Origin of the sequence: Paenibacillus sp. Soil766 (assembly GCF_001428105.1) — a bacterium.
Lineage (GTDB): Bacteria > Bacillota > Bacilli > Paenibacillales > NBRC-103111 > Paenibacillus_E.
On sequence record NZ_LMSJ01000001.1, the window covers coordinates 464,617 to 522,287 of the forward strand.

The following is a 57,671-nucleotide window of genomic DNA, read 5'->3' on the forward strand; positions in this document are numbered from 1 at the left end:
ATTTTCAACATGCGGCTGCAGGGTTAGTCGCACCATATTTCGAAGTAAATACTCGGGAGGTATAATGACATCAATTTCAAAGTCCCAGCCGGTACGATAATTCATGATCATCATATAATTTAGAACATGTTTTAATTCATTTACTATCGTAACCTCTTCCAAATTTGTCTTAACAGCATATCGGAACATATCCGCCAAATATTTGACAATGCCCATAATTTCTTTAGAATCCTGAATAACCGCATAACAGGCGATCGTTTATAGCGTATTATTTAAAAAATGTAAAGGTCTCGATGCTCCAACGCATTCCGTAGATTCGAATGATCTCCTCTGCACTTACCGTCAGATCGGTGCTGAGGATCGCCGTAGCTGCGAAAGTTGAGTTAGTTATCTTTATTTTAGGTGAATGAATTAACTTTGCGATAAATAGTCAATCCTCTCAAAAAAATCAAAAGCCCTGCGATTTTACATCGCAAGGCCGGTTATTGCTTATATATTCATTTAATCAATTAAACGTCCATCCCGAAACCTCACAACCCGCAACGCCTGCTCCGCAACCTGCCGATCATGTGTAATTACAATAATCGTCCTGCCCTGTTCATTCAGCCGACTGAAAATACCCATGATCTCCGCGCCCGTCTTCGAATCCAGTGCCCCCGTCGGCTCATCCGCCAAAATAATCGGCGGATCGCCAGCCAACGTTCGAGCAATCGCAACTCGCTGCTGCTGCCCGCCGGACAGCTCCGAAGGAAAGTGCTTCCGACGGTCCAGCAAATCAACCGCTTCCAATGCCTGCACTACCAATGGCTCCCGCTGCTTCCTCGATAATCCCCGATAATATCCAGCCAGCGAATGATTCGGTTCTGAAGCCGTATGCTATTCGCCACCCAAAACTCTCGATCGCTCATGATAACGCGCAATCTCTGAAAAGAATGTGATTGCTTCGTGTATTCAGAGTAATACCCCCGACTAACAACATCTGCGATGACAAGAGCGTCCTTCGGATCATTTTTGGAAGGAGAATTATCTCTATTCTCCTTGTTTCTCTTAGTCGTAACTGGGTTCACCAGAACAACGCTTAACCTCTGTTCTACCAACCAATTCGCTAAATTGAACCAGTAGTGTCCCGTCGGTTCCATTCCAATTATTATGTTGTTCAATCGGTGTTTCTGCTGCAACTCACTAACCCAACGGCCAAACCTTTCAAACCCATCTTTGTTGTTGGCAAAGGAAAGATGACGTTTTGAAAGAACAATTCCGCGAAAGTTCGTTGCCTGTGCAACATGGGCATCTTTCGCCATGTCGATGCCAATTACTAAGTGAGTTGGAGTTATTCGTTCTATCCGTTGATTTTGTTCGTCTGATTGCTTAAACTTCATAAAGAGCGCCTCCTTGATGGTGTTGGGTTTCAAACCCGTGGACAAGCCCATCATACCGAGGCGCTCCTTTTTTGACAAAGACCATTTCTTAGGTCCTACAGGAAGGTTCAACAGACAACGGCAGCCTATCGGCCGGCTGCCGTCATGTCTTAATTGAACTATAGTCTCCGTTAGGTTACATTTTCTGCAGAAACTCAGACTCGCTCACACCGATAGAACTCAGCCAGAGTTAACCCCAGTAATTTTTCATGAGGTCTGAGACCCAGAGTGGTTGCTTGATCTCCCGATACTGAGTAAATTCCTTCATTACTGGTTTTAAATCTAGTACTGGTGTCCCATTTATGGCATCAAGTCCTTTAACATAAATCTTTTTGCCTTCACGTATTATTAATTCTACTGTAGTTAGTCCGATTTTGTTTGGTCTATTCTTTCCTCATTGGGCGAAGATTCCCACTTTCGGATACGCTTTGTTATTCCGTGGGTGTCTTGCTTCAATTTCAGGGTCCTACAAAATCTAGAACAACATTAGGGGTTGTTAGATTTGGTGGTCACAAAGAAATTGGTGAGACAGGTTGGGAGTGTACTTCACGAGAAAAATCCATCGAATTGTACCCAATCAGAACCTTCTTCATCTAAGAGTTTGCTAACCTATATTTTGAAGTCGCGGGTGTTGATGCCCGGCGTCTCTCCGCCTGCAGCAGCGCGTTTCACCACAAATCGGTACAGGTTATACCTCTTTTAAAGATCGATCTACAGTCACTGCGGTCGGGTCCAGTTGCGCACCATTTGCTGTTGCTAAGAACGGTGGATTTGAATGGTTAACTGCACCGGAAAGTGATCCGAGGGATACAGTCCGTTCTCGCCATAGTGGTTAATTTCCATCGATTCAACTGTTCCGGCGGCAAGCTGGAAAATCCAGTCAATATGGTGGTCTGTGGTGTTACCGTTATAGTTGCTGACGGTGGAAGAATTATTGAAGTCATGCCCGCTCTGGGTCCAGACATCGCTAAAATCCGACTGTTCAATTATGGAGTAAGCGCTCTCGGTTTCTGGAGAATTAAGATCTCGTCCAATAAATACAGGCGTATCTGCCTAGTATACAATGTTGGAATATTCATCCGTCTTGTTTCCGTATCTCGATGTACCCAGCGACTGGTAGTTTCCGTTAAGATGAGTTACAAAGTAATCGATTTGTGCAGAATAAGCCTCCTGCATGCCGACAATATCGGGACCAAATGAATTGATGACACTCACTGCCCTATCTTTGCGGTTATCCCAGGAGTTTACAGTACCGTCATCCCCGTGCAGATTGCGTACATTAAATGTCATTAGCTTCAGCTGTGCTGTCTGCGTCGCCACCGCTTCTGCGGTTGATACTGGAGCAACTATGCCTACGAGTCCGGCCATCCAAGCACCTAACTTCATTAGTACCATCCATTTTTTCCTCCTCATCATCTTAAGCCCTCTCCATTCTTGGATCTTCTCTTGCTCCCTTCATGCTAAAATATCTGTCTTAATCCTGTAAGTTTAAAAATGCTGCATTTCCTTTCACATCGCGGTGCCGCTATTGCCAAAAAGCGGCCAGCTTCCGCCTCCTCCCGGGTTCATTTTAGGAAAGGGCAATGTTCAGCGTCTTAATCTCATACGGCTCCAAGGCCACTTCGATCTGCTGCCCGCCGTAAGGAAGTGGGGACGGACGCTCCTCCATCAGGTCGGTTTCCTCCGCCGAACGGATTTGGCCGAGATACGGATCCACCGTTACGGCCGCCTTCGTGCGGATGCCACCGAATTCATATAGCCGCACGATCAGTGTCTGGCTGTCCTCGGCTTTTTTGACCGTGTCGATCATGACATTACGGACGTCAGTCTTTATTATTCCAAGCACATCTGGGAGACTGGAGTCGCCATGCACCGCAGATACCATCAGCGGAGCGTTCAGTTCGCACGCAGCCTGATGCGTCCCCGCTTCATACCATCCTCCACTGTGCGGAAACAAGGAGTACGTGAACTCATGTATTCCCTGATCTGCATTTCCATCAGGATATACAGCGGATTTGATCAAGCTCAGACGGATGACATGATTGCGGATGTCGTGTCCATATTTGCAGTCGTTCAGCAGACTGACGCCATAGCCACCTTCAGATAGATCCACCCAGCGCTGAGCAACGGATTCAAAACGGGCATAATCCCAGCTTGTGTTCCAATGCGTCGGTCGTTCCACGTTGCCAAACTGGATTTCGTACGTCGCTTTGGTCGATCGGATTTCCACGGGAAAGGCTGTTTTCAACAGCTGTTGATGCTCGTTCCAGTTTGCACGGGTTTTAAAATCAATACGCGGATGGTTGCGGTACACCGTCAGAAGCTGCTCGATGGTGGAATTATGGTAGCTGTACACCAACTTCAGCACGCCCCGCAGCGGGCCTGCTTCCAGTATGGTCAGCTCCTTCAGATCGTCCACGATGGTCATTTTCTCCTGGTAATAAATATCGATATCCCAGGCGTCATGCTTCATCGGCTTATCTTCGAATACCTGGAGCACGTTTGCCGGTTCGCCCGGCTTCAGCAACTCGCGTCCGGCTTGCTTGTCATAGAGAGAAGCGATTTGACCGTTCTTGTTCAGGCGGATGCTGTAAAACGGCGTCTCGATCCGGTCGGCTGCAATGCTCCAGAAATCGGAGGCATACTCCGCGGGCTGCTGTATGTTCGGAGCGCTTTCAGCCTGCGCTTGTTCCGCGTCTGGTTCGAGGCGTCCATAAACGGTTATATAGCCGTATGCTGGCACATCCTGAACCGCCACCAGGACCTTGTCGGCATCCGCAGTTCTGGCAGCCGCCGCCTGGGTATCCAGCTTCACGCCTTCTGCCGCATACCATGTGAGCCCTGCCGCCCCGTCGATATCAATCTCCGCTAAGAAAGACCGCGTCCAGCCCAGTGCGTTAAAGATCCGGACGGGAACTCCTTTTCCCTCCATTCTACCGATTTCGCCGCCAATCCGCCCATTCAAACCGCCGAATCCCTGTTCAATCGCCGAGAGAGCAAGCTGTTCCGATTCCTCATATTCGATCCTGCTGTCCTCATACACTTCATGGATCGAAGAGCCCGGAATGATGTCATGGAACTGGTTGCGCAGCACGATCTCCCAGCTTTCGGCAAGCTGCTCCGACGGATAGACATGCTCGGGATTCAACACCAGCGCCAACGAGTTCAAGAATTCCGCGTGATGCAGCAGCAGCTCCATGCGCCGGTTCATCCGCTTATTATAGGCCTGGGAGGTGTATGTTCCCCGGTGGCCTTCAAGATACAGCTCTCCATCCCATAAATGCAGCTGCGGCTGATCCTTGACCTGCTCCTCAAGCTGGACAAAGAAATCCTCCGCTCCCCCCGCCTTGACCTGAGGCGCTCCGGGCATATCTTCATAACGACGCACGGCCTCCAGCATATCGCGTGTCGGTCCCCCGCCTCCGTCACCCCAGCCATAAGCCAGCAGCAGCTGGTCATTGATGTCCTTCTGACGGTAATTGTTCCACAAACCCTGGATCGAGGCGCCAGTCACATTGCCGTTGTATGTATAGTAGCTGCTGCCGTCATTATCCGGCGTTGTAATGTAATGCGTCAGCATTTCCGTGCCATCGATCCCTCTCCACGTAAATGTATCGTAGGGAAAACGGTTGTACTGGCTCCAGCTGATTTTGGTCGTCATGAAATAATCAATGCCGCTTTTCTTCAGGATCTGCGGAAGCGCCCAGCTGTAGCCGAACACGTCAGGCAGCCACAGTACGCGATTATCCACGCCGAACTCGTTCCGGAAAAAGCGTTTGCCTGTCAGCAGCTGGCGCACCAGGGATTCGCCGGAAGGAATATTGCAGTCCGCTTCCAGCCACATGGCTCCGGTGGCCTCCCAATTCCCACTCTGGACGCGGTCTTTGATCTTCGCGTACAGCGTAGGGAAGTCTTTTTTTAGGTAGGCATATAGTTGTGGCTGCGATTGAAGAAATACATACTCAGGGAAGCGGTCCATCAGCGTAAGAACCGTCGAGAACGATCGTCCAGACTTCTCACGAGTATGCTGCAGACGCCACAGCCAAGCTACGTCGATGTGACAGTGTCCCACCGCCGTAATTTGTGGACGGGGGCCACGCGGGATGGCCTCAAGCCGCTCGCGCAGCGTTTGGCGAGCCTGTGCCGCAGATGCATAGAAGGCCTCTGAGCCGGGCCTGCTCCAGTCCAGCTGGCGGAAGGCCGCTTCCAGCGCGTCTGTCAGCGCACGCCTTTCCAGTTGGCGTTCGTCCAGCTGCTTCACAGTTTGCAGCATATGCAGCGACGTATAATACAAATCATCCACATCCGCATCCAGAACCGCCACGCTCAGCGAATCAATGCGGTGATCAAACGGCATCCGACCATCCGGCACCTTCAGTCCGCTCCATGCATAAATGGCCAGCTCCACATGGCCCGCCTCCACCGCGCTTCTCGGGAAAAATAACTCTGCATGATTGCGATCAAGCGCCTGCAGCGGCTCCCCGTCCAGATAAACCTGTGCTTCATACCCTCTGGTATTTCCTCCGCTTGTTTCCCCGAGCTTGATGAGACCAATCACATCCTGCCCTTTCCAACTACTTGGAAATTCGACCTTCATAATAAACCAGGCATAACGGTCTCTGCCGCCCCAGCGGTCACCAACGCAAACCACCGTTCCACCTTCCATCTGCTGACGCGCTTCATCCAAATCCTTCACATCTGGAACAATATTAACGTCAATTAACGTCCGACTTTCGCGATATCTTAATCCAGTGAGTTCCCGGATGCGGCTTTCCAATTTCTGCAGTACGAATCTCATGCTTAATTTTGCTCCTCCCATTTGCTTCGATTAGCCTGTTACAAGAGCTCTCTATTGAAACCGGCAAGACTTATAATTTCCATCCTAAAATAATATTTGAAAGCTGTAACTCTCAAAAAGCTGCTATTCCTTCCAAATTACGGTTTTCCATTTTTTAAAAAACCGGCTACCATTTTAATATTTGATGATAACGCCCCTTTTTAAGCCCCTTCTGCACCTTAAAATCTCCCATACCTTCTCTCTATCGCAGTCTTGTTGTACTGGAATCGTAATCGTTCAAAAGTGGAAATTGAATCAATACACTCACCTACTCCAGATTAATACCCAAATAATACCAAAAAAAGTACAGCATCCTCAATTTTATTGAGTGGGCTGTACATTTGATGCATCTAAGGAATTTTTTCAGTGTTCTCCCTGTAGTGATGGGCTTTTCCTGTTTCCTTTCTGGACGGCAGCCCAGTCCAAATTTGGAATAGGATCAAAATTTATTGCAACTCATGAACATACTTGATCAGGAGATTTGCATCCTCTTCATTGATTTTTTTTCCTTTCTGTGCTTGAACTTCGTTGATGAAAGCCTTGAATTGTCCGTGCTGAAGCTTATTGACCAGAGAGCCTGCGATGCCTTGATCGCCGCTGGAGCTGGCATTCCAATCTTTGATGAGTTGGGTCAGGCTAGCCAACGTAACCTTGACTGTAACCGTCGTTGAGGCCGAACCGGTATTTCCGGCCGCATCCGTTGCATAAGCCGTAACCCTATTCTCACCGACGTTCAACAGGTAAGCCGGACCGTTCATCAATGGAGCAGAGCATGAGTTGTAAACAAGACCGGACACGGTATCCGAAGCCGTGCAGGTGACCGTTACCGTCTGATCGATGGTATATGTTCTTCCCCCGCTGATCTGAATGTCCGGCGCCGTCCGGTCAATGGAGAAGGTAACCATTTGAGGTTGTTCTTCATTTCCCGCACTATCGATCGACCGGAATGTTAACGTATAAACACCGTCTTCTTCAAAAATAAGATCATGCAAGTACGGTTTCCAAGTTGTTCCTCCGTCCAGACTATACACCGTTCCCGTAACGCTAGACTCTTCATCCTTTGCGCTTAAATGAACACTGACACTGCTCGCATACCAATTGTTTGGCTTCAAGCCTTCCAATACAGCTGTGGTTGTCGGCGGTGCCTCATCATCGCCCAGCTCCACTGCTGGGCGTACTGAGAGCTCGCTAATGCGGAACGACTTTGCCACTCCGATCGGGAACAGCTTGATGATGAAACTTTTTTCACCGTTCCAGCCAGTTGCCTTCCTCAGGTCGAAGTTGAATTCGCCCGTTTTATTCGTGTCCCCTTGTATCTTGATATCTCCCGACCCTTGATTTGGTTTCGTATGAAGCTTAAGCGCCCACATTGCCCCCTCGTCCAGACTGTCAATCTTGACGCGAAGGATGGGAAGATCGGTAAGATTGTAAGTCACCGGAATCCCGGCATATCCGAATGCCCTGCCAACAGGACCATCTACGCTGATCAATCCGATGCCGTCTACCGCTGTAATTTTGCCGTATCTCAAGTCCGTCCAGTCCGAGACGTCGGTGAAATCCTCGATCTGCACCGGCTGAACACCAGCTGTTGGCAGCCTTTCCCCAGCATAGAGCGTAGAATCATATCCAAGTATCCGTGTATACACGAGAACTTTCGTCGCGCCGGGTGGAACCGGTGTTTTGTCAAACGTATAAATGACGTCGACCCCACTCGCCGGGATCGTCGCGATCGGCTGTACGCCCGACAGCTTCCCGCCTGCATCCCCCCAGTACAGCGCGTATTCCTGCTCATCGGCCGGTGCGCTCGTCGGCGTGATGGTTATTGTGCCGCTTAGCAATTGATTGGACGATACGGCAACCGACAGGTACGGCTTGCCTAGCGACAGATTCGCCAATTCGGAGATTGGCTTCGAAGGAGCCGAGGGGACAGATTCGCCTACTGCGTTCACGGCCGTCACGTTAAACGTGTATTCACCGTCCGCGTCCAGCCCCGTGATGGAGATTGGGCTCGCGCCTCCCACTACTGTTTTGACGATAGTACCATCCCGCAATACTGTCACCTTATACTGGAGAACCTCGCTGCCGCCATCGTCCGGAGACGGAGCGAAGATCACCTTGGTCAGGTCCTCCCCTGAGGCGGAATAGACGTCGCGAGGCGCACTGGGAACAGTTGTACCCACGCGGCCAGTTAGCGGAATTGCCACGGCCAATTGAACCGGATAATGATCGGAAGGGTAGAGACCATCTTCGTTGTATCTGTTGATCTCGATGGATTGGATCTGGGATACGTTGCGCTGGAAAATCCAATCGATATGTCCTGTATTCGTTGAACCGTTAAAGTCACTGTAGGTGCCGTCGTCATCCGTATAGACATGCCCGGCGCCCGCCCATGTATCATCCAGGCTCGAATTTTGAAGCGTTTGGAAAGCCTGGCTGTTCTCCTGCACATTGAGATCACCACCGACAAATACGGGCACATCAGGCGAGATCACATATTTGGCGATTTGATCCAGAATAACGGAAGCGCCTTGGCTCTGAGCGCCCGCTGTCAATCCGAAATGGGTATTGAAGTAGTAGAACTCGGCTTTCGGATCATCTTTTGCCCTAAACTTGGCCCAAGTACACATGCGGGGGTAAGCCGGGTCGTAGATGCTTTTGCTGCCCACGACATCCGGATAGTCGCTTAACCAAAATTGTCCCGATTGCACCACATCGAATTTATCAGAACGATACACGATGTTGTTATATTCATCTTCTGTATTGCCAAATCGCGAGGTCCCGATTGAATCATACTCATATTGTTCGTTCAAATTGTTAAGCAAGTATGCAATCCCGGATTGATGACCTTCTTGCATCCCTAATACATCGGGACCGAATGAGTCGATTGCTCGAACGACTACGTCTTTGTGGATATCCCAATCCCCAGCCTCCCCCGCTCCGCCGTTGCGGATATTGAACGTCATCAATTTCAGGTCGTAAGACCCATCAACCGCAGCCTCTGCTCTATGGGCTGAGTGCGTACCAAACCCCAATCCGGCAAATGCTAGCATGCCTATAAACAGCAGAATAATGCACTTTTTTATACCCTTCATTAATTCCTTCACTCTCCCTGTTTCTATATTATTGTTCACCTTTTTAGCATAAGAAAGGCTCGCGATTCGAAAACTGGTCCCAGTTTTCAATTTGTCGCAAACTGCTTTCAAAATCCGGCATTCTCCTTCACATTCGAGCATTCGCGATACATCGTCATCGCTCACCTAGTAAATAGGTCCGAATAACCTGGGCTACACCATCTTCATCATTAGTTCCCGTAATGGCCTTAGCCGCCTGCTTTACTGTTTCCTGAGCGTTGCCCATAGCAATCCCCAAGCCTACGGAACGAATCATCTTCAAATCGTTCAGGCTATCCCCGCAGGCGACAACTTCTTCCATCTTAATGCCCCGAAGCTGACAGATCTCCCTGATGCCACTCTCCTTGCTGATTCCTAACGGGTTGACTTCGATGTTGGATGAACTTGAGTTAGTCAGCTCATACTGGCCTGTCGCTTCTAGAATGCGAAGGATATCCGCCAGTTGATCAGGATGTTCAGAACGAAATCCGAATTTGAGCCATTGCGCCTCATCCTTCAGTTCCACTTGTTCCAACCAGCGATCTTTCGTAAACACGTCATCCACGGTATAGGCCCAGTACCAGCAACCCATTTTCTCAGCCAGGGCCTGCAAATCGGCAACCCATTTTGCTTCCAACAGATGCCGTGTCATAAGGACATTGGGTGCTTCCCACACCTCACTGCCATTGACAGATACCATGGGCGAAGTCAGGTTCAATTCCTTGATGTAGGGCTCAATACTCTGTACCTCTCGTCCCGTAGCGAACATCACGGAAATCCCACTTTCAATAGCCCTATGAATCCATTTGCGGTTTTCCGCGGATATCGTGAGGTCTCTGCGCAATAAAGTGCCATCCATGTCGAGGGCAAGCAGCTTATACTTTGTCATTGACGGCTTCTCCTAAACACACAATTTGCCCATACTCGGCAAACGGGTAGTCGATCGTAATGCGGCCCGTTTCGCAATCTCCCAAACCGCTGTACAAGTCCGCTTTCCCGTCCGTTCGCATCACGATTCCGGAGGTAAATACGCAGTCTGTCAGATGGGGCTTTTTAGCAGGTCCCAACGGATAGCAGCTCCGGCTGCCGATAATTTGAAGATCCATGCTTTCATGCTTTACGGGGTCAAATACAAAAGACATATTCAGGTAGACCTTCAACTCTTGACCATCGGCATCCTTTTCCTTGTAGGAAATGTGGCCAATAATCCCCAGTTTCCCATCATCCAACAGGTAAGCTTGGTTCACTCCGCCCCATTCATCCTTACCAAAGATTCCTGGAATATAAGGTGCGTTCGCGACTACGTCCGGCGACAGCTCGCTAAGGCTATCTATGATTGTAAATCCAATCATGGACTCGCTGCCGTATGTCAACCGCATATCCTCTCCGCGAGGCCGTGAGAACACGCCAATGCGGCCATCTGCCAGCTCGATCAAGCGGATATCCTTCATTTTTTGCGGACCCGTGGTGAAATAATACAGATTGTGGACATTGATACCTCGGAAAAAATACCCGTAATAAGTACTTATATTGCCCTTCTCATACTGAACATGGGTGCCTCCGAGTACCAGCTCGTCTCCAATTAAGCTCACGTATGGATCTTCCAACGTATAGATCATACTGTCAGCCACCAACGACCAGGTATCTTTGCCTATTTCCTCGAACAATCGCACCCATGAGCGCGCCCATTCCTCACGCCGTTCGACTCTCCCGAACAAAAAACGTTTTCCATCCTTTTCAAAAGGGATCGAGATGTTATACACATCAAATCCATCGACCCCGTGAAAGGTTAATTTGGCGCTCTCATAGATCCGTTTGCCCTCTTCAAAATTCTTTCTCTGCTCCAGCAGGTTCATCTCGCTCTCCCCATTCCTTATTCATAACGTACATGCATCTCATTAGATAATGAAGAATGCTATTCTGGGAACAGCATTCTTCAACCGCTCACAAGGACTCAACCGAGACCCTCGGCTTCCCGAGCAAGCGAACTATATCGGTGGTAATCGTTTCCAGCATTTGCGGCTTGGGTAGTTTGACCGTAAGCAGGAGGGTGTAGAGCGTTGGCGCGTTCTCCTGATTCTCACGAAATTCAATATGGCGTAGCTCCACGCCGCTGCCATTCAGCAAGGTTGAGATGGAAGCCAGGCAACTGGTCTGGTCATCCGTCATGATGGTGATGATATATTTCCGCTTTCTCTGCAGCCAACGCTTCTCCAGAATATTGAGAAACCAAAGGCTGAATAGAACTAACGTACAGCCAATCACACTGCCATAGTAGAAGCCAGCGCCAACGGACAAGCCAATCGCAGCGACGACCCATAGTGAAGCAGCTGTCGTCAAACCGTTGATCGATAATCCATTGCGCACGATCGCACCAGCTCCGAGAAATCCGATGCCGCTGATAACCTGAGCCGCCAATCTGGACGGATCTACTCGGACCTGTGCTTCATTAACGAAATCGCTGAACCCGTAGATCGACAGAAGCATGATTAAACAAGAACCGATGCATACAAGAATATGCGTGCGGAAACCGGCTGCATGATTGCTTTGTTCGCGCTCAAGGCCAACTGCCCCGCCCAGCAGAAGGGCAAGAAGTAGTCTGAGCGCGATGTCAAGAGGCGCTATGATCCAGGGATTCGTCATCTACCGATCTCCTATGATTGCGATGAGACGATATTCCCATACCCTTCGAACGGGTAATCGATGGTAATCCTTCCTACTTCGCAATCTCCGATGCCGCTGTAGAGATCCACTTTCCCGTCCTCTCTCATGACAATGCCAGATGTGAAAGCGCAGTCCATTAGATTCGTTTTTTTGGATGGACCCGCCGGATAACAAGAGCGTGTTCCTATGATTTTCACATCTGTGGCTTCATGTTTCACCGGATCCAAAATAAATGACATATTCGTGTAAGCTTTCATTTCCTCTCCATCTTCCTGCTTCCACTTGTAGCATTTGTGTCCAATGACGCCAACCATGCCGCTGTCCAGCAAGTAAGCCTGATTGCAGCCTCCCCATTCTCCCTCATCGAACAAGCCCGTAATGTAAGGCGCATTCTCGATGATTTCACCTGATAATTCTTCCAGACTGTTGATCATATCAAAACCGATCATCGATGTACTGCCATACTTTCTGCGCATTTCCTCACTCTTAGGCCTGGAAAATACACCGATCCGGCCGTCAGCCAATTCAACTAGGCGAATATCCTTCATACCTTCAGGCCCTGTCGTAAAGTAATACATATCCTGAATATCCGAACCTTTGTAGAAATAACCGTAATAAGTGTCCACTCTGCCCATTTTGTAACGGACATGCGTCCCCCCTAGCACCAGTTGGTTTCCAATGACACTCAGATAAGGATCCTCCAACTGATAAACCATGGAGTCAGGCACGAGCGTCCACTCATCCTGACCTGTGTTTTCAAACAGACGCACCCAAGATCGCGCCCATTCTTCCCGACGCTCTACGCGTCCATAAATATAGCTTCGCCCCTCCCATTGGAAAGGAATGGAAGCATTATAAACGTCATAACCGTCTACTCCGCGAAAATTCAGCTTTACGCTCTCATAAATGGTTTTATTTTGTTCAAAATACGCTCTCTGTTCAAGTAGATTCATTGTTCTTCTCTTCCTTTACTTTGTATTGGCCGACTTCGCCTTCCATTCCTTATATTGCTTTACATATTCCTGAACCACTTTATCGAGTCCCGCCTTTTTCATCTTCTCAAGTGCAGCAGGGAAGGCTTTGTCGTAATCCAGAATACCCATGTAGATCGGGGTGATGCTGGAAGCAGCTTCTGTCATACTATTGGCATATTCCGCTTTGACAGGGGTCGGGTCAAACAGGAAATTGCTGACAATGCTGTTCTGTGCTTTTTCATTACGCGTATACAGAACCTGGTTATTGGAAGGAATGCCGTTCACATTGTCCGTACGAATCAAATTCACGTTACCGAGCTGTGACTCGGATCCGGAATATCCCGGTTTATTGTCATTGGACGGATCGTTAATTTTTTGCAGACCGCGATCTCCATCCTTCTTATAGTGCTTGCCTTCAATACCATATTGGATGAGGTCATAGTTATCCTGGCCGGCATAGACCCAATCCATGAATTTGACTGCATCATCTACGTGCTTGCTAGTGATTGGAACCGCATTGGCATTCTTAATTGATAGTGGACGCAAGTAAGGCTTCTCCGGATTAAAATATACCGCAGAAATGTCCGTATTAACGGCATCCGGGTTATTTTTCTTAAGGGAACTCAGGTTCCCGGCTGTCCCAAAGGAAATGAACCACTCGCCATTATCGATTTGCGCCTTGACCTGCTCATTCTTCAATACGAGCATATCGGGATTGAGCAGTCCTTTCGTATACGCCTTGCGCATAAATTCTGCGTCTTTCTTGAATTCAGGCGTCTCTATCCATGACTTAATGTCGCCATTCTGATTCACATAGATGAATTTATCTTTGACTGTGAAAGGAAATGAATCGTAAGCTCGGTGCAGGACCGTCGTATGGAATGAAATCGGATCGAACTGGGCATTCCCGGTAAGATACGGCTTGTTTTTACCCTTCCAGTTCTTCATGACCACTTCTAACGTTTGCAGCATTTCATCTGGCGTCTTGGGCATCTGCAAGTTGTTCTGTTTCAAAATATCGAGACGTATGTCGAATTCGCCTTCGCTCGCCATTTCGACCCAGTAGGCAGGGATTACGACCGTCTTGCCATCCGCTTTACTGCCGTCCCAAATATCTTGTGGAATTACCTTTTTCAGATGACTTCCGTATTTATCGACCGCTTGGCTAATATCAGCCAACGCACCTTTTGCCCAATACGTCGAATAGGGTGTCCGATCCTGCATAACATGGAATAAATCGAATTCCTCGCCCGTAGAGAGCATTAAATTAATTTTCTGGTCCCACGCATCCGACGGAATGAACACCTTCTCAATTTCGACGCCTACACCGTCTGCAGCCAACTTCTTGTTGATGAGGTTCATTACCTCTTTGTTATCTCTCGATTCAACACCCGGCACCAAATATTTCAATTTCACCGGTGCCTTCACTTCTTGGTTGCTGCTTGCCTTCGGCTCTGCCGTACCTCCCGTCTCCGAAGTATTGCTGGAGCAACCAGCTAGCACGCCTAGAGCCAGTGTTGTTGCCATTGCGATGGAAAACATTTTTTTCAATACAAACGCCTCCTTTTTATTTTCTTTTTTTATATAAATCCTTCTATATGAAGGATATTATATCAGCCTTTGACGGATCCAATAATCAAACCTTTGACGAAGTACTTCTGCAAATAAGGATATAGCAATACGATAGGACCAATGGTAACAATCGCTGTGGCCATTTTGACCGATTCTGAAGGTAGCGTGACATCCTGATCCCCACCGGAGAGCGTCTTTAACTCATTCAGCATGCTAATCTGGGATTTCAGAGCGAACAATAAATATTGCAGGGGGTACAACGCTTTATTGTCGACCAGCATAATCGCGTTCCACCAATCATTCCAATAATCCAATCCGTAGAACAACGCAACGGTCGCTAGAACAGGCGTGCACAATGGCAAATAAATTCGGAAGGCTATCGTCAGATCGTTGGCTCCGTCAATCGTTGCCGACTCTCGTAAGGCATCCGGAATGCCATTCATGAAATTTCTCATCAGAAATAAATTAAAAGGACTGAACAATAAACCGGGAACGATCAGAGAAAAAATATTGTTAGTCAGATGCAACGTCTTACAAATTAAGTACCAGGGCACGATCCCTGCGGAAAAAATCATGGTAATGAAGAAGTACAGCGCCAAGGCATTGCGGAACTTTACGCTTTTGTTGGATAGCGTATAGGCCGCCATGGCGGTAATCAGTAAAGCTAGACAAGTCCCGATGACCGTTACGGATGTAGAAATCATATAGGAGCGCAATACGCTGGAACCGCCGTTAAAAATTAACTTGTAAGCATATACGCTTAGCTTCTCCGGCCAAAGGCTATACCCGTTCCTACTAATTGTATCCTCATCGGTAAACGAAACCATAAGGACCAGAAGCATCGGCAGGATACAGCAAATTGTGTAGAAAGAAACCACACCGTACATGACCATTTGGGGCAAACTCTTATTTCGCATCATAGTAGAAACTCCTTTCTAGGCAAGTGCCTTCTTTAGTAAAGTGCGCCCTCTTTGAAATATTTCCTGGCGATCAAGTTCGTACCGAAAACCATGATAAATCCAACGATGGATTGGAATAATCCTACAGCCATGGCTTCGGAAGGGTCCCCAATCTGGCGCAGTGACCGGAATACATAGGTATCAATAACATCTGTTGTCGGATACAGAACCCCATTATCATTAACCAGGGCGTAAATCATCCCGAAATCCCCATACATGATCTTGCCTATGGATAGGAGGACAAGAATAACGACAGTTGGCATCATGAGCGGCAGCGTAATTCGAATGCACTGCTGCCAGCGGTTGGCTCCGTCTATTTGCGCAGACTCATAAAGCGAATCATCAATTCCGGCGATCGCCGCCAAGTAAATGATCGCGCTCATGCCCGCACCTTTCCATACTTTCATCAAGGTAAGAATGATCGGCCAAGCATTGGGCTCCGTATACCAATTTACAGGTGTCATTCCCAACATTTTCAGCGCTTGATTGACAACTCCCATGTCCATAGAAAATAGTGCATACAGCATATAGCTGACTACGATCCACGAAATAAAATTCGGAAAAAGCATAAACGACTGGCTAAACTTCAAAAAGATGCGATTCCTCAGTTCATTTAACACAAGGGCAATGACAAGTGCTGATAACGTTCCGAAGCCAATAAACAATAAATTCAGTGAAATCGTATTCCATGTAATCTCGTAGACTTTGTTGGACTTGAAAAAAAACTCGAAGTTTTTCAGCCCGATCCAATCGCTGTTCCAGATCCCCTTCGCATAATTGAATCTTTGGAAAGCGATGATCATATAAGGATATGTCATATATCCAAAAATGAACGTATAGATCATTGCAGGCAGCACAAGTAAATACGAGGTTGGATTCCTGCCGACATCCCTCCAGATCGTGGATCTTCTTTTCTGTGTTCTTTTCACAGATGTTGTTGCAAACTCATTCGTCATTTTCGTAACCTCCCCGTTACTCAATTGTTGTTCATAGTCCAACGATAACCGATACGATGGAATCTGTGTATTTAACAAATCCACAAATGCTTCCACTAAATCGCACGAATAACCCTATAAAACTGCTTAGATTTTCGTTTTTCTTCACAAAAAAAGCGAAAACCCCTATATAAGGGATTTCCGCTTATCATCCATCTTGGTCATGTAGCCATTCCGTTTAATAAATTTTGATCGACGAAGTTTTATCGCTCCATCCCTCAGGCGTCAGTGAAGGGTCATCCTCCGTTCTAGTCAACATAGTCCCTTGGAAATTATTATCCCAATACAGCTCTACGGTCGCTCCCCCAAACACTCTTAATGACGTAATATCATCATTGCTTATCCCCGCTTCCTGAAGCTGAGCAAGTGTATAATTACCCTTCGGCAGCGTCACCGCGTTTCCGCCATAACTTCCATCCTTGTAGAAGGTCGCACCCGACGCAAATCCATAAGCCTCCCATTCATAAATCCGGGCTGAGGTATCTCCGCTTTTTGCAGCCGCATCCGTCACATATAGTCGAAGATATCTCCCGAAGGTGTTGGTATTATGGGTCGTGACATTTGCCCTATTATCCGTTACGCTAGCCACATTCGTCCAATTCGTTGCATCATCGCTAATCTGAATCTGGTACGCGACAGTATTCATAGAAGAGACTTCTCCCCCAGAGGCGGCATGCTTAATCACAAATTGATACAAATTACGGCGGTCTCCGAGGTCTACTCGCAGCCAATGCGGCTCCGCTCCAGTTGCAGCCCACTTGCTATTGCCCGCCACGGCGCCATCAAAGGCCTTTTCAGGTCCTTCACCTGTTACCGCCCCGTCTGCAGTTGCACTGCGGTTAAGCGCAACGTTCACATAATCAAACAATTCAACCTCAGCAAGCTGAAATTCCGCGCCTCCATTACTTGTATATTCCATTCGAATGTACTCGTATGCGGTACTGTTGTTGAACGTATATTCCTTCGTCTGGAAGCGGAGGGGAAAACTCTCATTCGATCTTGTATCCAGCGTCGTCCAATTCACACCGTCATTGGAGCCTTTTACTGTCCAACTCTTGGGATCCCTAGTTGTTGGATTATCGTTGGCTGATGTCAATCGATAACGATTGATGGCGAATTTGCTTCCATTAGCAAATTGATACTGAATCCATGCCGAGCCGTGGGGGATGCAGTATTTGGTTGTTTTGGAATTGTCAAAAGCTTTGGCAATGTCTTCTCCGCTCGCGCTATCGTTAAATTGGGCAGTGGCCGTTCCGGCGCTTGTTCGATCAGGCAGAGGATCGCCCGTCAATGGAATTTCGACATCAAGTTGTACGGGATAATGATCGGATGGATATCTGCCATTTTCATTATAATGGTTGATTTCTATGGTGTTAATCTTGACGGCATTTCGCTGAAATATCCAATCGATATGTCCGTCGGTCGTGGAACCGGTATAATTGCCGAAAGTGGTATCATTCACATAGCTATGTCCCGCATCTTTCCAGGTATCATTAAAGTCAGAGTTATCCAGTATCATGTAACCGTTTCCAATTTCTTCTGAATTCAAATCACCGCCGATAAATACGGGTACATTCGGTGAAGTTACATACTTGGAGATTCGCTCTAATAGTAATTGCGAAGATTGTTCCTGCGCATCAGCTGATAAGGAGTAATGCGTATTAAAATAATAAAATATGGCCCTGCTATCCTCCTTGGACTGAAATTTGGCCCAAGTGCATATGCGAGGCCATTTCGTATCATAGGAGCTTCGGCTGCCCACGACATCAGGGGTTTCGCTGAGCCAGAACTGCCCGGATTCCAGCACGTTGAATTTATCCGATCTGTACATAATGTTGACATACTCATCTGTCGTATTGCCAAACCGCGATTTTCCGATAGACTGGTAACTGGCATTCAAATTGCTCAAAAAGTAGTTCACTTGCACATCATAAGCCTCTTGCATACCGATAATATCCGGACCAAACGATTGGATCGCATTCACTGCAATCCCTTTCCTGTTGTCCCACGAATTGATCGTTCCGTCATCCCCGTGCAAATTCCGAACATTGAAAGTCATCAACCTCAAAGCTTTCGACTCTTGCCCCGCTGCCTCCGCACGGTTGGCCGGCCATAACCCATTGCAGACCATAACAAAGATTAGAGCGGTGAGCAATACTGTTGTCCACCTGGGCTTTACGCTTCTTTCCATCTTTCATTCCTCCTTCAGTAATAGATGGTGTCTTACCCATCCAACCGTACTGAAAAAGAGGGAATTTGTAAATTTCAAAACCATGCAAAACCTTTTAAATAACCGTTCGTCGTATTTCAATTCCCAGCTATCATTATCGTTTTTTAGCAATCCACTGCTTAGGGAGCTCCCATCTCTTGTATTTCAATTGTAGGTAGATTAATATAAATTGACATTATAATCACGCCACAGCTTTCAACTATTCATGTGGCCAAATGACAAACGATCAGGGAGGGAACAGACGATGTTCAACTGGAACCGAATAAGGCAGTACAAAGTATACCGCAAGTTGATCATCTCCTATATCCTCCTTGTCACCTTAACTATTTGGATCGTCTGCAGTCTATTGTTCTACCTCTTCTCATCCAACGCCGTGAGGGAAAAAAACGATCATGCCAAAACCCTCCTGACACAAGTCAGTTATGCCTCCGATGTCGTGAATAATGCCATTATGAGTATCGGCAACGAGTTGCTCAACGATCACAATATTATTTCTTTTTTCTATGAAGACGAGGACAAAATTCGCAATTACGAAATTACACGACAGCTTACGAAAATCCAAGCCGCTTATCCCTTTATTAAAAGTATGGGTATCTATAAGCCATTGAATGATTCCGTTTTGGATACAGTAGGCATACCGGTTGATAAAGAAGTGTTGTCGCAAAACACGAAAAAATACATGAGCTTTTACCCCCGCAAAGTGTTCGTCGAGAGATTTAACAATAATATGCCCTACAACCTGATCACGTTTGCCCTATATCCTGATTTCTCGATGACTACGCCATCCAGATCAGTTATCTATATCAATATGGATGAGACCTATATCCTGAATACGATCCGGAATATTAACAAAAGCGATCATGACATCAACACCTTTGTTATCAACATGCAAGGACAAGTGCTCTCGCATACGGACGCATCCCTGTTTCTGCAAGATTTGTCTGGCGAAAGCTACATTAAACGGATATTAAGCGAAAGAAAGGACGAACAAAGCTTTACAGACTATTTCCAAAATCAGAAGCAGCTCGTCACGTATGTCAAATCGAGCAATCTGAATTGGTATTTCGTTAGTGTCAGTCCGTATAACCAAGTTGTCGCTCCTATTAATGATCTGCGTAAGACTACACTTCTGATCGGGCTCATCTTGATGGTGCTTGGTATTCTGGTTTCATTATATTTGACAATAAACGTCTATACGCCCATGAATTCATTGATACGGGGACTGATCCCTGCCAACACGCATGCACATGCGAATTCAAAGCTGGATGAGTATAAGATTCTAGCTGATGCCTTCTCTCACTATGAAGAAAACGAAAAATCAATGAGATCGAACATGCATAAATCCTCACGGGTGATTAAGGAAAATTACCTGCATCATCTATTCAAAGGAGGACTGTCGGAAACGCAGGCGCCTGAGGAATTAGTCCAGAGAATCGAGAGCGGGCTTACGGGACCGTCATTTGCCATTATACTTTTTAAAATCGACAATTCCGCCGCGTTTAAGGAACAGTATCACCAGAAAGACCAAACGTTAATTCGGTTTGCCATAGGCAATATAGCACATGAATTGATGCAGAAGTATGGACAATTCGACCCGTTAGTCACTGAAGAAGATGAAATCGTCCTGCTTAGACAATATGCCAAAGAAGAATCTCAGAACGAGTTGCTGTCCACTATTACGGAGATTCAAACCACGGTCAAAACCTATTTCAAAATATCTTTGTCCGTCAGTATCGGAGACACGGTACACGCCAAAAGCGACATTCACCTTTCGCTTAAATCGGCGCAGCAATACGTGAAATTCCGCCTATTCTACGGATACGAATGTATACTGGATTCACACCGGACCAAAAAGCATTTTATGACAACGGTGAAATATCCCAATTCCTTAGAAAAGCAATTGATCGATGCTGTCATGCTGGGCAACTATGCCGTAATCGAGCATAAAATTGAAGAGTTCGTCCGTCTGTTGTCGAGCGGTTCCTATTATCAAGTTGTCAACTATTGCAGTCAGCTTATGATTTCGTTATTTAAGCAATTTGAGAACTCCCTCTCTATCTCAGAGGCTAATTATAATCAATATGTAGAAGCCATATCTGCTGTCAATAGTTCAGAAACAATCGGGGATATTTCGCAAATTGTAACGAACTATTCGCTGAATTTGTGCACCCAGTTGGAGGAGAGAAACAAGGGGGCCAACGCACAGAAGTATAAACGCATTGTTGAAGACGTTCAGCTGTATATTCGCGAACAATATACGAATTCCGCCCTCTCTCTTGAACTTGTGGCTGATGTTGTTGGCCTATCTCCGGGGTATCTTGGGAAGCTGTTTAAAGGAAATACACAGATGTCGTTTAACGAATATGTTAACAAAATCCGGCTTGATAAAGCCAAAGAGCTTCTCTCCTCGACGAACGAGCCCGCTTCCCGGATCTGCGAATTAGTGGGTATCTATAATGTTACTTATTTTTCTACCCTTTTTAAGAAAAATTACGGTATGACCCCATCTCAGTTCAGGGAACAGGTTTCTAGACAGTAAAGCAATCATTCTCTATAGATTTAAAAGTTACAGATCACGAACAAAGCCAGCAGGAAAAGGTCAGAGAAGAAGGGGGATTCCCCCGGACCTCTGACCTTTTAAAATTACCTTAAAAATAATGTTCAAATTCAGAATCCTCATGGATAAAATCACAAAGAGGCTTCTCTTCCCTTTTTGATACTCTCGGCCTCTACCATCCTTAAGTCTATTCATCTGCATTTTGCGTATTGCACTACCTTTATTCATCATTCATTCCCCTAAAACTGCAGCTTACCCTAGAAACATAATTATAAGCCATATGTTCCTTTACTCCAGCCTCTTTTAACAATGCCCTAACTTCAAATTTCTTAAGGTGCAAGATCGGGCGGAAATTATACACATACCTACCCTTTGTTTCGGCTGTCGCGCTACTTATTCCAGGTAGGGTACCCTGCGTTGGTGTCCGTATATTTTATAAGGTGCACAAGGAATTGAAAACAACCATATTCCGTCACAACGTTTAACTCCATACAAAAGCCTCTTTCAGTAAATGTATGACGTCAATATACTCGAGACGCTATTAAAATTTAATTTTAATCTTCGGCTATTTCAACAAAACAATGCCCGGAGCGGTTAAATGACAACCGTCCGAGCATTGTTTTGTTATGGCATAGTAAGTTCAAGAACCAGACGATACAATGGCCGTCACATGCTCTCCCGCTCCTACACATAGGTGTAATTCAAGTTGATTGTGTAACATTTACTCAACTCTCGCTTCTTAGTTAGTTTAATTGCTTATGCAGCCACCACATTATTCCTCAAATTATTATTTTTGAATAGGTCGTTCAAAAATAATTTCATATGCTGTAGGTTTACCATGGCCATTATAGTTTGTCAGTAGGACCTGTACTAATCTCCATCCTTCTCTTGCATTTTCGTCAATTGTTTCTCGATGTGTTGCTGAAGAGAAAAACCCACCTAAAGATGTTTCAACATATTTGTATTCGTACATCCAATTCACTCTTTTCACCATAGTTTGTTTTCACTTATACTACGGTTACGATTGCTGAATGTTCCAATTCTCTCTTCTTTAATAGATCAACACTGCTGCCAGCCTCTTCCACGCTCTACTGCCCTTTAGCTTAATGACCGCGGCAAGTCTACAACTTTATTTTCATTAAACATTTGTCGCGTCAAATGGCCAAATTTATGGAGTTCCTCGTAAAAATTTCTCTATAAAGTAAAATACCTCGGATGCCGTTGTAATTACATTGGAGTAATAGTCGGGTACAAGATCAACAAGAAGAAGTACAGTATATCCAAAGGTAAGAAATGAAATCAGAACAAAGATTATACCCCAAATTTGTGGTGGAATTAAAGTCATGTCGAAAAGATCCGTTGCATCACCAGCGCTTCGGTAATTGCGAAGGCTAAGTCGAGCCACTGTTAATGAACTGCTCAAGGAGTCTAAAAGGATGATGGTCATCAATATAAAAAGTGCCCAGTCTAAATTAACGTGGTACTTAATAGCCATAATGAACCCTGCAATCAGCGGTGAAGCCCAAGCTAGGCTCATTAGATCACGAAGCCAAAGAATTGCAGATAAACAGAGCATCATGGTAAGTGTCCATAGTACGACTTCTCCATAACCTTGTTCCAGCAAGTATATCATAAAGGATGGAAAGACAGAGGCAAAAGGGTAACCTCCAAAAGCGGTGATTACCCTTCCTCCCCACCAAGAGCTCGTTATTTCCGCGTATCCCGATGTATCGGCATTCAGTTTAATTTTCCGAACGCCACCCATTGAAATTATTGAGAATATGGCATGCCCAAATTCGTGAATAAATGTGTTTAAGAGTCTAGTATATCTATGTATGATTGGGATCTGAGTAATAATCGCTATGATGATAGCTGAGATCAGTATTTGCAGCTTAGGTCCCCCTACTTTATTCGATCCTAGATTAACTTATTCGTTCGATCCATTTTACTTTGATTTGTTATCCATATCGACGATCAAATGTATTAGTGCCTCTTATTATATACCTTTTGTTCGTATAGAGCCTTCCTGAATAGTTGCCTACAATGGTGTGGGTATTTCCGTCATCAGCTGTAAATTTTGCTACGAAGAACGGAGTATTTCGGTAAGCAGTCCGTGTGAGTATTCCGTTCAATTCTACTTCCTCATCAGGCGGATATGTTACCGGCGCTGGTGGAGGGGAATTTGAGAGGGGCACATCAATATTTGTTCGTGGTCTGTGCTTCGGAGTTGTCGCATTGTACCTCACAATAACAAAAATCAAAATGGTAGTGATTATTACGCCCCACACCACCCAACCCGGAATAGATACTGAATCCCTTGGTGTTGGGGGATTACTTTCCCCATTATTTGTGTAGTTATGATAATGGTATTCTCCGTAATCCAAACCCCACTCTGGACAGTTTGTTCTGCAAGTGTGCCCACCCTCTGAATCTTGACGACCAGGGTGAGCGCTGACGTTCGTGCATGATATCACAGCTGCTAAACATAGGAGGCAAAGGATAATAAAATTCTTCATAAGATAAGCCCTAGGTTGTAGTCATGAATCATCGGTTGGCTAATCTCGTAACGCGCTAAGAATTCATCTAAAGTCGATGTAATTGTAAACCTTCCACACATCGAAATCGCCTGCTTTCACTGGTCCGATTATTGTATGAGCTATCGCGCCGTTAAAGGTATCCTTGTTTGCTTCCATTACCACACCGATTATGGATAACAAAATTAAATCGAGTCACCTACACAAATCTTCAATGATGCTTCTTAACCAAACGACATAAACATGCTCATTATCGACTAACAGCAATTTGTCACTTCTAAAATCCCGAATACTTGATTGAATCTTATCTCCGTCTTTGTTAGTAAACTCAATAGAAAATTGTTCTTTAAATGATCCTGATTTCAGAAATGCATACTTATCGTGCTTACCGTATCCCTTATCAAATAAATAATAACTATCATATTTAATAAAACCTGATGATCCAGATATACCAGGATTGAAAAATTGTATTTCAGAATCTTTGATATTACACAAATTGAAATCTGAATAGTAATAAAACCAAATATCATGATCAGAAATTACATTCAAAGCATAGCAGTCGCAAATATCTGCTCTTGAATTACTAGATATTTTCTCACCGTCGATGTTCCAAGCAATCAATCCTGGGGCACCAATCGGGTTATCCCAACCATAATTGCCAAACACACCTTCATCAAAATAACCAGTCCATATAGTTCCGTTTTTTGAAACTTGGAGGCTCTGAATGCCATCCCCTAACAGTATCTCCTTCAGCAATACCCCATTGAGATCAAATAACTTCCCATTAAGTTCATACTTATCTTTATTGAAGTATCTTGTTCTCGCGCCAACTAAAAGTAACTTGTCGTTGTTAAATGGTTGAACAAAATGATAATTAAAACTTTGATTATAAATTGGTAATTCACTTACAAAGTCTTTCCCTACTGTAAGTACTTTATATGTATGAGCATTCTGTGTCTTGCTTTGAACAAACATGCCATCTATTCTTTCTGGAGTTTCATCAATAAGTAAAATATATATGTTATCATCAAATCCTATTGAAGCTGATACGATTTGAAACCCTTGAATATAAACACTTATGTCGAAAAGAGGTGCTAATTGAATTTTCGTCTTTTTAGTCATTGTATCTCCTTCTGATCTTGCAATCTCATAACGTTCTATTCACGAAGTTCGTAAATACTCCATCTCAAAATGAATTCGAGGAACGATTGAACTATCCTCCCGATAGTTTAATGAAAGCAAGAGAACTTATCCCACCATCTGCTCCCTGTGAATGCTTCGTTTTTCCGCTAGTGCCATACAGAACTTTTAACTTGAGCTACTGTCCCTCATAACCCCAAAACTCTAAAAGTCGTTTATTTTCTTTAATATCTTCCTCGGATAAACGGCCCAATTTCATTTTTGCAACTAGAAGGAGGTCTTTATAATCTGGGTACGTAAAGTCCTTGTAGATCTCCTGGTTTTTCTTATGGAATAGATGAATTAGTTCAGTTAGTTCGAAATAAGGCAATGTCCCTGATTTCCATTCCAAAAAAGATTGATACAAAGGTTCCAGGGTTTGTTCAGTTACCAATTTGTGATATTCATCAATAATTTCACGTTCTTGAAGTCGTTTTTGTTGCTTATTTAGATGTTAGTCTGTTCTCCAAGTTATTTTGCACCTCTTTGTATTGAACTAGTGATTATATAATGACATATACCGTTACCAAAATCCCAAAATAAAAAGTTGAGAAAACGACAGCCGTTTCTTCGAGTAATGTGATTACCCACCTAAATGCCTCTTGTCGGACACGAATCTTTCTGGATCCTATTTTACTGTTAGTAATAAATTAAACTCCAGGTAATAGCAACATTCAAGTTAATTATCTACAAGCGACCCTCAATGACCTCTTGTAAGATTTAATCAATCAATTTTATCTTTTATTACACTCACGCTCCTCGAGCTGAATGTAAACAAAGGTGAGTCCCACTTTTCGGGTTGTCTCTCTTCATCAACTAACTCAACTAGCTTAACCTTATACTGTCCGTTAGGATTTAATGATGGATACCAACCAAGATCTACTATTCTTTTATGATCTTGGCTGACAATTTGCAAGATGTCTTCGTCTAACTCCAAAACATTTTCATAAGTATCATCTGTAAATTCATCTGTTGAGATTTCATGAAAATTGTTTAAGGAAATCATCCATCTTGATGGAATTCTTAGAGGGACCAATTTTGGTTTCAAAGGAAATTCACGCCTTTCGTATCCACTTAATAATCATTAACCATTATACCTTCTTGAGGTGACCCATTCCACGCAAAACCTGCCCGTCCCTCGAAGTGAATGACTACCTCGTCGCGGCAACCCTTTCATTAATCAAAGAACTCCCTAGAAATAAAAAAATGAATGTTTACAAAAGTAAACATTCACTAACGAACTCTATTTTCCAGTAACACACTTTAATTTCCACTAACGATCTTTATTTTCCTTGATCAATTAATTATTTGTTATTTCCTTGATCATGAAGATCATCATCACACGATTTTGACCTGGCTTTTTCGTATGATACATTTATACTTCAAGAATAAAAATAAACCCGTGCGATTTGAACGGGCTTACTGCGTAATATCAATTCTGATGTTTAAATTTCACTAATGCATTCCGTACTCAATGCACCAACCGCCCATCCCTAAACTGCACAATCCGCTTCGCCTGCTCCGCAACCTGCCGATCATGCGTAATCACAATAATCGTCCGCCCCTGCTCATTTAACCGCCTGAAAATATCCATGATCTCCACACCCGTCTTCGAATCCAGCGCTCCCGTAGGTTCATCTGCCAAGATGATCGGTGGGTCACCAGCCAACGTCCGAGCAATAGCAACCCGTTGCTGCTGCCCACCAGAAAGCTCCGAAGGAAAGTGCTTCCGGCGATCCAGCAAATCAACCGCTTCCAGCGCTTGAAAGACAAGCGGCTCCCGCTGTTTTCTAGACAGTCCGCGATAAATCAACGGTAACTCCACATTCTCATAAGCGTTTAATCTCGGCAGCAGATTGAAGCTTTGGAAAACGAACCCTATTTTCCGATTCCGTATCTCGGCCAGCTGTGAATCCTTCATGGCGTGAATCTGTTTCCCATCAAGGGTGTAGACCCCTTCATCCGAAATGTCCAAACAGCCGATGATATTCATCAGCGTGGACTTGCCAGAGCCCGAAGGCCCCATGATGGCGACAAACTCCCCCTGCACGATGTCTAACGTAATGTCATCCAACGCACGAACCGTCTCGCCTCCCATATGATAAAATTTACTAACATGCTCAATTTGAATTAAGGCAGTCATTGTCTTCGCCTCCATTATTTGATGCCAAATAAATGAAGAATACGATTCTACAACCTAACGACGACTTACCGCTTCGCCTTATAAAACTCATGATACAGCTTCATTAAAGCCCGCTTTTCTATCCGCGACACATACGAACGTGAAATCCCCAGCTCCTTCGCACTCTCCCGCTGTGTCCGCTCTTCCCCACCAAGTTCAAGCCCAAACCGACCAACCACAACTTCCTTCTCCCGGTCGTCCAAAATTTCCAAATTTCTGTAAATTTTCGACTTCTCAATCTTCAACTGCACCGCATCCACCACATCGTCCGCCTCGCTGCCGAGGATGTCGATAAGCGTAATTTCATTCCCCTCTTTATCCGTTCCGATCGGGTCATGCAAAGAAACATCTTTCCGCGTTTTCTTCAATGAGCGCAGATGCATCAGAATCTCATTTTCAATACAACGCGCCGCAAAAGTCGCCAACTTCGTGCCCTTATTCGGGTCCCGATGGAGATCAAATCTTCCAAATCTTCCCCCGTATTGTCGAATTTTTTGAGGTTGTGGACACGAAGCAACGTAAATTTAAAATAATACACAGTGCCTTTTCATAAAGAAGGTTAAACTAGCGTGATTTTGATACAATAGAAGACATTTGTGATTCAATTTCTTAGTGTAGCCTAGCTATTCGGGAATTCATCAGACACGTAACCACTCTCCTATTCACTAACTCGGATCAGATATGCCGCCATCAACCGAGATGACAAAAAAAGCTTCCCTATAGTCGCCTGGTGTTTGACCTGTATATTTACGAAAAACTTTGTAAAATGTCCGGTGATTTTCGTAGCCTACGTGTTTCGCAATTTTGTCCAAAGACATCCCCTTCATCCCAATCAGGAGCTGCTTAGCCTTCTCTACTCGGACTTCATTGAGAAGAAAGTTGAATGTGTTACCCGTTTCTTTTTTGAATATTTGCCCTACATACACAGGATGCTGATCCAACAAAGAGGCAGCGTCACCAAGAGAAATATCCTTCATATAATTTGTCTTTATATAGTCAATTAAGATTCTGATATTCTCATTAGAATTCCCTTGTGGTTCCCCAGCTTCTTGCCTTTTAAGCTGAGTGGCTTGTTTCTCCTCCATAATATCAATTGCCATTCTTTTTAATAATTCGGCTAACTCCAACTGATTAATAGGTTTCAACAAGTATTCTTTAACTTGCAAGCGAATACCTTCACGTGCATATTTAAACTCGTCATAACCCGAGAGAATGATAAAGTGGGAGACATCTTTCTTTTGAGCCTCGCGAATCAGAGTCAAACCATCCATTTCAGGCATTTGAATGTCAGTTATTATTAAGTCAGGACGAAAGTAATCCATCTTTTCAAGCGCATCGATACCATCGTTTGCTGTAACAACCTTGGTGAAAGCTGTATTCTCCTTTTCTACCATATCCCGTATGCCAGCCAATATAATCTGTTCATCGTCCACGATCATTAATTTCAGCATCGCCGTTCTCCTTTAAATAAAGTCGAAGTGAACAAACTGTCCCTTCACCAGGAATGCTGCTAAACATCACGCCTGATTGCCCCCCGAAATACGCTTTCACCCGTTCGGCTACATTTGTAAGGCCAATGCCCATTCCTTGTGTTTCAGAAATACCACTAACAGCCTCGCCTGCAAGTACTTGCCGCAGTACTGTAAGCGCATCTTCGGAAATACCTGATCCGTTGTCAGACACTTCGATGATAGCGTAATCCTGCTCCTTGGCAAATCGTATAGCGATTTGCTTGGCCCCTCTTAGCTTCGATAGACCATGAATGATACTATTTTCAACAAGAGGTTGTAAAATAAACCTCGGACATTTTAACGTCATCAGCCCTTCTTCAGGGACTATCTCATAGTAAAGATCTCTCATCCGAATTTGATGGATGGAGAGGTATCTTTTTACATTGTTCAATTCATCCTGAAAAGTCGTTTCATCTTGTTTCGACAAACTGTATCGCAAAAGATCCCCAAGGGAATAAGCCATATCCGCAACAGTGGAATCACCACTTGCCCTGGCCAGCATGCGCATCGTTTCCAGCGTATTATATAAAAAATGGGGCTGGATTTGCGCTTGCAGCATTCTAAACTCAGCTTCTTTCTTCAGCAATTCTACTTTTTGGACACGGTTTACCAGTTCATCAATTCGATTGATCATGCCATTGTAGTTCAAGATCAGAAACCCAACCTCATCTTTTCCTACGCGCCCATTGTACGGATGATATAAGGAATCAGCTTCTACCCGGCGCATATGTCGCGATAATAGAAGGAGTCGTTTGGTCAAGGAAGAAACAAAAATGTAATAAAGAAGGGTTAACAAGGCAAGCAATGCAAAGCCCCCCATTATCCACCAGATCTTATGGCGTAGCAGCGTAAACAAGGCATCCTTCTGGTTAATTTCAATAATCGTAAGCCCCAGTCTCGACAAGTCCGTTGAATTGACAAGCATTTGGTTACGATCAGTCATAAACGTTTTACTCCCATTCGCACGTGCGGAAGACTTAATCTCCATTAGTTGATTTTCGGGTAATGAATTGTCCATTTTTTGATACACGATGGTACCATCTTGACTCACCAATAGGATCACATTGTTAGGATGGAGACTCCTAAGCTGATCGAGGAACTCCTCAAAGAATATGGATTGAACGGTAATTTGAAGTACACCAAAATCGTTAGAGTATGAATCGTTATAAATCTTGTGAAAGTAAGCCAGAGTTGGTATTTCACCGATGGAATCGATTGCCCATATCCCTTTTTTCGGACCCATTGCCTTCCAATCAGAGGTTTTAATGACATCTTCCAATTCGCGATACGCCTTAAAACCGGTAACATTCAGTAAACGTTCTTCGTATTTAGGGTATATGGTAAGATTTCGCACAAGTTTTTCTCCAAGATATGAAAATGAAATAGCGGGTACGATTTCTTTCAGATAGGCGTAAATTAAATCTCGATCATTCGTGTAGTCTCCTCGCAAAAATTCAATTAAAGCGTTGTTATTCTGATATATCGAGTAAAGTGATTCGATCTTAACTAGACTAGCGTCAAGATTAACAGCTAATTGTTCAATATTCTGCTGATTAGCTTGTTGGTATTGCGCAATAAACTTGTCATTCATCTGGCTATAAACAAAATAGGCAAAAGTAAGGAAAGGAATAATAATCAGAAGAATATAGCCTACAATCATTTTAGTACTCATACGCATACTCTTCACGGCTCCGTTTCCAAAAATGAACGAACTCATACGGCATGATAGACCATCCAATGTGGCTACATTCCGTATGAGTTTTTTATATGTTCTCTTATTTTGATTTTGTCAAACTATCGTATTTTTCCTTCAAGGGTCCGTATTGCTTTGTAGCCCATGATTCCAGTTTGGTCATCCCGATTTTCTCAGCCTTGCTTAGCATGTCATCGTACGCTTTTGCGGCTTCCGCCTCCGATTTCGAAAGATACACTTTCGTGACTTCCGTTTTTACCATATTATCGATATTTGCCCGAATAATCTGCTCCGGAGAATCAGTATCCGGATTAATCATGCCGATCGCCGGGTTATATTTCGTAATTTTAGAGTAGGCTTCCCCTTGGCGTGTCGTTTCCGAGCCTTTCTTGTAAGAGCTTAAAGCCATGCCAACACCGCTCTCCGTTGGCACGCCCCACCAGTAAACACCTTTCTTCTTGAGAACTTCAATATTTTGAACATCATAATTAAATTCCGGATATCCTGCTGCGTTCAGGGTCCAATCCTTATCTTTAATTCCCCACTCCGCTGTTCTCCAGCCCTCTTCCGAAAATAAGTATTTGAGTAGCCTCACGGTCGCCTCGACATTTTTATTGTTCTTCGTTACGTACATTCCTAGTCCGCCAGTTCCGGTACTGATGATGGATGCGCTCGGCCCGAGTGGCTCCGCTAGTTGAACGAACTTAAGATTTTTATCTTTTGAGTCTGCATTGAGGCGATCCGCAGCGGAATAAGTCCACGTGTAAGCAAAGCCTTTGCCGGCAAGTACCATTTGCTCGGTCTCCGACTCGTTCTTATATGCGAAATTTTCCGACGTGACAAAGCCGTTGCGATACAAACTGTTCATATAAAGCATTGACTTGCGAACCTCATCCTGTCTGAGGTAATATTCTATCTTGCCGTTCTTGTCTACAAACCCACCCTGAGCACCGAATTGCGTATCAAAAAAAGGTCTTTGCCAATTTGGGTTCAAGATTAATGGCGTCATTTCCGGGTGCTTTGCTTTAACATCGGTGAAAACCTTATTAAGGTCGTCAATCGATTTGATAGCTGGATTTCCGATTTCATCCAAAATATCTTTGCGCATAGCAAGTCCCGGAACCATCATATGTGCGTAAGGATTGGCTTTCCACTCGGCTTCCGTTGAGAAATCATTGCGGATGGCGTAATAATTTCCATCAGTTACAGTACTAACCAGCTCTTTAATTGGATCAAATTTTACATCTGGAGCGTACTTCGGAAAAATTTGATTGTACGGAAGACTAAGTTTCGCATCTGACATGAGTTTGAAGTTGAAAGAGACCACGATATCTGGCAAATCACCGGAGGCCGTCATCAAAGCCAATTGCTTGTCATCGGTAGCAACAGTGACTTTTGGCTTCACACAGGTTGCTTTTGTAATCGCTTCCGGGATTTCACCCGACCATTCCTGAAACGGATACCACGTGGCATCGACGAACATATTTAGCTCGACAGGTGATGTACAGGAACTTGGATTCTCGCTTGTACCAACAGCGGTTTTGGTGGCCGCTGGAGTACCACTCACTGAATAATTTCCCCCATTATCCGTACTTGTGCTGCACCCCGCAAGAACACCCCCTATCAGAAGTGGAGCGACTACCATTTTGGTGATTATTTCGATTCGTTTTTTCATTTTCTTTCCCCCTTCATAATAACTTCTTATTTTCAAGCATTCCAATTGACATCCAAATAAGAGTGCTATAAAAATATTGCTTTCAACCCTTGACGGAACCAAGCATTATACCCGATACGAAATGCTTCTGTAGAAATGGATACACGACGAGAATCGGAACGATCGAAACAACCATGGCGGTGGCCTGAATTGAAAATGGTGTGACGCTCGATCGCGACATGGCGGCCATCTGCGCTTCTCCCGAAGGGACCATCGACTGATTAATGACTTGCATCATTCGATAGGTCAGCGTACGCAAGTTCTCGTCCTGTACGAAATAAGCGGAATCAAGCCATGAGTTCCACTGTCCTGAGCCTAAGAATAAACTCATCGTTGCAAGTAGCGGCATAGAAACCGGAAGTATGATCTTTGTGAAAATGTGAATTTCAGAGGCGCCATCCATACGCGCCGATTCCCCAAGTTCATCGGGAATTTCCCTAAAAAAGGAGATCGCGATTAGCAGGAAAAACAGATTCAGCATGCTCGGAATGACATAAACACCAAATGTATTGATCAATTTAAGGCTCTTTAAAACGATATAATAGGAGATCAATCCGCCGGAGAAGTTCATGGATACGATTACAATTAAGAAATAGCTTCTCCTGAAAATCAGATCTTTCTTGGACAGTCCATACGCAACTAAACAAGTAAAGAGAACGGCAAGCGATGTCCCTATGACAGTTCGAAGCACCGAAATACCTAATGATTTAATCCACTTCGGATTTTCGAGGAAATAGAGATAGTTACCGAGTGTGAAGCTTCTCGGCCATAGATACATGCCTCCGGCGGCTGTATCGGTGCCGGCGTTAAACGTAATCAACAAAATGTAATAGAACGGATATACCGTAACAAAAACGATGATGACTAGGATGATCGCTATAATGGAATCCAGTACGCGATCCTCGACTGTTTTTCTTCTGCGCAAAATGGATCACCTCTTTTTTTCTTGTCGAGCTAAAATAATCCAGTTCCTGATACACGCTTGGCAATCGCATTGCTGGTGAAAATCAGCATGACCGAAATAACGGATTGCATCAAATCAATTGCGGTTGCGAACGAGAATCTTCCTTGCGCAAGCCCAATCGTGAAAGCGTAGGTTTGAATGATCTGAGACTTCTCGCTGTTTAATGTATTGCCGAGCAGCATCGCCTGTTCAAAATTCGATCCGACTAATCCGCCGCCTAGCATGCTGCCAATTGTCAGAATCAAAACAACAATGCTTGCGTTCTTCAGCCCGGGCAGCGTTATATAGAGAATTCGCTTAAGCCGCCCCGCACCATCGATTTCCGCAGCCTCATAGAGTGAAGGATCGATGCCGGCAAGTGCCGCAAGAAATATAATCGTCCACCATCCGGCCTCTTTCCAGATGGCCGTAGAAACTGCGAGTCCCCAGAAGGCATCCGGGTTCGTCAGAATGTCGAGCGGTTTATCCACTAGATGGAGCGATTGCAATAGGTAATTAATGATGCCGAAACCGCTTGAGAAGAACGAATAAGCGATGCCAGTTACAACTACCCAGGAGACAAAATGTGGCAAGTAACTGACCGTCTGGACGAAACGTTTGAGGAATACATGCTTCACTTCACTGAGCAGAATGGCAAACAAAATCGGGATCGGGTAGGAAAAGATGATTTTTAACAAGCTTAAAACCAGCGTATTGCGCACTAGCATCGGAAAATTGTAATCACTAATTAACTCTTTGAAGTGGGTAAGCCCGGCCCACGAGCTTGTAAAAATACCTTCAATTCCTGTCGATATTTTATAATTCTTGAACGCAATAATAATTCCAAACATCGGAATGTAACTAAAAATCAACAGGAACACAAGACCGGCCCAGACAAAAAGCTGAAAAGGCAGCTGATTTTGAAAGCGTTTTAGAAACACGTCATTATTCATAACTATCACCACCTTCTAAATTTTTGTATGTCTGTAATTACCTTTATGTCTAAATTATAATTTGAAGGGTGCCTACGATGATACGGTTCATTTCCAAGATAAGTGTGCCTATTTTAAAGCTTTAAATACCATTGTTAAGTATGAGCTTGCGTTAAGCTTATTGAACACACATAATAAATTAAAGGGCTGCTTGAAATCTTCTTACGAAACAAATTAAAGAATCTGCAAAGGGGGGATTGGTCAAATGGAGCTCCCAAAAGTTAATGTCGAAAATATGAACGTTAAGATTTCGTTAGGCGGTTTAATATTAAACGTTCTGTACATCAGATTCGGGGTCTTTTATCAATCTTTTCTCGAGCACAGCCATAGTATGAAAAGCTACGAACTGCATTATATTCCTCAGGGAAAGGGAATCTTGGTAGCAAACGGCCGAAATTATCCGATACATCCTGGCACTCTTTATATGACTGGCCCAGATATTGCGCACGAGCAAAAGACGGTTCTCTCCGACCCTATGGCGGAGTACTGCATATGCTTTGAAGTGTTGGCCAATAACATTAACGATGATCCGGATCTTTCCTCTATAGCAAACCAATTCGTTCAAACTACTTTCTGGTTCGGTCAGGACAAGCAAAATTTGTTGCCATTGTTCGAGCAACTCTCCTATGAAATAACCAATCAATATATCGGCTACTACCTGACGGTTCAACATATTATCGAGCAGATCGTCATCAAGCTGGTCAGAAACTATACAAATAATGTTCTGACCTCCTCTGCTATGCCGCTTAAAACCTTAGACGACGAAAGAATCGTTATCATTGAAAATAGTTTTTTATACAACTATGATGATTTAACTATACAGAAGCTCGCTCAAAAACTGGGACTAAGTGTGAGACAGACGGAGAGAACCATTCAACAGTATTATGGCCAATCGTTTACACAAAAAAAGACCCAATCAAGAATGACAGCTGCCGTTCACCTTCTTACTACAACCTCAATGACCATTAGTGAAATAGGGCGACATGTCGGTTTTTCTTCATTGGAACACTTTTGTACTGCTTTTAAGAAATACTACAATACCTCGGCAGGTGAGTTTCGCTCCTTGCGCAGGCCCTTTGATCACAATGTGACCTGTCATTGAAGACAAACGGGAAAAAGTGTACAACTCTAACATCGCATCAATTGGACAAAATAAAAACAACTGTAACGTCTATGCCAGAATTCAGCGTTAAGCGAATATGTTTACCAAATTCATCGTCAAGCGCCTCTACTTCTTGGGCGTTAACCATTGCTTTTGTCCAAGGAATACCCACTTTTACTTTTACTTTATTTTGATTTACAACTGATTTTAATGTAACACATGCAATGTTAGTGTCCCAAAATAACCCACTAACCTTTACCCGGGTCCTTGCCATTAATCCTTTTATTGACCCCGATTTCCATTCAGAGGGTAGCGCCGGAAGTATTTCAATTTCACCTGTATTGGAAAATAGCAGCGCTTCATTTACTGCCCCCACAGTACCAAATAATGTATCCGTACAATAGCAGTCGTTTCTTCTGTTCGTGTCATGGTCTGTCATTAAGGAAGTGTAATAACCGGAATCTGTCATCATCGGCAGAAGAGAAGAGATGACCCCGTCACCGTTTTTTAACCTGGCATAGACCAGCGCCTTATGCATCCAGCCGTGTCCCGCCGTCGCATCTCCTGTATTGTATTTATTTCTGTTTTCAACCGCGATGATTGCTGCTTCCGTCAACTCCGTATTGTTCTGCGTTTCGTAAGCAGGCCATGCCGGATAGAGATGGCTTAAATGGCGGTGGTTGTTGTTTTCCGTATATTCACTCATCGCCCATTCGCGTAAAGCGCCGTCTTTGTCAACCTTATAATCCGGCATTAGTCCTAACAATACTTCCCATTTGGTGACAACAGTTTCATATCCGTCGCGCTTTACTGCTTTTTCCATGGATATGACCATATGCAGTCCATCCCGCGCTGCAGCAATATCCATCGTGGCATTTGCCGTAATCGTACTGTTGTAACCGATCGGGTTATTCTCTGGAGAGTAGGTAGGGATAAGCAAATATTTCTCACCTGGATTTAACGCAGTTTTGCCTTTCTCATAGCACGCATTACCGTTTATATCCGTATAGTATTCCGGCGTACATAGCTGCTCCCAGAAATTAGCCTGCTTTGTCAGCAGCGGAAGTAAAATATCCTTTTCCAAATCTAGAAATCCATTTTCGATCAATTGACTGAACTCTTCATCCGTCAACCCACCGTCCTTTATACTGAGAAGTGGTTTCAGATCATGAATTCTCATGTTGTCTTTGATCGGAATCTGCCCATTGCCGTAACACTGCCAAAACTCGAAGATCGGGAGCAGACACCAGCTCGCTCCGGCATTCCAATATTCAAACGGATAGTCATTGTCATATTCCACATGCATTGCCCGGTCGATGTCCGAGTTTACCGACACCTGTAGGGCATCATGCATCCCATAGGCCATTCGCGCATTGTATTCGAAGTCGGGCGTGTTTCTCAAAAAGAAAGTGATGTATCCAAGCTGGGCTTGCGTGAAATGGCCTGTATTCATCGGAGAAACCTGTAAATTCACATTGGCATCAAGCGTATAGATACCTCGCCAGCCAGGATTCCACTCCCCGGTCCACATCCCATACAAGCGAGGAGCGCTTGAACCGCTGCAGCATAGTAAGGCATATCGTCCTTGGTTGTACACCTGCTCCATAAAAGCATGATTTATTCTAGTTTTTGATGCCTTTTGTGCGTTGATTAGCGTTACATTGTCAGCGCTCTTGTCATCCTCGTCGCCTATAAGAGTAAATTGTACAGCGTTAAATTCTGCGGAATGCTTTAGGACGTGAGGCGTGAGCGCAGCTTGATAATCGAATTTACCATAGGCATCTTTATATTTTTCAGCGACCGCATTCGTGTTCTGAAATAAATTGTCTACGATAGCGTATTGCGTCATTCCGGCAAAATCTTCGATTTTGCCCATATCAAATGTCCTGTTCGATTGCGTAATTAAATACACGGCGTCGGCGTCGATCACTTGGATCGCAGGATTCTGTTCCATTCCTACATTCATCGGTTCATTCGTGTCAGCGAGCAGTACTCTCTTCTTGGTTCCATTAACAACTATAATCTGCGTCAGACCTGCATACCCACCATTGCTCAGCTCGCTGTCCTGATAGGATGGATAATGGGCAACCTGCGCGATATATGCCGCACTCTGTTCCACAAGTTTTTTGTATTGAAGCGCCGTTAGCTCAGACATACCATCCCTCGATTTGTACATGCTCGAAATGTCATCAATGGAGATGATCATATTGATCTTAGCGCCTTCAGAGGATTGTGAGATCTTCGTAATCGAAACATTGTCTTCTCTGGATGTAAACGAGGTTCGGATCCACTCGCCAAATTCATCGGTGTATCGTACTCCGGTTTCGGCTGTTTCATAATTCGTCCATCTCTCATAATCAGACACAGCTCCCTTATCAGTCACGCCTAATCTGAGCTGGTGTCCCGGATGATAACAATAAAGATAGGTTCTTACCCTCGTTTTACCGTCCGGAAAAGTAATCTTCCATTGATCGTTTTGTTTAAAAACATTCCATCTGGCATCAGCAAGCTGCCCCGTTAATTCTCCTGGAATCGCTCTTGGATCTCGAGACGGATAGTTGAACCACATATTTTGAAAAATAAAGCTGTCCGTATAAGGCGACCCTGAAGTGATATACCCGTTTTCGCCATTTCCACTAATCATGCCTTCCCGCCACGCCAATCCGGGATTTGTTGTTGCCACTTCTTTATAGGTGTTAGCGTAATTGCCTTTTTCGTACATTCGTGTAATTTTCGATATTTTAGTCATGCTATTCCCCCCTAATCTGCTCGCTATGGTATTTATTATATCTGGCACGAGAAGGTTCATGAATCGTTCAGAGCGACGTAAAAGAAAGCAAATATGTCGCAATTTAGCAGATCAGCGAACGTTTTCTCTGGAATTTGATGTTCAAGAAGAGGGTGGCGCCACCATAAAAGCCGATTATTGCACACAAAAGGAAGGAGACCGAAACAAGTCTCCTTCCCAAAGAACCCAAGATTATACTAACGCCTCCATCGCCTATTCATTTCCTTTTACCATACGAAATTCCCCCGGCGTCATGCCGACTACCTTTTTGAACACCCGGTTAAATGAAACCGTATGTATATATCCAACATTATTAGATATATCTTGTATCGGCTCAGACGTTTCCACCAAATATTCTTTGGCTTTCTCCATTCGCACCTGAATTAGATAATTGACGAATGTATCTCCGAAAGTTTCTTTAAACAGCTTACTCGCGTAATTGCCGCTCATGCCGAATTTATCGCTGATCGAGGTCAGCGACAAGTCGGGGTTATGGTAATCTTGTTCAATAAACTCTTTGATGTGAAGGATCGTTTCATGATTTTTATCTTGTTCCCTAAGCGATTGCAACTGGGCCGCTAGTTCGGTCAGAATGTCCCTCACATTGCTTTCCGCATCCGTCACTGATTCCATTCTCTTTATCGCTTCACGGATGCTGGATAATGCAGCTTCCTTCCATGCATTGTTCACGCCAATCTCCAGCATCGTTAATTCTTTATCAAGATTGAACAGAAGATAATTTAGCAAATGAACCATTTCTTCGCGAGCCAGTATACTGCTTCTGATTTCATCAAATAGCTTGTCGAACCAGGAGAGCCATTCGTCATTGCCGATTCGAAACGATTTGACGATCGCACGGACCAAATGCTGAAATTCAAAAAAGTTTTTGCCTGTTTTGAGCTCCAAGTCCTCCTGCCGGAGTATTTTGCGGTTCTCAAGCAGCCACTTGTAATGAAGCACATTCTCAGCAAGCCGGTAAGAGTACGGCAGTTCCTGAAGCTGTGTAACAAGCGTGCCCACGCCTACAGTTACAGTGAAATTGAGGTGAACATCTATCCATTGCAATATTTGATGCCAGTAGGCATTGACCAACTTTTCAGGATCCTTCTGGTTCGAAGCCTCGAAGCTAATCATTAGCGTCAGTTGGTGCTTCGTAATCCATTCACACCGCATGCATAAGGAACACTGCTCCGCGGTCTCTTGAATGACTTTCGTCAGTAAATATCGCAGCAGGCTTTGGTCTGAAATCGAGTACTTTGCATTGAAGGAATGGAATCGGTCGATCTCGGCGATCGTGACCAGAAAACTGTCTGCCGAAGGAGGAACATTCCTTTCAAGCAGTTCCTCGCATTCGTTTGCGATGTCCTTATCCGTACCTTTCATCAACTCAAGAAACAAATGCTTGCGTCTAATGTTAATATCCCTCTCGGACTGCTTCTGGAACTCCTCCAGCTCAACAATGAGTTCTTCGAAAGTAGATCCTATGAATGATAAGTCGTCAAGCCCTTCCTTATCCCTCTTCGACCGGCTTTGCACGAGCTGGCTTCGCATCCGCATCATTAAGGCTTCGACAGGCTTATAATTTTTACGTGTAATGTAGACCATCCAGACGCTACCCAGAATCGTAACCAGAAGTGCTAGTCCGATCCACACATACGCAAAGAATGAAGCGATGGAGAAGCTGTTTCCTCGCTTGACCCCACTGACGAACTCCCATCCTGTGTAGGGAGATTTCATGACGGCAAACTGCCATTTCGGAGTATCGGTTTCGTTAAGGGCCGGTCTGGTCTCTGTACTTAGAACAGGCTGGCCACCATTTGCTTGAATCGTCAAAAATCCATATTGAAAAGCCGTATTTTCTTGGATATTATGCAAAATAGCATCAGTCCGCACGTTAACAACGACCATGCCAAGCTCCCCCATCAATAGAGGAGCTTTGCGGGCCAGTGAAATAACCATCACCCGAGAGCTCATCCGATCCAATCTGGCGTTCGTCCAATACAAGGATGATCGTTTGGCTTTCTCCTGTTCGACGAACTCTCGGTCAGCAAACGATTGTAGCTCCGTCAATCCGTTAGAAGTGATCACAAGTCCATCGGACCAGCGGACAACATAGACGGAATCCATTAACGGATTCGCCTCGATCCATCCATTTAGCTTGCGCCCGACTTCATAATTCAAATAGTATGGGTTCGTATTGCGGCCGCCTGAAAAAAAGCTGGATAAGGTCTTATCGCTTTCGATTTCATTCATAATTGTGCTGTCTATCGATTTTAATCCCTGATCCACCGATTGCATGACGGCATGAGCAAGGAACTCGTTCGCGCCTTTCGTTTCACTCTGCGAGAGCTTTACGACAAATAAGAAAAAGCTGATGATCAGTATGGAGCTGATCACGAATAAGATGGGGAGATACGAAAAGAGCAATCGATAGAACCCGCTATGTTTTCCTCTCATCGGCATCTCCCTCGCCCTCCGGACCGTCATGTCAGTTGCAGATTCCGTTCACTTATTTACTATATAAGTCCTTCGTCAAATAAACCTTATCTTTGTTCTCATCGTACCATTTTCCCCACCAAGTATCGATATCCCTGCCCCCCGCTTTATCCCAGAGATCCCTCGCGTCCTTTATCGCTTTATCGACGGAATATGAGGTACCGCTTACAATCGCCTTGGAGAAGAAATCGCCCATTTGACTCGTGTTGGAATTGATGGTTTGCAAATCATTCGGCAATGCCGGTAGGAACTCATTCCATGTAACGCCTGGCCATGGACGATCGGCGGACAAATAAGCCTGCTGTGCTTGCTTGTATAATGCGATCCATTCTTTATCTACCGGATTGGCTTCTGGCTTCAAGGAGTTCAGATAGGCTGCTTGACTGCCGAAGTTGATCGTCGACATCAAGATGTTCAGATCCCCCGTCCAGGAAAACTTCGGATTGTTGAGCTCTTTTAATTGGGGATACCCGTCTTTGGTCAATGTGTGCTCTGCATTAATATCGCCATATGCCAATTTCACCATCGTCGACTTCTCGGACAGGAAATCGATATATTGAACGACGGCTTGTGGGTCCTTCGCGTCCGCATTTACCACACCGACCACCTGGATAGGCGGTATGATCGCACCGCTGAATTGCCCGAACTTGCTCTTCGGCAGCGGGATAACCGCTACCTGTGCTGCAGGATTATTCTGCTTCAGTGTAGTGAACGTCTGCACACCACCGAATATACTGATATTATCCGCATAAAATCCCAGCTTACCGGTAACCCAAGCCTGCTTGGCTTTGGAGCCGTCTTTATCGTTCAAGAAGTCTTTGTCTACAATGCCGGCGTCGAATGCCTGCTTCTTGAACGCCAGCGCCGCCTCTTTTCGTTCCCAATCGTTAACAAGCTTCCCGTCTTTGCTCACATTCCCGATGTTGCCGAACATGTAGTCGATTTGGTTCCCGCTAATCCCGCTAAGGGCAATCCCATAGGTATCCTGCTTACCGTTTCCGTCGGGATCTTGAGTTGCGAAAGCTTTTGCGACTTGAAGCAGCTCGTCTGTTGTTTGCGGTATCTGCAGGTTCAGTTTTTGCAGCCAATCGGTGCGGATGAACAAGGCATGGTTAGGCTGCAGGCCGTTGATTCGGCCGATCTGGTAAATATGGCCGTCCGAATGGGTCGTCAATTTCTTTAAGCCGGGGTTCGAGGCAAGCAACTGCTTATAGGGTTTACTGTACTTTTCAATGGCTTCATCCAACGCCATCACTTCCTGCTGGTTGATTAATCGTCCCTTAAACTCGGAATCGTAAGACCAGACGATATCTGGCACGTCACCTGCCGCGAACAGTGTATTGTATTTGCTCGTATCCGAGCTTCGCGGGATTGGAACAAATTTGACGTTCACTGGACCGTTGGCATTGATCCAATCCGTTGCCCAGTTTTTGTCGATCGTGCCTTGTTCCGGTGGCACATTGCTTCGGTCATGCACCGCAACCGATATATTGCCTTTTTTCTTAGGTGTTGTTGTGGATGCCGAAGCATCCGGAGAACTTCCGGAATTACTGTCATTTGTGGAGCAGCCGGCAATTGCGAGACTAAGTGAAATAACGGAAACAGCAGCAACGGTGATTGGCGATCTTTTGTTTTTGATCATTTGAGAAACCTCCCTTTTCCAATATAAGCTAGTTGTTCTCTTTCCTTTGCGGATACCCGCTCCTATGGTAGTTGTCCGGCTCCTCTTTGGTTATCCATACGGAATGTCACAATTATCCTTTCAACGAGCCGATCATAACGCCTTTCACGAAGTGCTTCTGGATGAACGGATACACGATCAGCATCGGTATAATCATGATGAGGACACCTGCTGCTTTTACACCTTCCGGCGTAATCAATTCCTGCATATCGGATTGAAGAGCCAGATTTGGATCGGAGGCAGCAAATACCATTTGCTGCACCAGAACGGCCAGGTTCAGTTTACTCGTATCATGAATGTAGATCAGAACTCCGAAAAAATTGTTCCAATTACCTACAGCATAAAACAAAGAAATCGTGGCAATCATCGGCAATGAAGTGGGTAGGATGATCCGAAGAAGCAGTCCGAATTCGCCGCAGCCGTCGATACGGGCAGCATTCTCCAACTCGACGGGAATATTCTGAAAGAAGGTTTTCATCACCCACATGTTATAGGTACTGATCAACCCGGGAAGCCAAATCGCCCAGTACGAATTGATCAACCCTAGCGATTTGATTAATAAATAATTGGGAATCAGTCCCCCTCCAAACATCATCGTAAATACGATGGCCATCGAGAAAAATCGCCGACCGAAAAAATACGGTTTGGATAACGGATAGGCAACGAGCGTTGAAGCAGTCATACTTAACACAACCCCAACAATGGTAATGAGGACACTGTTCCGGAACGCCTCCACAATTCTTGTCCCGGTAATCAAAGCCTCATAAGACAGCACATTCCAATGCACCGGCCATAGCGTAACTCGGCCGGACATAATCGCACCGGGGTCGCTGAGCGATATGGCAAACAGATGAATAAGCGGAAGCATACAGCTTAGACCTGCAAGCGATAATAGGAAATAATTCGCTGCATAGAACAATTTTTCTCCGAAAGTAGCCTTCATCCATCAACTTCCCTTCTTACCATAATTCTTTACCGAACCTTCGCGCGATTTGGTTCGCTGCCACGATCAAGACCAGGTGGACAGCCGATTCGAATAAACCCATCGCGGTTGTGAGACTGAACTGAGCTCCCTGCAAACCTATTCGGTATACCCAAGTACTGATTACCTCGGATACGCTGGAGACTACGGGATTTCCCAAGATATAGACCTGATCGAACGACACCTCCATAATGCCGCCCATAGAAAGGATCAGCATAATGACAATAACCGTGCTTATCCCCGGCAACGTGATATTCACGATTTGCCGCCATTTGTTGGCTCCGTCTATGGCTGCTGATTCATATAGGCCTGGGTCGATCGAGCTTAGGGCAGCAAGATAAATGATCGCCCCGAAGCCGGCCTCTTTCCATATGCCCGAGCCAAGATAGATCGTGATCCAAGATGGGATCTGATACAAGAAGGAATATGTTCGCCCGAGCCAGTTTTCCAGCAAAATATTCACGGTACCCGATTCCTGGGCAAATAGGGTCAGAACGATGCCACCGACGATTACCCACGAAAGAAAATGTGGTAAAAATACGACGGTTTGCATGCTCCGCTTGAACCACGTTTTCTTAACCTCATTAAGCAGGATAGCCAGTATGATCGGGAATGGAAAACCGACAACAAGCCTTAATAGGCTTAGCCATAACGAGTTGAGAATGATGTCAGAGGATTGAGGACTTCTGAATAAGCTCTCGAAATGCTTCAGTCCCACCCATTCGCTTCCAATAATGCCTGAGCGGAAGCTGTAATCCTTAAAGGCGATCATTAAACCGAACATCGGAACGTATCTGAAAACAATAAAATAAATGACGCCTGGAATGAACATCAACAAAAGGGGTAGATTTTGCCTCAAGACTTTTCGGAGCCTCGCTCCCCTGCTATTCCTCTTTGATAATGGTGAATGGATACCGGATTTTTGTGCGGTATGTATATTGTTCATTTGTCACCTCCCGAGTTTGGCGTTCCATTCCGCTTACCCATAACATATATAAATCGCCATAAAATCTCAATAAACAAGATTTGACCGATTAGCATTTCACGTCAAAGGACCGATTCATAGCGGTATACGGCCCGATATTTACCGGGATAACAAGAAAGAATGGATGTAAGCCCTCACTCTATTTCAACATATTGTGTCAACAAGAGACTGCAAGGCAATGGTTTACGGGTGCTCGTACATATACAAGTTAGCAGGAATAAGTCACTATATCTACTAACAAATACATGGTTTTCTCTGATTGTTGACGAATTCTGGCTTCAATCCTTATTCATCCGTTTTCGGAAAATTACAAAAAACCCCAGGCTATACGCTAGGGGATAAGTATATTTTGCAAATTATCCGTTCTATTACTTTTTATCACATCTCATTGACACTAGCATTTATTTATTTTTCCCCTTACTTGTTGGACAACAAGTATTGGGCATCCCGAAACAGGTAGCCTCCGGCTTGCACAGAGATATGCTTACCGCTTTGCGCCTGCACTTCATTTACGAAATCGGCCAAAGCGTTCACGGCCAATTTGCGTTGTAAGCTATTAGCGATACCTGCATTATTGATCCATCCGGAATTCGTAAAGCGTGTTACCAAGGCTTGCAGGGATTGGATACTTGTCGTAGTCTGGAACTCTACCGTTTGGCTGCCCGTATTCCCTGCTAGGTCGCTTACCGTTACTATCAGCGTGTGCGACCCAAGCGACAGCGAATACATCGGGATGGCAGATCCTTGCTGCACGGTTTGCTTTACGCCATGCGTACTTACCGTGACCGTCGTCTTGCTGCTGTCAACTCCGGACAAGTTATCGCCTAGCGTAAAGATCGGCGTAATATCCATGGAATCGCTGTACGTTCCGTACACAAGACCGGATACCGTTATCGTCGGTGTAGTTTCATCCAGATTGAAGCCAATAGTTTTTATCACTTCCACATTGCCGGCGTTATCCGTCGAACGGTAGCTCACCGTATAATTGCCGTCCTGACTGAGCGTGACTGGCGCCGTGTAGGCCAGCCATGTGCTGCCACCATCCAGGCTGTACTCCGTCCTAGCCACACCCGAGAGATTGTCATATACGTTAAAGTTTACCGTTACAGCATGCACATACCACCCATTCAGCCCGACCTGCTGATCAGGTGAGACAGCAACCGTCGTCACCGGAGCCGTCTTGTCGATCTTGACGGATACCGTATGACCTGCTTCCACTCTGCCAGCGTTATCCACGCTCCAATAATATAGCGGATGGATGCCTTCCTCCGTAATATTCACGCTCGTACTCTTCTGCTGAGCGCCGCCGTCCATCGTATAAAACGTGGCTGCAATGCCGGATCCGCTGTCGGTTGCCTTCAGATGTACAGCTACATCATGATTGACCCAGCCCTGCGGGGCATCGTTGGTTGTCACCGGCGGGATTTTTGGTATGCCCGTGACAATAAATTCCTGCATACCAATTTTCCCTCCGGATGCAGTATTTCTTACATATAATCGGAGATTGGTTGTAGCTAATGAGGAAATGGGTGTATATCTTTGCTCCAGATTCGTGTTCGAAACTTGGTAGGGCATGATGTCGATCCATGCATTTTGACTGGCGCTCCATCGCTGAACTTTCCACTCCGTTACTTGATAGGCACCATATTCATCTTCTGTAAATCTAAAAACATAATGATCGAAGTCACCGCCAAGATTAAATTGAACCCAGGATTCGTTGGCTTCATTCTGAGCTTCGCCTGTAGCAATCGTGCTGTCCCACATTCTGTCGAGGTTGCTCCATCCACCACTATCAGCCGCCTTAGTGCTGCTATTCGCCAAACTATCCGACTTAAAGTTGGAATTTAAGTAACCGTAGTCCGGAGTCGCAGGTACTTGATTTAATAGCCCGGCGTAAGCTGATTCCAATCCTGCTTGATTAGCAATATCCTTTGCCGCTTGCGGCCAAGTACTTATATCTGTGCTTGTAAGTTTTGTATAGTTTGTAACTACAGCGTTGCTGGAAGACGGCTTGGATGAATTCCCGTAATTGGAATCAAATAGAATCGTGCTAGGATCCACGGACCTCGGAGAAAGGTTAAGTCCCTTCAAAATTACATTTTCTTTCCAAGTGATCTGATAGCTGTTATCATCGTTATAAATACCGGCATCCGCAGATGATGCATTCGTAACGTAATTGCCAATAATTTGAGTGCCTTTTGATGGTCCGAAATTGTAAATAGAGGCATTATCATTAACCCCGTATAATTTAGCCCAATTGGATTGACCAATCTTATTGGAGGCGATATAAGACTGACCAATATCCTGGCTTACATCGACATCATTGGTGGTAAAGTTGCCAAGTACCTGCATTCTGGAATGAATCCCCATATAGGCTGTATTATTAATGTCGTTATGAGTGATGGTTGTCCTTTGCGCTGGCATGATGCTAATTCCGGTAGCGGCCATAAAGTCGCGACCAGTATCACGGATTACATTATTGGTAATCGTGTTGTCCTTGACAGGGGCTTCTCCGGGAATATCATCATCCATATAAGTTCCCAGGAATCTGCCAATCTCGACACCTGCTCCCGTCAGGTCATAAAATATATTGCCTTGGATCAGAGTATCAGACGCGTCGTTATACAAATGTATGCCGGAAGCACCCATATGGCGAATGGTATCCCCAATGAATTGGATGCCGCTTGTGTGATTTAGTGAAATGTTGCCGGGGACTTGGTCGCCGTAAGTGAAACTAGGATTTACACCACTCGATGAATATAAGGCTTCCGCCTGGGAGCCCCCTATGAAATAATCTTTAGGAAACAACCAGTTACCGTGTTCGAACGTGATTCCCTGAAGTCGGATATTTTGCACCAAGTTCGATGTAGAGCTGCCCTCAAACTTCACTAACTGATCCGAAGCGATAGCAGGTGCATATACTTCGGCGGTACTCATATTTTCATTGCTGTAAGGATAATAGTAGATTTTCCGAGTAACTCTGTTCAAGTACCATTCTCCAGGTGTATCCAATTCCTCAAAAGCATTAATAATCATATACTTGTCTGTGGCAGACATATATCCTCGTTCCGCACGAATTTGAAAATGGGGCTGTGCAGCCCTTACTGTGTGATAGTCGCCATTTACCCCCACATTTATGACAGGCCACTCATCGACTTTGAACGAATTCAGATGCAGTAATCGAACATCAGTAGGGTTAGAATAGATCTTGACCGTTAGCGGTGAGAAGTTGATCCCATCAATTGTCGTATCGGTCGCATAGGGACTATCGTAAAAAGAGATTCCTTTCACCCAAGGACCGCTGGCTCGGTAAGCTCTGACACCGTTTACATATAACTGTCTGAAATAATCCGTGTAACCCGCCGACAACGGAACGTCCGCAGCATAATAATTTTGTCCCGATACCTGTGTCCATCCTGTGATACGCTTACCACCGCTGATAACAGGCTTTTCGCTGCCATAAGCCATATAATTAATATAGTAACCGTTTGAGCCTCCATCGTTATCTGTAAAGGCAATAGTTGACGACTGCTCGTACGTACCTCCCCGAAGATAAACATTGATATCGCCAGTCATGTCGCCACGAATAGTATTTACGATATCTTTAACCTTTTGGATGGTCTTGAACGGCGCAGATAAGGTTCCGGCATTGCTATCATTTCCGGAAGGTGATACATAATAAGTTGCCTGTGTAGTCGCACTTGCTTTTGGCATGGGAACGATGGTTAGCGCGGTAGCAGCCATCGTCATCGTCAAGAAGCATTTCAAGATCGAACGGGTAATTCTCCTCCTTAACACTTGGTTCATCATAAAAATATCCTCCTTTAAATTTGTATTTAGGTGAACCTGCTGGTTAACCTGTATACAAGTTAGCAGGAATAAGTCACTATATCTACTAACAAATACATGATTTTCTCTGATTATTGACGAATTCTGTTTCAATCCTTATTCATCCGTTTTCGCATCCGTATATAGCAAGATGCTCCTTTGGGATTACTTCATATCAACAGCCAAGAAAGACAGCGCTTTCTTTTGAAATTGCCAAAAACCCCAGGCTATATGCTAGGGGCTACGTAAATTTTTGAAATTATCCGTCCTATTACTTTTTATTTAATATGGTCAGATTCTGCCTGTACTCATTGGGGGTAATCCCGAAATGCTTTTTGAACAATTTATAGAAATTGGTTTCATTCGTGTACCCAACATCTACCAATATGTTTTTGATACTATCATCTGTTGTTCGGAGCCTTTCACAGACTCTGTCCAATCGTAATTGATGCACATAATCAATGACAGATTTGTCCATGTTATCTTTAAATATTTGCCCCACGTAGAGTGGCGACATCTTGAATTCAGATGCAATTTTTTTTAAACTCAAATCCTCACTGCAAAACTCCATATGGATGTAATCAACGATCGAGTTCACCAAGTAATTATGTTTTTTGGCCGTTTGAATCGTTGTTTTTTCTATCATTCGGTGGAATAACTTAGTGAACTGTTCATGTATATCTTCCAAGGTTGTCAGATTAACAATTTCATAACAGAAGGAATTAAATTTGAACTCAATCGGTTCGATTAAATGAGCATTCATATGTTGGATTTCACGATATATCAAAAATACGAGTCTTGTGAGTAAAGCGTAAAGCTGGTTGCAGTCTCCCTGGGAAATCCAATCAAATATATCTTCAAAGATTTTCTCCGCTTCTAAGGAATTGCCTGATTTAATAGCTTCAATAAGCTTTTCCGTTCGTTCCAACGGTACATCTAAATCCGTACGATTTAATCTGGTAATGACCATAGCCTGCTGAAGCAAACAGCTTGTCCCGTAAAAAATCCGGTAATCAAACAGCGAGCTCGTATTTTTATAGACTTGATACAGAGGTTCACCTTCACCAATAATAGAACTTACGGCAGCAGATAAGGTGATACCTGGAATGATCCTACCTATTAGAGCTTGCACCTTTCGTATTGGCTCCAAATGGGTAGGATCTCTATAGTTCGCAACACCCTGATCGCTCTCCATGAGATAGACGAACGTCCCATTCCCCATAGCAGTCTTTTTGAATTTTGAAATCTCCGCTAGAACATCATCTGCAATATTGGTTATAGAAAAATAAAATAACCGCTTTTCTTCTTCTTTCAACTCCTGGTAGTAGAGCTCTTGATCCGGCTTAAAGACAATCATTAAAAAGGGGACATGCTTGGTTTCAGTGCCCGAGTTGATATCTAACGTCTTATCGTCCATTAATAAGGATTTTAATCGGTTCTCTTCCAAAATATCGTAAGTCGACATCTTATATCTATCGAAGTCGCCGATTGTTCTCATACTATAATCGAATGCAGAGGCGAGCAAATCAGATTCTTTTTGGGACGCTGCATCGGGCAGGCGATCAAGTAAGTTTTCTCTAACTTTATTAACTAAATTTCCGAATGGAGAGTAAATATTTTTGGCTAAGTAAAAGGCAACCAACAGCCCTCCCAACAAACAGATTGACGTATACAGTAATGTCTTTTCCCTCATTTGACGAAGAGGTGCAAATTCAGTTTCATACGGGGCTTCTGTTACCATGAGCCAATTGGTTCGTTGAATGGGAAAAAAAGTTGCAACCTGGTTGCCACTAATCAAGCTGCTTCCAGTTTTAGAATTTCTGTCAATGTTTGATAAATATCGTGCATCAAATGGTGTATACATCGTTTTTTGTTGATCGCTATCAAGTATAATCCGATTCTGGTCATCAAGAATATATAACCGGCCTTTATCTCCGCCATATTTCATCAGATTGTTTCGTAACCAATCCGTCTTCACATTGACAATCAAAGCACCTTCAGCCTTCCCATCCGATCCTTTTGTATCATATAAAATATAGGTAAACACTTCACGTCCGGAATCTGATAATTCATCGTTCAATATAACCGGAACTGGAGTTAGCAGTGGCACATCATTCAATTTATCAAAAATGGCCTTTTTCCATACTTCGTCCGAATCTAACGTTTTCCAGCCATGCGTTGTATAAAAAATGTTTGCGGACCTATTATATATCGCGGCAGAGGAAATCATCGAATTGCTAGCGACCGTTTTCTGCAATCTATTAAAAGCTCTTTGCAACAAAAAATTGAAATTTTCAACATCTGTTTGATGATTATACATGAGTAATTGATTATCAGCATCTTGGAAAAGCGTTAGCATAAAAATTTTGATCGAATCATTCATAGAATCGATGTTATAGCTTAGTTGTTCAAGTACTTGTTGATTATTCTGATAAGTCATTTTTAAACCTTCATTTCGAAAATCTTTGTATAACAAATTCGATAGCAAAATGACCATAAAAATAATCAAAATCGATATCAAAGTAAATATTTTCGCCAAAGAACGATAACGAAGTTTTGAAAGAAAAGGTACTTTAATGTTGATCACACCACCAATCTGTCGCATCGATCCCATAAACAAAGCAATCCATATTCAATGAATTTAACACGTAACCCCTTGAGTATCAATCCCACACTCAAGATAGAAAAGGACCCTTCGCACGTAGTGAACTTTAAAGTACATGTCGCACATACAGGGGTCACTCAAAAGATTTGATTATTCAATACTTTTTTGTTGATTGTCATAATCCTGCATTTCTCCAATCACGAATGATACCCGGTGAACCAATGGCTCACCGGGCTATTGCTTTGTTTTACTTATTAGTTGCTTTCCAAGCGTCTAATTGCTTCTGCTTCTCTACAATGATTTTGTCTGCGCCAGCTGTTTTCAGTTTAGCAAGGAACTCAGGAAGCATTTTCTCCGGTTCTACGAAGCCGCTTTCCAGAGCCGGACGATACTCATCCATTACAGATTGGCATTGAGCAATTTCGGATTTAACTGGTTCGGTGTTAAATACAAAGCCCAGCATTTTCGATTGCTTCGAATTTTTATTCAAATCTATGGTTTCTTGCCAAACGTTATCCGGTTGGGCAGGAAGCAAATAGGCATTGAATTGATTACCGAATGTCCACGAGCGGTTTGGCGCATAGCCGCTGTTAAGAATTTGCTCGATGCGATTGTCGCCTGTTTTCTTGTAATGCTTATTTTCAATTCCGAAACAGATTAGGTTATAAATTTCTTTATCCGTATTCATTAACTCCAAGAATTGAATAGCTTTATCTGGATGTTTACTGTTTTTGCTAATGGCTTGCAGCGTCGAAGCAACGTTATCATTCGTGACGATCGGCGTGTCGATGATTTTCTCGACAACATCAACGTTACCGAAGTTTACTTTCGTATCGACAAGTCCGCCCGGCTTTGTGTTATTGAAGAAGGTGGCAACATTACCCGTTTTGAGAGCAGGCAGTATGTTTGCCAACGTAGTGGCATCCTGGTTAATGTATCCCTTTTCAAACCAACTGTGCATTAATGTCACGTATTGTTTGAATTCAGGCTGCTCAAACTGATTGATTACTTTCAAAGAAACATCGTCAATGCGTACAGCGCCTACAGTATTCAAGCTGCCGACAGTATCCAGACCGCTGATTGTGTACAAGTTAGCCGAAGACGATGCGAAATATCCGTTCTTATCCATTCCGAATGGCGTAACTTGTTTCCCCTCTCCATCGTGAACTTTCGCAAGGAACGGAGTGAGATCTTCTAGCTTTTTAACACTATTCAAGTCAAAACTGTATTTATCCAACAGCCTCTTCTCAGCAACGATGGAATGCTGCCTTGCTACAATTTGATAGTTAGGGATCGCATAGATTTGATTATTAACCGTTACGGATTTCCAGAACCCTTCTGGGATACTTGCATAGGTTTTGGGAGCATATTTTTTCACTAGATCGGTAATCGGCTGCAATGCGCCTTTGGTTACCTGCCCATAAAAATCGCCAAATGCAGGAGAAGCGCCTGTAAATAGAATATCAAAGTCATCGTTGGCAGCAATCATCGTATTCACCTTTTGATCATACGGTGCGCCTGGGTCAATGAATTGAATATCCACTTCTGTATTAATTTTCGGACGAATAATGTTGTTTATTGCTTCCTGTACTGCCGGCAGATCTTTCTGGGGAGCAGATCTTACCACCCACTTCAGTTTCACAAGTTCTTCTTTCTTACCCACTTCTGGATCTTTTCCGGACGGGGCAGTGCTGTTACTGGAACAAGCTGACAACATGGCGATAGCTGTAATAACTGTAAAAGCTTGCACTAATGTCCTTCTCATCTTTCTCATTGTGAATCCTCCCTTTATCTTATCATTTCATCTATGCTTACACCTTGGAAGGTAAAAGCCTAACCTTTAATTGCGCCTACCGTCAAGCCTGAAACAAAGTATCTCTGAAAAAACAGGAAGATAAACAACATCGGACCAGCTGCAATAATTGCCATCGCCATTCGTGCAGATTCTGTTGGGAAGTCTGCCGTACCGCCAAGAGCGAAATCTTGAGATAGGGACAATATATTATTGATCATCGTTCTTAACAGCAATTGAAGTGGTTGATAGTTCGGATTATCCATATACAACAAGCTCAAATACCAGTCATTCCAATATCGTAATATGCATAGAAGACCTACGGTAGCTATCGCCGGCTTAGAGATTGGAACAATGATTCTCCAGAGTAATCGATTTTCCGAACACCCATCGATTTGAGAAGCTTCGATTAATTCTTTGGGAATAGCTGAGAAAAAGGTCCGCAGCAAAAGAACATACCATGGGAGAACCAGATAGGGTAGGATTAGTGCCCATAAAGAGTCCTTTAAACCGTACACTTGGGTAACAACGATATAGGTAGGGATCAACCCACCATTAAACAGCATCGTAAAAAACACGAGGAAGTTAACTGGTTTTCGATAGGCAAAGTCGCTTCTAGACAAAGGAAACGCCACCAAGATCAAAATAATAATCGATAGCAAACCTCCCCCAAACGTAACAATGGATGATACGCCGTAAGCTTTCAGAATCAAGGAAGGTTCTTGAAAAATATAAGTGTACGCGGCGAATGAAGTTTTACTGGGCCAAATGGAATAACCAACAGAATAGATTGCTTTGTCATCCGAAATGGAAATCGAGAACATTAACAATAAAGGAAATATGCACGCTGCGGTAAACAACAGTAGAACCAGGTGCATCCCCCACTGACTTTCGCTTCGCTTAGCTATACGAATCACTTGACTCCACCCTTTCTAAAACAATGCATTGTCTGGATTGAATTTACGCACAATCCAGTTTATCCCAATGACAAGCATGAATCCAATGACAGCCTGGTACAAACCGACCGCTGAGGCCATGCCGATATCGCCAACGACTCGCAAAGAACGAAATACATAAGTATCAATAACATCAGTCGTCGGATATAGCACCCCTGTATCCTGCGTAACCAAGTAGAATAATCCGAAATCGGCATAAAATACGTGGCCTAATTGCAAAATAATCATAATGGTTACAATTGGAGTTAATAGAGGCAATGTAATACGAAATCGAACTTGCCATCTGGTTGCTCCATCAATTTCAGCAGCCTCATAATAACTTTTATCTAAACCCATCAAAGCAGCATAAAGGATTAATGTGTTATATCCTATCGCCTTCCAAAAGTTGATAAGTGTTAGCAGCACTGGCCAAAGCTTCGGATCACCATACCATTGAACGGGCTTGATGTGCATCTGCTCGAATAGTGAATTCACCATACCTAATTTCACATCAAGAAACGCCATAACCAAAAGTGCAACTACCGGCATTGAAAGAAAATAAGGTATAAACATCGATGTTTGATAAAGTTTCAACCACTTTTTCTTCGTAATTTCACTAAGCATGATAGCAAAGTACATGGCACCAACCATAACCGTAAAGATAAATAAGAGGTTAAGTCCAACGGTGTTTCTTGTAATTCTAAATGCATCCTGGGATTGAAAGAAAAAAGCAAAGTTTTTAAATCCTGACCATTCACTGCCAAATATCCCTTGATCCACTCGATAATTTTTAAAGGCTAGCACGATTCCGCCCATGGGCACATAATTAAAAAGTATCAGTATGATAATAGCTGGGAGTACCATTAACGTTAGATCCCTATTTTTTTTCCAGCTCCACTCCTTAGATTTTGCCGCTTTTCTCCCCAGACTTAGCGATCTCTTTTCTTCAACGGTATTCATGACACTCCTCCTCTATTTCATGGCGCAACATGAATTTAACATGTCTCAGTGCAAAAAAAATACTATTAAAAGTATAAATTATTGGTTCATGCTACTAACAAATTCATCAATTATTGCATTTAATAGCATCCAGCATCTATTCAACCGAAAGGCACCACAAAGGATGTCGATCCTTCGTAGTGCCTCTCATTTGAACTATTAATATTTTTGTGGCGCCCGAGAAATCAATTTCATACAAAAAACTAATAATAAGTTTGTTACTCAACGGACTTTTTCAGTGATTACCGAAGTAAATGTGGAAAATAAAGTTCGTTAATATTGTTTTTTATTTTAAATAAACTTCTCTATCTTCAACCTAAAAATTCAGACATAAAAATGACCAAGACCTCATTCCTAATTGTCTTGATCATTTATTATAATTATCTTTACATCAAAACATCAAAGCTTCGCACTATATTTTTAAAACCATCAAATAACAGCTGACTAGGATCAATTTTAAATTCTTCTCCTTTAATTGCAAACTCATTTTTCATATCAACCTTTAATAGGATATCCTCATGTGACGATTTTGTTCTTCTAAATATTCACACAGTTGCCGTTATCTTCTAAGCTTCGCCACCTTAAACACCCTTCTAAATTCCTTCCCATCTTTCATTCCCCTGTCCCGCATAATTTTTTGTTGGTGGTTACCTTATATTCATAGCCAACAAAATGCTTGGCTTTTCATATTCGGAAAGCCGAACACCTCATCTAAAGTGATGCTTATAAAACAACCTTGATTGCCTCGAACAGCAAATTCTTACATCAAAGTCACCCCATTTTCATTACAGGACATTCATATAGATTCTAGGGATAGACACGGATTATGAATAGATAAATTTTCAAGATATTAACAAACGCGCCGCTTAGAGTAGCGAATACTTGATCCGTGTAGAAGAACAATTCCTCGCTATTTATTTGCGTTGTTGGGTGGGAAGACAAATAAATTTAAAATTGCAAGAAGCTAGCAAACCATGGGTTTGCTGGCCTTTCTTCGTACAAATAAGATTCAAATTACTTATGATGCAGGCAAGCCTTGATGTAATCGAGGCAAACTATGTAGTTGATACATAGATAGGACATTATTGTATAACTTATATTCTAATTTTAATCATATGTCCTTTATAAAAGAATTGTCATAACAAACCAAGACTAACTTCATTCTACTTCCGAATTCAAAGGGGATTAAATCCTGCGAACGCAAGAGCTTGCGTGAGGAAATTAAATCATACTGAGGAAGCGTACGAGGCGACCGTATCCTTACTGCATGAGAATCCCTTCCAGCGATCCCATAGGCTAAATTTTTAGTTTTTTGGTGTCCAGTAATTAACGAATACTCTAGTCAATGTGCCCGTGAAAATATAGAAAAGGAAAGAATATGCGTAGGTCCAATCATAATAAGAAATAACTCCAGCCCAAACTGAAAACGGCTCCCCAATAAATGAAAAAATAAGGGCTTGAAATAATAATGCAACGGAGAAGGTGTTCCATGTTTTGAAGTATTGAAAAATCAACATCTGTGCAACCGGAACTACAGAAAAGTCAAAAGGAAACCCAATAAGAGAGTAGGGGACTAACTTAACAGGATATACCCAAGTACCGATTTCTGCACCAAGATCGTCTGTAAAGGAAGTGATAATTAGTACCATGAGTCCAAAGAACCAAATAGAGTGAGCTCTTTTGCGATCAATTACCTTCAATATAATTACCCATGGAATAATAAGTAAAATAAACATGAACCACCATTGCCAGGTAAAAACACCACTAGTTAACCATCTTTCGAGTTCGAAATGCGCTGCATTTTGTTGTATCTCATGTAATTGATCATTCATATTTTTTCGCCTCGATCATAGGAGAATTTTTTACATCATGTTAATTTTGCCCGTACACCTGCCGCGCTAATCTGTACGTTGGCGGAATAGGCTGCAAAATTTATCAACGGTAGCCTGTTTTAGATCTTGTTATGAAGCTATCGATTCCGTTATAGTTCAACGTACGAAGCCGTTTATAAATTCTAACGTGGATAATTAACAAATAATAAATAAATGTATACAACAAGAAGGAACGAAATAAACTCCAATTCAAATGCCACATGATACCTAGCTTTAAAGTCAACCACTCATAACTGGTTGAAAACTTAGACCAGGCTATAAGATATAGAATTTTCTTCCACCATCTAGCGGTATAAGAAAACCAATTTATAATCATTGCCACGAAAGCAGGATAAATACCAATAATAATCCATAAAGCCTTAAATTCAACTTTATCTATTTCATAAAATCCCCAAGCTTTAAGACTTGTGCTGGCAAATGTATCTGTAAGCGTTGATAAAAATTGACCAAATATGACTGTCCCATATATCTAAGATAAAGTTAGTCGTTTATTCATGAAAATTACAATTGAGTAACTAATTAAAATTGTAACGACTATTACAACCCAACTCATGTAATCACCTTTTCCAAAGTTCTTGGCTTTGGAATATATTGCCCAATAAAAGATGAACCTACAATATCTAACCTGAATTTAAATAAACTTCCCTTCGGGGTTAATAAAAACAAGGAGCAGCGGCCGCGACTGTTGAGGTTTCCAACTGCAGTAATACTCCTCTAACGATCATTGAGTTAAAGTTCTTACGTTAGTTTAGCGGATCACCCACTACTCGTTTGGCACAAGCAAACAAACCCCCTCTGATCTGAACCCATTGTTTACATTAGTAAAAAGTCACTAACGAACTCTATTTTCCACTAACACACTTTATTTTCCACCAACGATCTTTATTTTCCTTGATCAACGATAATGTTATTTCCTTGATCATGAAGATCATCATCACACGATTTTCACCTGACTTTTTCGTATGATACATTTATACATCAAGAATAAACCCGTGCAATTTGAACGGGTTTACTGCGTAATATCAATTCTCATGTTTAAATTTTACTAATGCATTCCGTACTCAATGCACCAGTCTCCCATCTCGAAACCGTACAACCCGCTTCGCCTGCTCCGCAACCTGCCGATCATGCGTAATCACAATAATCGTCCTGCCCTGCTCATTCAACCGCCTGAAAATGTCCATGATTTCCACACCAGTCTTGGAATCCAACGCCCCCGTTGGCTCATCCGCCAAGATAATAGGTGGATCACCAGCCAACGTCCGCGCAATCGCCACACGTTGCTGCTGGCCACCAGACAGCTCGGAAGGAAAATGCTTCCGACGATCCAGCAGATCAACCGCTTCCAATGCCTGGAGCACCAGCGGATCCCGCTGTTTTCTCGATAGTCCACGATAAATTAAAGGCAACTCCACATTCTCATATGCGTTTAACCTCGGCAGAAGGTTAAAGCTCTGGAAAACAAACCCGATCTTCCGATTACGAATTTCGGCCAGTTGTGAGTCTTTCAGCGAATGAATCT

Annotated in this window: 40 protein-coding genes and 2 pseudogenes (2 of these 42 only partly in view); 2 read left to right on the forward strand and 40 right to left on the reverse strand. The window is 43.8% G+C overall.

What is annotated here, in order from left to right; translation table 11 throughout:
- The 15 genes and pseudogenes from ASG89_RS01600 to ASG89_RS01665 form a co-directional block, all read right to left on the reverse strand.
- Positions 1 to 255, reverse strand: the beginning of a protein-coding gene (locus ASG89_RS01600; RefSeq protein WP_321166464.1) for a sensor histidine kinase. It extends 315 nt beyond the left edge of the window; 255 of the gene's 570 nt are visible here — the first part of the coding sequence; its start codon is at positions 253 to 255; the stop codon falls past the left edge of the window.
- A 246-nt stretch (positions 256 to 501) separates the two neighbouring features.
- Positions 502 to 798 (reverse strand): ABC transporter ATP-binding protein, encoded by a 297-nt coding sequence (locus ASG89_RS01605; RefSeq protein ID WP_057308543.1) that lies wholly within the window; start codon positions 796 to 798, stop codon positions 502 to 504.
- Entirely contained in the window at positions 798 to 1,379 is a 582-nt protein-coding gene (locus tag ASG89_RS01610; RefSeq protein ID WP_235549547.1) for an IS110 family transposase, read from the reverse strand. Before ASG89_RS01610 ends, ASG89_RS01605 begins: the two co-directional genes overlap by 1 nt.
- Before the next feature lie 229 nt (positions 1,380 to 1,608).
- Positions 1,609 to 1,869, reverse strand: a pseudogene (locus ASG89_RS35305) (TrmO family methyltransferase); the annotation flags it as partial.
- A gap of 602 nt (positions 1,870 to 2,471) precedes the next feature.
- Positions 2,472 to 2,813, reverse strand: a complete 342-nt coding sequence (locus ASG89_RS01615; protein WP_057308544.1) for an endonuclease/exonuclease/phosphatase family protein — start codon at positions 2,811 to 2,813, stop codon at positions 2,472 to 2,474.
- A gap of 175 nt (positions 2,814 to 2,988) precedes the next feature.
- Entirely contained in the window at positions 2,989 to 6,216 is a 3,228-nt protein-coding gene (locus tag ASG89_RS01620) for an alpha-mannosidase (RefSeq protein WP_057308545.1), read from the reverse strand.
- 485 nt (positions 6,217 to 6,701) lie between these two features.
- Complete coding sequence (locus ASG89_RS01625) at positions 6,702 to 9,347, reverse strand: OmpL47-type beta-barrel domain-containing protein (protein WP_162259664.1); 2,646 nt, start codon at positions 9,345 to 9,347, stop codon at positions 6,702 to 6,704.
- A gap of 154 nt (positions 9,348 to 9,501) precedes the next feature.
- Positions 9,502 to 10,254, reverse strand: coding sequence for a Cof-type HAD-IIB family hydrolase (locus tag ASG89_RS01630; RefSeq protein WP_057308547.1), 753 nt, complete (start codon positions 10,252 to 10,254; stop codon positions 9,502 to 9,504).
- Positions 10,241 to 11,221 (reverse strand): DUF1861 family protein, encoded by a 981-nt coding sequence (locus ASG89_RS01635; RefSeq protein ID WP_057308548.1) that lies wholly within the window; start codon positions 11,219 to 11,221, stop codon positions 10,241 to 10,243. Before ASG89_RS01635 ends, ASG89_RS01630 begins: the two co-directional genes overlap by 14 nt.
- Before the next feature lie 88 nt (positions 11,222 to 11,309).
- Positions 11,310 to 12,008 carry an MgtC/SapB family protein gene (locus tag ASG89_RS01640; RefSeq protein ID WP_057308549.1) on the reverse strand — a complete coding sequence of 233 codons (699 nt, stop codon included), beginning with the start codon at positions 12,006 to 12,008 and terminating at the stop codon, positions 11,310 to 11,312.
- 11 nt (positions 12,009 to 12,019) lie between these two features.
- A complete protein-coding gene (locus ASG89_RS01645; protein ID WP_057308550.1) occupies positions 12,020 to 12,982 on the reverse strand; it encodes an MTP-1 family protein in 963 nt (320 codons plus the stop codon).
- Between the two features lie 15 nt (positions 12,983 to 12,997).
- Entirely contained in the window at positions 12,998 to 14,545 is a 1,548-nt protein-coding gene (locus ASG89_RS01650; RefSeq protein ID WP_235549560.1) for an extracellular solute-binding protein, read from the reverse strand.
- Positions 14,546 to 14,616: 71 nt separating this feature from the next.
- Complete coding sequence (locus ASG89_RS01655; protein ID WP_235549548.1) at positions 14,617 to 15,495, reverse strand: carbohydrate ABC transporter permease; 879 nt, start codon at positions 15,493 to 15,495, stop codon at positions 14,617 to 14,619.
- A gap of 32 nt (positions 15,496 to 15,527) precedes the next feature.
- The gene (locus ASG89_RS01660; RefSeq protein WP_082592566.1) at positions 15,528 to 16,490 is read right to left on the reverse strand and encodes an ABC transporter permease; all 963 of its coding nucleotides are present in this window, start codon (positions 16,488 to 16,490) and stop codon (positions 15,528 to 15,530) included.
- A 217-nt stretch (positions 16,491 to 16,707) separates the two neighbouring features.
- Positions 16,708 to 18,720, reverse strand: a complete 2,013-nt coding sequence (locus tag ASG89_RS01665; protein WP_057308552.1) for a discoidin domain-containing protein — start codon at positions 18,718 to 18,720, stop codon at positions 16,708 to 16,710.
- 283 nt (positions 18,721 to 19,003) lie between these two features.
- Between ASG89_RS01665 and ASG89_RS01670 the strand changes: the two genes are divergently transcribed.
- Positions 19,004 to 21,298, forward strand: coding sequence for an AraC family transcriptional regulator (locus ASG89_RS01670; RefSeq protein ID WP_057308553.1), 2,295 nt, complete (start codon positions 19,004 to 19,006; stop codon positions 21,296 to 21,298).
- Between the two features lie 805 nt (positions 21,299 to 22,103).
- Here the strand turns inward: ASG89_RS01670 and ASG89_RS01680 are convergent.
- From ASG89_RS01680 to ASG89_RS01735, 13 genes and pseudogenes are all read right to left on the reverse strand, one after another.
- On the reverse strand, positions 22,104 to 22,289 hold the full coding sequence (locus ASG89_RS01680; protein WP_057308555.1) for a DUF4177 domain-containing protein: 186 nt from the start codon (positions 22,287 to 22,289) through the stop codon (positions 22,104 to 22,106).
- Between the two features lie 195 nt (positions 22,290 to 22,484).
- Positions 22,485 to 23,207: a M50 family metallopeptidase gene (locus ASG89_RS35310; protein ID WP_082592570.1), complete on the reverse strand. Its 723-nt coding sequence runs from the start codon at positions 23,205 to 23,207 to the stop codon at positions 22,485 to 22,487.
- 67 nt (positions 23,208 to 23,274) lie between these two features.
- The gene (locus ASG89_RS37360) at positions 23,275 to 23,832 is read right to left on the reverse strand and encodes a YHYH domain-containing protein (protein ID WP_235549549.1); all 558 of its coding nucleotides are present in this window, start codon (positions 23,830 to 23,832) and stop codon (positions 23,275 to 23,277) included.
- 213 nt (positions 23,833 to 24,045) lie between these two features.
- On the reverse strand, positions 24,046 to 24,972 hold the full coding sequence (locus ASG89_RS01690; protein WP_057308557.1) for a hypothetical protein: 927 nt from the start codon (positions 24,970 to 24,972) through the stop codon (positions 24,046 to 24,048).
- 196 nt (positions 24,973 to 25,168) lie between these two features.
- Positions 25,169 to 25,381, reverse strand: coding sequence for a hypothetical protein (locus tag ASG89_RS37365; protein WP_235549550.1), 213 nt, complete (start codon positions 25,379 to 25,381; stop codon positions 25,169 to 25,171).
- A 372-nt stretch (positions 25,382 to 25,753) separates the two neighbouring features.
- Positions 25,754 to 26,077 (reverse strand): hypothetical protein, encoded by a 324-nt coding sequence (locus ASG89_RS01700; protein WP_057308559.1) that lies wholly within the window; start codon positions 26,075 to 26,077, stop codon positions 25,754 to 25,756.
- 423 nt (positions 26,078 to 26,500) lie between these two features.
- A complete protein-coding gene (locus ASG89_RS01705; RefSeq protein WP_057308560.1) occupies positions 26,501 to 27,172 on the reverse strand; it encodes an ABC transporter ATP-binding protein in 672 nt (223 codons plus the stop codon).
- Positions 27,173 to 27,237: 65 nt separating this feature from the next.
- Positions 27,238 to 27,725, reverse strand: a pseudogene (locus tag ASG89_RS01710) (sigma-70 family RNA polymerase sigma factor); the annotation flags it as partial.
- 151 nt (positions 27,726 to 27,876) lie between these two features.
- The gene (locus ASG89_RS01715) at positions 27,877 to 28,662 is read right to left on the reverse strand and encodes a response regulator (RefSeq protein WP_057308561.1); all 786 of its coding nucleotides are present in this window, start codon (positions 28,660 to 28,662) and stop codon (positions 27,877 to 27,879) included.
- Positions 28,634 to 30,394 carry a sensor histidine kinase gene (locus tag ASG89_RS01720; RefSeq protein WP_057308562.1) on the reverse strand — a complete coding sequence of 587 codons (1,761 nt, stop codon included), beginning with the start codon at positions 30,392 to 30,394 and terminating at the stop codon, positions 28,634 to 28,636. The genes ASG89_RS01715 and ASG89_RS01720 overlap by 29 nt, the downstream gene beginning before the upstream one ends.
- 103 nt (positions 30,395 to 30,497) lie before the next feature.
- Positions 30,498 to 32,090: an extracellular solute-binding protein gene (locus ASG89_RS01725; protein ID WP_057308563.1), complete on the reverse strand. Its 1,593-nt coding sequence runs from the start codon at positions 32,088 to 32,090 to the stop codon at positions 30,498 to 30,500.
- Positions 32,091 to 32,172: 82 nt separating this feature from the next.
- Complete coding sequence (locus ASG89_RS01730; protein ID WP_057308564.1) at positions 32,173 to 33,054, reverse strand: carbohydrate ABC transporter permease; 882 nt, start codon at positions 33,052 to 33,054, stop codon at positions 32,173 to 32,175.
- 29 nt (positions 33,055 to 33,083) lie between these two features.
- Entirely contained in the window at positions 33,084 to 34,025 is a 942-nt protein-coding gene (locus tag ASG89_RS01735; protein ID WP_057308565.1) for an ABC transporter permease, read from the reverse strand.
- A gap of 244 nt (positions 34,026 to 34,269) precedes the next feature.
- Between ASG89_RS01735 and ASG89_RS01740 the strand changes: the two genes are divergently transcribed.
- Complete coding sequence (locus tag ASG89_RS01740) at positions 34,270 to 35,166, forward strand: AraC family transcriptional regulator (RefSeq protein ID WP_057308566.1); 897 nt, start codon at positions 34,270 to 34,272, stop codon at positions 35,164 to 35,166.
- Positions 35,167 to 35,203: 37 nt separating this feature from the next.
- On the opposite strand, the gene ASG89_RS01745 is transcribed toward ASG89_RS01740, so the two are convergent.
- The 12 genes from ASG89_RS01745 to ASG89_RS01800 form a co-directional block, all read right to left on the reverse strand.
- On the reverse strand, positions 35,204 to 37,915 hold the full coding sequence (locus ASG89_RS01745) for a glycosyl hydrolase family 95 catalytic domain-containing protein (protein ID WP_057308567.1): 2,712 nt from the start codon (positions 37,913 to 37,915) through the stop codon (positions 35,204 to 35,206).
- Positions 37,916 to 38,167: 252 nt separating this feature from the next.
- Positions 38,168 to 40,417: a helix-turn-helix domain-containing protein gene (locus tag ASG89_RS01750; protein WP_057308568.1), complete on the reverse strand. Its 2,250-nt coding sequence runs from the start codon at positions 40,415 to 40,417 to the stop codon at positions 38,168 to 38,170.
- A gap of 46 nt (positions 40,418 to 40,463) precedes the next feature.
- Complete coding sequence (locus ASG89_RS01755; RefSeq protein ID WP_057308569.1) at positions 40,464 to 42,092, reverse strand: hypothetical protein; 1,629 nt, start codon at positions 42,090 to 42,092, stop codon at positions 40,464 to 40,466.
- Between the two features lie 112 nt (positions 42,093 to 42,204).
- The gene (locus tag ASG89_RS01760; protein ID WP_057308570.1) at positions 42,205 to 43,074 is read right to left on the reverse strand and encodes a carbohydrate ABC transporter permease; all 870 of its coding nucleotides are present in this window, start codon (positions 43,072 to 43,074) and stop codon (positions 42,205 to 42,207) included.
- A 16-nt stretch (positions 43,075 to 43,090) separates the two neighbouring features.
- Positions 43,091 to 43,945: an ABC transporter permease gene (locus ASG89_RS01765; RefSeq protein WP_235549551.1), complete on the reverse strand. Its 855-nt coding sequence runs from the start codon at positions 43,943 to 43,945 to the stop codon at positions 43,091 to 43,093.
- A gap of 570 nt (positions 43,946 to 44,515) precedes the next feature.
- Positions 44,516 to 47,908 carry an OmpL47-type beta-barrel domain-containing protein gene (locus ASG89_RS01770; protein WP_057308572.1) on the reverse strand — a complete coding sequence of 1,131 codons (3,393 nt, stop codon included), beginning with the start codon at positions 47,906 to 47,908 and terminating at the stop codon, positions 44,516 to 44,518.
- Positions 47,909 to 48,197: 289 nt separating this feature from the next.
- Positions 48,198 to 50,540, reverse strand: a complete 2,343-nt coding sequence (locus ASG89_RS01775; RefSeq protein WP_057308573.1) for an AraC family transcriptional regulator — start codon at positions 50,538 to 50,540, stop codon at positions 48,198 to 48,200.
- 238 nt (positions 50,541 to 50,778) lie between these two features.
- Positions 50,779 to 52,305, reverse strand: a complete 1,527-nt coding sequence (locus tag ASG89_RS01780) for an ABC transporter substrate-binding protein (protein ID WP_057308574.1) — start codon at positions 52,303 to 52,305, stop codon at positions 50,779 to 50,781.
- A 59-nt stretch (positions 52,306 to 52,364) separates the two neighbouring features.
- Positions 52,365 to 53,240, reverse strand: a complete 876-nt coding sequence (locus tag ASG89_RS01785; RefSeq protein WP_057308575.1) for a carbohydrate ABC transporter permease — start codon at positions 53,238 to 53,240, stop codon at positions 52,365 to 52,367.
- Between the two features lie 15 nt (positions 53,241 to 53,255).
- Positions 53,256 to 54,218: an ABC transporter permease gene (locus tag ASG89_RS01790; RefSeq protein ID WP_057308576.1), complete on the reverse strand. Its 963-nt coding sequence runs from the start codon at positions 54,216 to 54,218 to the stop codon at positions 53,256 to 53,258.
- A gap of 1,343 nt (positions 54,219 to 55,561) precedes the next feature.
- A complete protein-coding gene (locus tag ASG89_RS01795) occupies positions 55,562 to 56,089 on the reverse strand; it encodes a CBO0543 family protein (RefSeq protein ID WP_057308577.1) in 528 nt (175 codons plus the stop codon).
- Positions 56,090 to 57,210: 1,121 nt separating this feature from the next.
- Positions 57,211 to 57,671, reverse strand: partial view of an ABC transporter ATP-binding protein gene (locus ASG89_RS01800; RefSeq protein WP_057308578.1) — the 3' portion only. The gene runs 211 nt beyond the window's last position; 461 of the gene's 672 nt are visible here — the last part of the coding sequence; the start codon falls outside the window, past its right edge — the gene reads right to left on this strand; it ends in the stop codon at positions 57,211 to 57,213.

Bases quoted from the DNA above. Each gene is read 5' to 3' on its own strand.
- ASG89_RS01645 (WP_057308550.1), bottom strand. From the start codon at position 12,982: ATGAATCTACTTGAACAGAGAGCGTATTTTGAACAAAATAAAACCATT.
- ASG89_RS01790 (WP_057308576.1), bottom strand. From the start codon at position 54,218: ATGAATACCGTTGAAGAAAAGAGATCGCTAAGTCTGGGGAGAAAAGCG.
- ASG89_RS01740 (WP_057308566.1), top strand. From the start codon at position 34,270: ATGGAGCTCCCAAAAGTTAATGTCGAAAATATGAACGTTAAGATTTCG.
- ASG89_RS01765 (WP_235549551.1), bottom strand. From the start codon at position 43,945: ATGTTCATTCCAGGCGTCATTTATTTTATTGTTTTCAGATACGTTCCG.
- ASG89_RS01755 (WP_057308569.1), bottom strand. From the start codon at position 42,092: ATGATCAAAAACAAAAGATCGCCAATCACCGTTGCTGCTGTTTCCGTT.
- ASG89_RS01705 (WP_057308560.1), bottom strand. From the start codon at position 27,172: ATGACTGCCTTAATTCAAATTGAGCATGTTAGTAAATTTTATCATATG.
- ASG89_RS01620 (WP_057308545.1), bottom strand. From the start codon at position 6,216: ATGAGATTCGTACTGCAGAAATTGGAAAGCCGCATCCGGGAACTCACT.
- ASG89_RS01750 (WP_057308568.1), bottom strand. From the start codon at position 40,417: ATGCCGATGAGAGGAAAACATAGCGGGTTCTATCGATTGCTCTTTTCG.
- ASG89_RS01630 (WP_057308547.1), bottom strand. From the start codon at position 10,254: ATGACAAAGTATAAGCTGCTTGCCCTCGACATGGATGGCACTTTATTG.
- ASG89_RS01665 (WP_057308552.1), bottom strand. From the start codon at position 18,720: ATGGAAAGAAGCGTAAAGCCCAGGTGGACAACAGTATTGCTCACCGCT.
- ASG89_RS01690 (WP_057308557.1), bottom strand. From the start codon at position 24,972: ATGACTAAAAAGACGAAAATTCAATTAGCACCTCTTTTCGACATAAGT.
- ASG89_RS01720 (WP_057308562.1), bottom strand. From the start codon at position 30,394: ATGAGTACTAAAATGATTGTAGGCTATATTCTTCTGATTATTATTCCT.
- ASG89_RS01760 (WP_057308570.1), bottom strand. From the start codon at position 43,074: ATGAAGGCTACTTTCGGAGAAAAATTGTTCTATGCAGCGAATTATTTC.
- ASG89_RS01735 (WP_057308565.1), bottom strand. From the start codon at position 34,025: ATGAATAATGACGTGTTTCTAAAACGCTTTCAAAATCAGCTGCCTTTT.
- ASG89_RS01640 (WP_057308549.1), bottom strand. From the start codon at position 12,008: ATGACGAATCCCTGGATCATAGCGCCTCTTGACATCGCGCTCAGACTA.
- ASG89_RS01725 (WP_057308563.1), bottom strand. From the start codon at position 32,090: ATGAAAAAACGAATCGAAATAATCACCAAAATGGTAGTCGCTCCACTT.
- ASG89_RS37360 (WP_235549549.1), bottom strand. From the start codon at position 23,832: ATGAAGAATTTTATTATCCTTTGCCTCCTATGTTTAGCAGCTGTGATA.
- ASG89_RS01650 (WP_235549560.1), bottom strand. From the start codon at position 14,545: ATGTTTTCCATCGCAATGGCAACAACACTGGCTCTAGGCGTGCTAGCT.
- ASG89_RS01625 (WP_162259664.1), bottom strand. From the start codon at position 9,347: ATGAAGGGTATAAAAAAGTGCATTATTCTGCTGTTTATAGGCATGCTA.
- ASG89_RS01715 (WP_057308561.1), bottom strand. From the start codon at position 28,662: ATGCTGAAATTAATGATCGTGGACGATGAACAGATTATATTGGCTGGC.
- ASG89_RS01745 (WP_057308567.1), bottom strand. From the start codon at position 37,915: ATGACTAAAATATCGAAAATTACACGAATGTACGAAAAAGGCAATTAC.
- ASG89_RS01655 (WP_235549548.1), bottom strand. From the start codon at position 15,495: ATGATGCGAAATAAGAGTTTGCCCCAAATGGTCATGTACGGTGTGGTT.
- ASG89_RS01770 (WP_057308572.1), bottom strand. From the start codon at position 47,908: ATGATGAACCAAGTGTTAAGGAGGAGAATTACCCGTTCGATCTTGAAA.
- ASG89_RS01610 (WP_235549547.1), bottom strand. From the start codon at position 1,379: ATGAAGTTTAAGCAATCAGACGAACAAAATCAACGGATAGAACGAATA.
- ASG89_RS01660 (WP_082592566.1), bottom strand. From the start codon at position 16,490: ATGACGAATGAGTTTGCAACAACATCTGTGAAAAGAACACAGAAAAGA.
- ASG89_RS01795 (WP_057308577.1), bottom strand. From the start codon at position 56,089: ATGAATGATCAATTACATGAGATACAACAAAATGCAGCGCATTTCGAA.
- ASG89_RS01670 (WP_057308553.1), top strand. From the start codon at position 19,004: ATGTTCAACTGGAACCGAATAAGGCAGTACAAAGTATACCGCAAGTTG.
- ASG89_RS01680 (WP_057308555.1), bottom strand. From the start codon at position 22,289: ATGTACGAATACAAATATGTTGAAACATCTTTAGGTGGGTTTTTCTCT.
- ASG89_RS01635 (WP_057308548.1), bottom strand. From the start codon at position 11,221: ATGAACCTGCTGGAGCAGAGAAAGAATTTTGAAGAGGGCAAACGGATC.
- ASG89_RS01615 (WP_057308544.1), bottom strand. From the start codon at position 2,813: ATGGTACTAATGAAGTTAGGTGCTTGGATGGCCGGACTCGTAGGCATA.
- ASG89_RS01775 (WP_057308573.1), bottom strand. From the start codon at position 50,540: ATGGGATCGATGCGACAGATTGGTGGTGTGATCAACATTAAAGTACCT.
- ASG89_RS01780 (WP_057308574.1), bottom strand. From the start codon at position 52,305: ATGAGAAAGATGAGAAGGACATTAGTGCAAGCTTTTACAGTTATTACA.